Consider the following 43,916-nt stretch of genomic DNA (forward strand, 5'->3'; position numbering starts at 1 on the left):
GAAAAATTAGTTTAAGGCCTGCATTCTTTGTTTCGAATCCATCGATCCCGTTTAAGACACCTTTTTCAAAAAGGTGTCTTTTTTTATGTTGGCAGAGGGAATGTATAACTATTCAAAATGTTGTCGAGTTGAGTCAGAAGGCATCGAGAAAGTAAAATATAAGCATGAACGGAAAGGGGATGTACATATGGGAGATCAAAAGAAGGTCACGATTGTCGGGGTTCCGATGGACTTGGGTCAAACGAGAAGGGGCGTCGATATGGGGCCGAGTGCGATTCGGTGTGCTGGCGTAAAAGAAAAATTGGAATCGCTTTCATTTGGTGTGGAGGATCTCGGGGATATTCCAGTCGAGCAAAGGGACGATGAGAAAGGTTTATATACAAGTGAAAAGTTAAAAAATCTAACGGAGAATGCTGGTGCCAATCAGCTGCTTGCTGAAAAGGTTGACAGTATTGTGCAGTCAGGTTCGTTTCCGCTGATTTTAGGTGGTGATCACAGCATTGCGATTGGCACACTTGCTGGTGTAGCGAAGCATTATGAAAACTTGGGTGTCATTTGGTATGATGCGCACGGTGATTTAAATACGGAGGAAACCTCTCCTTCTGGAAATATTCATGGCATGCCGCTTGCTGTCAGTCTCGGCCTTGGGCATGCTGATTTAACGAACATTGGTGGTTATTCTCCTAAATTGAAACCCGAAAATGTCATATTAATTGGTGCTCGTTCCTTAGATGAAGGAGAGCGAGCGTTGATTAGAGAAAAAGGCATGAAGGTGTATACGATGCATGAAATTGATCGTTTAGGGATGACAAGGGTGATGGAGGAAGCTATTGCGTATTTAAAGGAAAGAACAGATGGTGTCCACCTGTCGCTTGATTTAGATGGGTTAGATCCAGTGGAATGCCCTGGTGTAGGAACTCCGGTGGCAGGCGGGATTAGTTATCGTGAGAGTCACCTTGCAATGGAGCTTTTAGAGGAAGCAGGTATTTTGACTTCAGCGGAATTTGTGGAGGTAAATCCAGTACTAGATGAGAAAAATAAAACAGCAGAAGCGGCTGTTGCTTTAATTGGTTCTTTAATGGGTGAAAAGTTATTGTAGAGCGGGACTTGTTCCCGTTTTTTTTATTTTGGGAAAATTTAAGGATATATTAAGGTTTTTACCGGCTGATAAGCGTAACACGCTGTCAAAAATTTGTTACACTATTTTTTAGAGGAGAATGAAACCTTTTGGAAAGAGGTTCGTATACATAAAGACCGGTGAAGGCAGAGGTTGAATATACTATGGACACAATGATTAAAAAGAGAATTAAGCAAGTGAAAAAAGGCGACCAGAACGCATTTACAGACATCGTAGACCTGTATAAAGACAAAATTTATCAGCTGTGCTACCGTATGCTTGGGAATGCACACGAAGCGGAGGATATCGCACAGGAGGCGTTTATTCGTGCCTATGTGAATATTGAGAGCTTTGATGTGAATCGTAAGTTTTCCACGTGGCTGTACCGCATTGCAACCAACCTGACCATCGACCGTATTCGCAAAAAAAAGCCGGATTATTATTTAGATGCAGAGGTGGCAGGAACAGAAGGACTGAATATGTATTCTCAAATTGCTGCTGATGGCATTTTGCCAGAGGATGAGGTGGTGTCTCTTGAGTTATCGAGTACCATTCAGCAAAAAATTCTAAGATTACCCGATAAATATCGTTCAGTCATCGTATTAAAGTATATTGATGAACTCTCATTAAAAGAAATTAGTGAGATTCTGAATATACCAGTTGGTACAGTGAAAACGAGAATACACAGGGGTAGAGAGGCTCTCCGGAAACAGTTGAGAGACCTTTGAGTGAGGTGATTTTGATGAGCTGTCAGGATAGAATCGTCCAGCTTATGCATCAGTATTTAGACCGGGATATCATGCCCGAAGACGAAAAAGAATTAAAGAGCCATCTGCAATCGTGTGAGGAATGCCGTACTCATTTTCAACAAATTGAGAAATCCATCGCGCTAGTGCAGAGTACATCTCATATAGAAGCACCATCTGATTTCACTGCAAAGGTGATGGCAGGTCTTCCAAAGGAGAAAAAGCGTGTGTCGATTCAAAGATGGATCAAAGCTCACCCGCTGATGGTAGCCGCTGCCCTCTTTCTCATTTTGATGGGAGGCAGTCTGTTTACAAGCTGGAATACCGATCATAATTTCAGTGTGTCAAAGCAGCCGAATCTCGTGGTTGAAAATGATACAGTGACCGTACCTAAAGGGGAAACCGTCAAAGGTGATGTCACTGTCAAAAATGGCAAGCTGATTGTAGAAGGCAAGGTTGATGGAAATGTCACAGTCGTCAATGGGGAACAGCTGACTGCTTCTGCCGGACAAGTCACTGGTCAAATCAATGAAATTAATGAAGTGTTTGATTGGATCTGGTACAAAATGAAATCCACAGCACAAAACGTGATGCGGGTCATTGGGCCAGAGGAGCAAAAGTAAATCAAACAGCATGGGAGCAGCCTCTTAGGGGCTGCTCTTTTTCTATATCATTGCTCAGATTCACACATACTAGAATGCCAGCCATATATGGCAACTATTTTCCTTGCTGAAATAAAATGTGGTATAATAGCCACGCTATGTATTTACACATAGGCTTTTTTTATAAAAAAATGCATCACACGAAGAAACTTGAAAATTCTGGAGGACGAGGAAATGGCTTTAGGGGATATTCCTTTTTTGCAGTACCTCGGTAATGCTGTTGATATACTCGTTGTTTGGTATGTGATATATAAATTAATGATGGTCATCCGCGGAACAAAAGCGGTTCAGCTTTTAAAGGGAATTGTGGTCATTGTTCTCGTCAGGATGGGAAGTGCGTATCTCGGTCTTAACACACTTCAATGGCTGATGGATCAAGCGATTACGTGGGGTTTCCTTGCGATCATTATTATTTTTCAGCCAGAGCTAAGGAGAGCGCTTGAGCAACTCGGGCGCGGCCGTTTCTTCTCAAGAAGCGGGACACCTGTAGAGGAACAGCAGCAGAAAACGATCGAGGCAATTACAAAAGCAATTAACTATATGGCTAAACGTAGAATAGGAGCGCTGCTGACAATTGAGCGCGATACTGGGATGAATGATTACATAGAGACAGGAATTCCTTTGAATGCAAAAGTGAGTTCTGAGTTGCTGATTAATATTTTCATTCCGAATACACCGCTTCATGACGGTGCTGTGATTATGAAGCGTGATGAGATTGCAGCTGCGGCTTGTTATTTACCGCTGTCAGAAAGTCCTTTTATCTCTAAGGAACTCGGAACCCGTCACCGGGCGGCAGTTGGTATTAGTGAAGTGACGGACAGCTTAACCGTCATCGTTTCTGAGGAGACAGGCGGCATTTCTGTCGCAAGAAATGGTGATCTCCATCGAGAATTGACAGAAGAAGCGCTTGAAGAAATGCTGATTGCTGAATTTAGTAAAAACAGCAAAGATGCTTCCTCGACCAAATGGTATTGGAGGGGCAAGAAAAATGGATAAGATTTTGAATAATCGCTGGGCCGTTAAGTTTCTTGCATTGGTCTTCGCTTTATTGCTGTATGGTACAGTCAATTCAGCGCAAGCGCCCACGCCGAAAAAAATCGGTGAATCCTTTTTCCCAACATCGACGACAGATGAAGCAACCTTAACCGACATTCCTGTTAAAGCGTATTATGATGACGAGAAGTACGTCGTCACTGGTGTACCGCAGACAGTCAATGTCACGATTAAAGGATCAACAAGTGCAGTGAAAACAGCAAGACAAACAAAGAATTTTGAAATTTATGCAGATATGCAAAACTTATCTACAGGTACACATAAAGTGGAGCTGAAGGCAAGAGATGTATCAAAGGGAATCACATTATCGATTAATCCGTCTGTGACGACTGTGACGATACAAGAAAAAACGACAGCTGAATTTCCTGTTGAAACAGAATTTTATAATCAAAATAAAATCAAAGACGGCTATTCACCCGAACAGCCCATTGTGAATCCGAAAAAGGTGACTGTCACTGGCTCAAAGGACGTGATCGACAAAATTTCTGTCATTAAAGCCTTTGTGAACTTAGAGGATGTCGATCAGCAAATCCAGAAGGAAGCGAAGCTCACTGTGTATGATAGCAGCGGGAATGAGTTGCCAGTCGAAGTGAGTCCGTCAGTGGTGGATATTACGGTCCCAATCACGAGTCCGAGCAAGAAGGTCCCGTTTAAAATTGAGCGGACGGGCAGCTTACCGGATGGGATCAGTATCTCAAGCATTGAGACAAGCCCGAGTGAGGTCACAGTGTACGGCTCTCAAAAGGTGCTTGATGCACTTGATTTTATCGATGGCGTTAAGCTGGACCTAAGCAAAATCAAAGATGATACGGAGATCGATGCCGACATTCCTCTGCCAGATGGTGTGAAAAAGGTATCGCCCGAAACTGTTAAGATCAAAGTGAAGGTTGCAACAGCTGAAGAAAAAAAGATCGATAATGTCCCGATTTCTGTCGTGGGTCTGAGCAAGGACCTGAGTTCTGAATTTGTGAGTCCATCTTCTGGGCGTCTCACGCTAACAGCAAAAGGGTCAAAGAGTGCAATTGATAAACTAAAGGCTTCAGATATTGAAGCCTATATCAATGTGGGGGACTTAAACGAAGGAACACATGAGGTTAAAGTACAAGTGAACGGTCCTCAAAACGTGACGTGGACATTATCGAGATCAAAGGTCAAGGTGAAACTTACCTCTACTGACACAGAAGATCAGCCGGCTTCTACGAATGATCGAAAGGATCAATCGTCTAATGACGATGATCAGGAAGAGAAGAGTCAAAAGGAATCGACACAAGATAAAGCAAAAAAAGAATCAATTCAAAGACAGCGGGTTAAAGAAGATAAAAAAGAGGACACAGAGTCCTCTTGAATGGTAAAAAAGGAGCGATTGAAACATGGGCAAGTACTTTGGAACTGATGGTGTAAGGGGTGTGGCTAATAGCGAATTAACGCCAGAGCTCGCATTTAAAATTGGGAGATTTGGCGGCTATGTGCTCACAAAGGATAAAGAACGTCCAAAGGTACTCGTTGGGCGAGACACACGTGTATCCGGTCATATGTTAGAAGGAGCCCTCGTGGCAGGCCTACTTTCAATTGGGGCTGAAGTGATGCGTTTAGGTGTCATCTCAACACCTGGCGTGTCCTACTTAACGAAGGCAATGGATGCAGAAGCAGGTGTCATGATTTCTGCTTCTCACAACCCTGTTCAAGACAACGGAATTAAATTCTTCGGCGGTGACGGCTTTAAGCTGTCAGATGAACAGGAGAATGAAATTGAGCAGCTAATGGATCAGCCAGTCGATCAATTACCACGCCCGGTTGGAGCCGATCTTGGAACGGTGAATGACTACTTTGAAGGCGGTCAGAAATACTTACAATTCTTGAAGCAGACAGCGGATGAGGATTTCACAGGCATTCATGTGGCGCTTGACTGCGCTAACGGTGCGACTTCTTCTCTAGCGACACATTTATTTGCTGATTTAGATGCAGATGTGTCCACAATGGGAACATCACCAAACGGATTGAATATCAACGATGGCGTAGGGTCAACTCATCCAGAGGCTCTTTCTGCTTTTGTGAAGGATAAGGGCGCAGATATTGGTCTTGCGTTTGATGGTGACGGTGACCGTTTAATTGCAGTCGATGAAAAAGGTGATATCGTAGACGGCGATCAAATTATGTACATATGTGCACGTTATTTGAAGGGTGAAGGCCGATTAAAGGATGACACCGTCGTGTCAACGGTCATGAGTAACCTAGGTTTCTATAAAGCGCTGGAGAAACAAGGCATTAAGAGTATCCAAACCGCAGTTGGTGATCGCTATGTGGTCGAAGCGATGAAAAAGGACGGCTATAACGTCGGCGGTGAGCAATCAGGCCACTTGATTTTCCTTGATTACAATACGACAGGTGACGGCATGCTTTCTGCCATCATGCTTGTAAATACATTAAAAGCGACAGGGAAAACATTATCAGAGCTTGCGGCTGAAATGGAAAAGTTCCCGCAGCTTCTAGTAAATGTGAAAGTGTCTGATAAATATAAAGTCGAAGAAAATGAAAAAGTAAAAGCGGTGATCCAAGAGGTAGAAAAAGAGATGAGCGGCGACGGGCGTATCCTTGTTCGTCCATCTGGAACAGAACCGCTTGTACGTGTGATGGCAGAAGCGAAAACAAAAGAGCTGTGTGATGAATATGTGGCTCGAATCACCGCTGTTGTCAAAGAAGAAATGGGTATTGAGTAATCAATCAAAGCAAATCGCAGAGCAGCGGTTTGCTTTTTTTTTCGAATAAACGTCATAAGAGGAGGATTCTTGACGAATCATATAGGCGAGGGCCATTTGCTGATGCCTTCATACATAGGAGAGCACATCAAAGGTAGAACGTGACAAGCCTCATCGCATATAGTGTATGGAGGTCTCACTTTCTAAAATGAAGGGGATCACCCGCTACATTGTGATTGACGGAGGTCAGACCTTATAGTACAATCATCCTTGTGTTACTGGATTTTTATTCTATCAGGAAAGGCAGGGTAGATGTTCAGGAACTCTCTTATAATTATAGCGCCCGAACTAAGCGATCGGACGACAGATGCTTAGTTGACGAGGATGGAGGTTATCGAATTTTCGGCGGATGCCTCCCGGCTGATCAAATATAGAGATCACAGCCGTAAGTGTTTCTTTAAAGCAAAGAGGTGACTCTTTGTACAAAGGGAATACACATGATCTCCCAAATTAAACATGTAGAGAGGGACGAAGAAATGTCCCTTCTATTTTAGTAGGCTTTCTTTGTCCCTTTCACATGATCGGGAGGAAGAATATTTATGTGTGGAATCGTAGGTTATATTGGTCAGAATGATGCGAAGGAAATCTTATTAAAAGGTTTAGAAAAGCTTGAGTACCGTGGGTATGACTCAGCAGGTATCGCTGTGGCAAACGAAGAAGGCGTGCATGTGTTCAAAGAAAAAGGACGTATCGCTGAGCTTCGTGAGGTCGTTGATGCAAACGTGGCATCTACAGCGGGAATTGGACATACACGCTGGGCAACACACGGTGTACCAAGTCATCTAAATGCGCATCCGCATCAAAGTGCTTCTGGCCGTTTTACGCTTGTTCATAACGGTGTCATCGAGAACTATGTACAATTGACACGCGAATATTTACAAGACGTCACACTTAAAAGCGACACAGATACAGAGGTTGTTGTTCAAGTCATCGAACAATTTGTAAGCAGAGGTCTTGATACAGAGGAAGCTTTCCGTCAAACGCTTCTTCAATTAAAAGGCTCTTACGCAATTGCCCTTTTCGATAACGAAAACAAAGAAACAATCTATGTGGCGAAAAACAAAAGCCCATTATTGGTTGGTTTCGGCGAAGACTTCAACGTTGTGGCTTCTGACGCAATGGCGATGCTTCAAGTAACAAACGAATATGCGGAATTAATGGATAAAGAAATGGTCATTGTCACAAAAGACGAGGTTATCATCAAAAACCTTGACGGTGATATCATGACACGTCCTTCCTATATCGCTGAGCTAGATGCAAGCGACATCGAGAAAGGCACATATCCTCACTACATGTTAAAAGAAACGGATGAACAGCCGCTAGTGATGCGCAAAATCATCCAAGAATATCAAGACGAAAACGGCAAGCTGTCAGTCGCTGGCGATATCGCAAGTGCAGTAGCAGAAGCAGACCGCATTTACATTGTGGCTTGTGGAACGAGCTATCATGCAGGTCTTGTCGGTAAACAATATATTGAAGACTGGGCGAAAGTACCTGTAGAAGTCCATGTAGCAAGTGAATTCTCTTACAACATGCCGCTTCTATCGAAAAAGCCGTTGTTCATCTTCCTTTCTCAATCTGGAGAGACTGCGGACAGCCGTGCTGTACTTGTTCAAGTCAAAGAGCTTGGTCATAAAGCATTAACGATCACAAACGTGCCAGGTTCTACGCTTTCTCGTGAAGCGGACTTTACATTGCTTCTTCATGCAGGACCAGAAATCGCAGTAGCTTCAACAAAAGCCTACACAGCACAAATCGCTGTTCTTGCGATCCTTGCATCCGTTGCAGCTGAATTAAATGGTCAATCTCTTGATTTTGATCTTGTGAAAGAGCTTGGTATTGTGGCAAACGCAATGGAAGCCCTTGTCGATCAAAAGGATGAAATGGAACAAATCGCTCGTGACTTCTTCACAGTGACACGTAACGCATTCTTTATCGGAAGAGGACTTGACTACTATGTGTGCCTTGAAGGTTCACTAAAACTAAAAGAGATCTCTTACATCCAAGCAGAAGGTTTTGCTGGCGGAGAACTCAAACACGGCACCATTGCTTTAATTGAAGAAGGTACACCGGTGATTGCCCTTGCAACGCAAGAGCATGTGAACTTAAGCATTCGCGGTAACGTCAAAGAAGTCGTTGCACGCGGCGCAAACCCATGTGTCATCTCACTGAAAGGCCTAGAAGACGAAGGCGACCGTTTCGTCCTTCCAGCTGTACACCCAGCACTTGCACCACTTGCATCTGTTGTTCCATTACAGCTAATCGCTTACTACGCAGCCCTTCACCGCGGGTGTGATGTGGATAAACCACGTAACCTTGCGAAGAGTGTGACGGTTGAGTAGGGTTAAATAGATTATTCACTTTTATTGATGTTAATAAAGTTGTTAGAGCTGTCAGCCTGGGAACACTTACTTACTCAGAACCCGCTGACAGTTTTTTTCTATTGGGATAAAGTTTGGATATGGATTATAGAGTGTTTAATTTAGAGAAAAAAGAAAGTTTAACAACTTATTCAGTTGTTAAATTAACGTTTCGTGGGGATAATGAGAATTAGTACTTTTAATATGATTTTAGAATGTGCTTTCAAGAAATAAAATTGACAAACACCACATCGCTATTTTAATAATAAAATGATGACCATTCACGATCCTTGTTACCCTTTAATGATCTGTCATTCATTGATTAAGACATGTGGAAATCCAACTTTTTAACATATTTTCCATCTTGACATGGTCAATCATTTGTGGCTTTAAAATGAAGTTGCACCATTTTAAAAAAAGATGAACGGATTATAAAAAAGTTGCACTGTTTTAGCCCTTTAGAGATACGTCTAAAGGGCTATTTAAGTCATAAGTGTTTTAAAAAGAGTTCCCACTATCTTTTAGACACCGAGCAGAACTATTGCTGAATAAGTTGATATAAACAATATGTGAATTGCTCTGGGATTAAGGCGGTAGCATACAGTAGGATTTCATTTTTTAATGAAATCCTCTATTTAATGACAAAACGAGCTATCTCATAGGACGCTTGTTTTGTCACCGCCGTAAGCGATAAGAGTTTCTATAATCTGTAACAATAATACAACACAAGAAGGTACACCAAACGCAACTTTTACTAAATACGTACCATAAACATCCCTCGTCTGTTTATGGTTGAATGCTAAATTAGTAGCCCATTCCAATGCTTTAAGCTGTTACTCCTTTTCAACTATGCCTTTAAGCTGTTCTTTAACATTATTTTTACTTAATCCTCCGTGGTAACAAATCACTTTTTCAATATCGAAATCCAAATAGCTTGCTATGGAACGGAATGCTGTATCCATATCCGGAGTGGATGGTGGATGAGGTCCTTGCAAAACACCTTCTACACTATACATTGCATCCCCTACAACAAGGGTTTTGCTTTGCTTCAAATAAAGGCTAATATGCCCGGGTGTATGCCCGGGTGTAAAAATAACGTGGATTCCTCCGCAGAATGGGAGATCCTCTCCACCAAACAATGTTTTGTCAACTTTAGCCCTTGGGGAATTGTTAACTTGAGCCACTATTACCCGACGTTTATCATCTGAAAGGCCGTCTAATTGCCAAGCCATACTTTCAAGGTTTGCCTTTAAGAGGGGGAATTCACCCTCAATATAGGGCTTATCAATTTCATGAGCGTAAACTTTAATATGCGAATCAGATTCCTGCAAGATTTCAGGAAGGCTACCAATATGGTCAATGTCCTGATGTGTTAGAATAATAGCTTTTAATTTTTCAAAAGAGACTCCAGCATCATTCATTGCTGTTCGTATTTGCTCCAATTGACCAGGTGTTCCAGTATCAATCAGAACAGCAGTCTCATCATCCCAAATAAGAGTAGGATTCAATTCTTGACGACCACCAAAGGCTTCAATCTGTAGTTCAATCATTTTTACTCCATTCGAAATTTCCATATTTCTTTCTCCATTCTAGTTTTAATACGTTAAATATTCTGAGGGTCGGTTACTTAGTGGATCAGTAATTATAAGGATAATGCCTGTTTAAGATGAATTTGATATCCATATTTTTAATAAGGTGGCCTTGAAAAATACAGCTCTCAATTAACAAAACGAAAAAGCGTTATAAATAGTTACGGGGATGTCGATATTTTTTGTATTCGCAGTCCCTTTTTGATCTCATATTTCGTTTATAATAAATGAAAAGCAAAAATAAAGGAGGGATTTCAATGCGAGCGATTGATCAAAACGCTACTACTGAAGCGAATAAAAACTTCGAAAATGCCGTTAAACCCTACATGAAAGACTTGAAGAACTATTGCCGTTCCCTGATGAAATCGACTTGGGATGGAGAAGACCTGATGCAAGATACATTGACGAAGGCATATAAAAGTTACTCAACAACATTAAATCCAGTTTCCAAATCTTATTTGTTCCGAATTGCAAGCAATACATGGATTGATGGAAACCGGAAACAAAGGCTTAACGAAGACTTTAATAAAGATGTTTCAGAACTAGCCGATAAAAAAACAAATTCAGATATTCTTATAGAAGGAATGCAATTATTGTTGGAGGAACTTTCGCCAAAACAGCGTATAGCAGTGTTACTCGTTGATGGATTTAATTACACAATGCAAGAAACTTCAATTATGATGAGGACAACTGAGGGGGCCGTAAAGGCGGTTCTTCATCGGGCCCGAAGGAAAATAAAACAAGTAAGAAATCAAGCTACTATTTATTCGGAGGACGACAACGTCAAAACGTATATTACCGCATTCCAAAGTGGAAAACCTGAAATGATTGTCGATCTTTTCCGGAAAGAAATTGGTGAACCACGTATGGTGGAAATAAGTACCCTATCAGGTTCTAATCCAAAGATGACAATTCAACCAATTGTTGGATTCGGAACTTCATACGTAATTGTTACGCTCAGGAAAAAAGATGGAAATTTAGTTTGTATACCATTTTATAGGTCAGAATGGCTAGCTTTCTTCACTCAATTGAAAGAAGAACTTTTTTTGGCAACATAATAAAAAGGGGTTATCTGAATAGTTATTGTGATTCCACTTTTCGTTGATGCTTTATTGAAATAAAGTTCTTTAGTGGGTAAAAAGAAGCAACAATATCATCTTTTATCTACTGTTTCTTCAGAGGAATTGTGGAAACATTTTTTGTTTATGAGGTTCAGTATGTCCATGGCTGATCATTTGCTGGTCATTTTATGGCTGAAAACGAAAAACGGATGACCAGTGACGTCGAAATAAAGTTCGATCATGTATAAAAGTCTGATCGTTTATAATAAAGTTTGATCAAAAATCCTGCGGTAATGAAATGCAGTTTTTTTTCTTGTTTCGCAATCAGACCATGTAATGGAGTAAGTCTTCTTATAAAAAGAAAAGAGTAAAGAAAGATCTAGATTACGTAGAAGCAAACCTAAAAGGGTTGGACTTACAAGGCCGAGGTTTTAGAGGAACATTAATGATTGCAGCAAATTTAAGCCATAGTAATTTGAGAAGGTCTGATTTTATTGTAGCTGACCTAAGAGACGCAGAGATAAGTGGCGCTAACTTGAAAGAAGCTCTTTTTCTAACACAGTCACAAATCAATTCCGCAAGAGGAGATGATCAAACCCAAATTTCCGATTAGTTAGAAAGTCCAAACCATTGTCTAAACTAAAAGATTACCACGCAGTTTTAGTCAACTTTTCAACGCCCTTATTGTACTATAAAGGGCTTTTAATAACGTCTTTGAAACGATCTTCAGCAAAGGGGCGCAATTGTGGAAGACTAAAGGTAAAAATGATCAATCTTTTTTATAAAACTGAAACTTAAATTTGCTAGATGGGAATCTATTTTGATCAAACTTTTTTCAAAATGGATTCTTCTTATTTGCCGAAAATACGGATTTGTGAGGTATTTTTAATCAAACTTTATTCCAAAGCAACATTTGATACTAGATATAATTGTCTAAAGAGGTATTTTTGTGTCTAAAGAACTAATTAAAATGAAAGATAGATTCGATAAGATCGTACATCTTCAAGAGAGCGGAGTCATTATGAGTGAATATTTAAAAAAGGAAAAATGGGGAATTACTTTTTTCTTCATCGTTTATATCGCATTGTTTATTAGCTCTTATTTGTTGATTGGTGGTCCTGCTACCGTCGAAGGACCGATTTGTGTATTTCTAGGATTCTGTTTCGTTCAATTTCATAAATATAGGTCTTTCAAAAATGATGCGGGTAATAAAAAGGGAATAGGCATACTAAGAGAGCGGCACGTAGAGAAGGCAATACAGGTTGAATATTTAACAAAGAAAGAGAGAAAAACACATGAACAAACCTAAAATCTATACAATGAGCTTCGCAAAAGTCTATCCTCTCTATATCGCAAAGGTGGAAAGAAAGGGAAAAACGAAGGCTGAAGTCGATACGATTATTTGTTGGTTAACAGGGTACAGTCCAGAAGAGTTACAGGAACAGTTGAACAAACAGATAGACGTTGAAACCTTTTTTTCTGAAGCTCCTGAGCTGCATCCTTCCCGCAGTTTAATCAAAGGGGTCATCTGTGGTGTTCGAGTGGAGGATATTGAGGAAGAAACCATGAAAAACATTCGTTATCTGGATAAGCTAATTGATGAATTAGCGAAAGGAAAGAAGATGGAAAAGATTTTGCGAGGTTCATCATAAACATCTATAACACGTAAGCCCAGTGAAGGTGCCTTCACTGGGCTTTTTTATATCTTATAGACCACTCGATCGATAAAAATAAAATCCATTTGAACGAAGTCACCCTTCATGTCGTCAAAAGAAGTGATATCAAAAAAATTGGTGTATGAAAAAGGAGTGGCGTGGATGGATATGAAGATGATTTTACCTCTTATTTTGCTGCAAGCCATTTTAATGGTGATTGGTTTGTTTGATTTGCTGAAAAGAGATCCATCGAGGATCAGAGGAGAAGTGAAGTGGGTTTGGGCTTTGGTGATTGTGTTTGTGGCGAGTGCCGGTCCTATTGCGTATTTCATTTTTGGTCGTAAACAATCTTAATAGGGGGAATTCGCTTGAATATGCTGGAGTGTCATGGGCTGACGAAATCATATGGTCGGCATGAGATTTTAAAAAATGTATCGTTTTCCGTTGGAGAAGTCGGTTGTGTAGGCTTTTTAGGAGCCAATGGAGCAGGAAAGACGACAACAATTCGGATTTTGACGGGGCTTGCTCGTCCTACGTCCGGCGTCGTGAAGGTGGCGGGTTTGGATGTGACAAAGGATATGAATCAAATCAGTCATGTGATCGGGTATTGTCCGCAGCAACCTGCATTTTATCAGGATATGACGGGGCAGGAGTGGATGCATTGGGTTGGAGGGTTATTTCATTTAGAGAAAAAATTGATTCACTCTAAAACGGAGGAACTGTTGAAGCTTTGCCGCATTGATGAGGCGAAGGATCGTTCCATAGGCAGCTATAGCGGAGGAATGAAGCAGAGGCTCGCCATTGCGCAGGCACTCATCAACAGCCCGAAGGTTCTCATTCTAGATGAGCCTGTGTCGGCACTTGATCCCATGGGGAGAAAAGACGTTCTAACATTGATTGAGCGTCTAAAGCATAAGATGCTGATCTTTATGTCGACCCATATTTTAGATGACATTGAAAGAGTGGCGGATCATATTATCATGATCAACAGCGGGAAAATTGAGATGTCCTCTTCCATGAAACAGATCAAAGAAGACTATATCCAGCCCGTCATCGAATTCCAATTAGAAAAACAGAATGCGGAACTAGTGGCTTTGTTAAAAGAGCGGGTTTGGGTGGAAGAATGCATTGATACGGGGGAGGGTTATCAGGTGCGAGTCAACGATCAACGAACGGCATTGAAGGAACTGCCTGGTCTCATCACTGAAACGGGCGGCGTACTACTCAATTATCGACTATCTAAGCTGACGCTTGAAGATATTTTCATGAAGGTTGTGAATTCATGATGATGTTCAAAAAGGAATTTAGGGAGTTATTCACTAGTTATAAAATCTTATTTGTTCCTATCATTTTTACGATTTTAATGATCACGCAGCCTATTACGTTGAAAATGCTGCCAGATCTTCTATCGAAATCAGCTGATTTACCTGAAGGATCAACATTTTATATACCAGAGCCAAGTGCTGGAGAGGCATTAGCAAGTGCATTGAGCAAATTCGATTCGCTCGGCGTTTTTATCTTGATTATGATTGTGATGGGGACGATTGCTGGAGAGCGTGCCTCTGGGGTGGCTTCGATGATTATGGTAAAACCAGTCAGTCGAACGAGTTATTATGTATCAAAAATATGCGCCTATGCCTGTCTGACCTTTTTTAGTTTGGTGGTGGCGGTGCTGGCCTCCGTATATTATGTAGACATTCAATTTGGGCATCTGGACTGGATCAACGTGTTAAAAGGCGTACTTCTTTATTACCCAAACTTACTGCTGATTGTGGTGTCGACCATTTGTGCCTCGGCTTTCTTTCAGCGTTCGGTGACGGCTGGCGGTGTTTCGCTTTTGATCAATCTCATTCTTTTTACAGTCCCTCCATTTTATGAAGACACACTGGGGAAGTATGCACCTAAAGGCATGACAAGTGCGGCAGAGGAAATGATCTACCGAGGGACCTATTCAGATCATGCTCTTACAAGTTTTTTAGGTGTATCGATGTTGATTGTCCTCTTTTTTCTCATTGGATGGTTTCTTTTTAGAAAACAAGAATTATAGCATGTTGTACCCTTTGGATATGAGGATCTAAAGGGTTTTTTTAGCCTGTTCCGTATCATTCTGCCAAGGGTGATTTCCATTTTAATTGGAGCTGTGCATGGAAAATCGGCTTTCAACAGATTGAGCATCGGAGCGGGGCATCATTTGAAAGGCTTTTTTGATTGGGCTTCATTCTTGAGCATAAACATCTAAATGAAAAAGAAAGTTTGGTATGATAGGTATAAATTGATTGTATTTTCAGAAAAGGGGTCATTGATAGATGAGAACTTCACGTAATCCTGAGACGATTCACCCGCCAGTTGCACCATATACCCATCAAATAGAGACAACAGGACCACAGCGGTGGTTAACCTTATCAGGTCAAGTGGGGATGGAAGTAGATGGAGCCATCCCAGCGAGTCCGATGGAGCAACTCGAGCTAGCGTTAGAGAATGTGAAACGCAATGTAGAAGCAGCAGATATGAAAGTGGAAGATATCACGAAGCTTGTGTTTTATTTGGTAGGAGAGTTTGATGCTGAGAGCAGAAAACGAATCATGGGTCAGTTCTTAGGCGACCATCTGCCTTGTATGACGATGATTTATGTAGTTGCCTTGGCATCTCCTGCTTTAAAGGTAGAGGTGGATGCTTGGGCGTGTAAGGATATGGTTTCAGTTGATGAGTCGATTTGATGGAATAGCTATTGCATAGATAAAAGGTTGGGATATTGAGGCCCAATCTTTTTTTATTTTGTATTAATTCCGTTTTCAGTATGTTTATAGAATATATTCCCTCTATTCTCTTACCTTGTTATTCTCTATATGGTAATATAAGGGTAAAAGGTTATTGGGTCTAATTACATTCACTTTTATCTTATAAAGCACCATAGATAAGCATACATCACTCTAATGCAAGGGAGAGATTTCATGCCATTCATGGAGGTTCAGAATGTAAGCAAACGATATAGCAATGGTGATGGGATTAAGGATATGTCGTTTTCCATCGAAGCAGGAGAGGTTGTGGCGCTGCTTGGGCCTAATGGTGCGGGGAAAACGACAACCATTCGATGTTTAACGGGTCTATATCAACCAGATCAAGGGGAGATTCTCATAGAGGGTTTTCCTCCTGATCATTCCCATGTCCAAAAGCAAGTAGCTCTTATCCCTGATCAGCCATATTTGTATCCAGAATTAACGGTTGCTGAACATGTTCAATTCCGTGCAAGGGGCTATCATAAAGGCTTAAAACAGATCAAAGAAAAGGTATATGGTGCGTTGAAAGAAGTACATATGGAAATGAAGATGAACGAACTGTGTGGAAGGCTTTCAAGAGGCCAAAAACAGCGTGTCGTTTTAGCAGGGGCCATTGTGCAAGATGCCTCCCTTTTTATTTTAGATGAACCGACTGTAGGGTTGGATATCCCTTCAACACAATGGCTGTCGGATTGGCTGATACAAAAAAGCCGTCAAGGTGGTGCTGTTCTTGTATCTACTCATAGCCTAGAGTTTGTTCTTGATACGGCTAGCAGGGTGATATTGATTCGAGACGGTGACATCATGAAAAGTATTGATGTTCCTCAATTGAAGGAAGAACAGATCAAGTGGCGGGCAGAAGTCATTCAACTTCTGGGGGAGTGGTCTAGTGAATAACACACTCTCACTTTTATGGATGAAATCCCAAAGGCGTTTGATCAGTAAAAATCAAGAAAAGAAAATGCCTTTTCTGATCTTGCTGATTTTTATTGCTGCGATTGGTTTTCAGCTGAGCGCAGTCTCAAGTATGGGGGATTGGAATGCTCAGGTAGCTGGATGGATCATTGTCTTTTTATTTGTTCTTTATACTGGTTTTGGCTTGTTTTCAAATCGGCTGCCTAGTCAGATGAACGATATCATTTGGTTATATGGAAATGGTGCTTCCTTATGGACGGTTGTGATGAGTGTATGTGTGTATCACATTTTTTGGCGAGGGGCTCTCCTTATGATCTCTGCCGTGTCTGCAGATATCCTCCTTTTTTGTTTGACGCAGCAGTATCCTTTTCTACTCGGGAAATCGCTTATCCTGACAGGGCTGTTATGTATGACCGAAACGTGGATGCTTGCGGTGTCTTGTGCTAGAACCATTCAAGTATATAAGCGAATGCTCTTACTCGGTTTTGTACTGATTTTTTGCTGTTTTGCACTGCTTGTTTTGAATCAATTGATGATGAAACAGTCCTCATTGATGAACATCGCTGATTCTTTTATGTTTCAAGTTGGACGTATGATCGAAGAGTTTTCTTTCCTTTCTTTATTGATATTTCTTGGAGTGATGACCTTATCTTTAACGATGATGTACAGGGCCAGTCATCGTTTAGAGATGAAGGAGACGTTAGTCAAGGAGGCAGCATTTTGGGAGGAATTTGAGGGGAGACAGATTCATTCAAATCCAATGGATGCAAAGAAAGGCAAGACGTGGTGGGGACTTCCTACATTAACGGGAAGCTTGGCTTTTCTTTGGCTAGAATTATTGTTGATGAAAAAGTATGTGACCTTCCATCTGTTATCTACCATGCTGCTGATAGGTACTTACTATGTCGTCATTTCTTATTTTTCAGATTGGCTGAATCTATTATTGATAGTCATTGGTGCATCCGTCCTTCTCAGTTCATATTACGCTGGGATTGTAAGGCATGCGCAAACAGGGGTGCTGTATCTTTTTCCAGGCGCTTTATATCAAAAAATTCTTCTATTAGAAGTGTTTCAAACCTTTTGGTTGTATGCTGTCTACTTTATTTCTCTTTTATTGTTTGAGATTCAAGATGTATTGTATTGGGCCCTATTTGGTGGAGGGGTTTATATATGGTTTTTGGCCGTACGGCTCTTTGCCTTTATGCAGCCGTTGAGACGAGAAGCCAGTCTTTCTTTGGGCATCTATTATCGATCATTGCTTATCGCAACTGCAATAAGTGCAGTGATCATCATTGGCATTCATATGTTCACTAATGGCTGGTTTACAACGATTATATGTTTATTTACTGGATTTGTATTTTATGTGATTTGTTATCGATGGCGTAGGACTCATTAAAAAGAGGAGTTGATTGTGATGAAACCAGAAGATAAGCTATCTCAAACGGTTCAACGTTTGGTCAATACGAATGAAGTAACGATCGTTCAAGCAATGGGGGAATTAAGAAAATCCGGAAAAGATGCAGTGCCAGTCCTTGTTGAAGCCTTAAAAGAAAAGGGTTCTTTGCGGAATATTGCAGCAGCAGTACTTGGTGAATTTGGAGCAGATGCGGGGGACGCAGCTGAGTCCCTTGCCAAGCTATTAGAAAGTGAAGAAGAGGAGACAAGAATGGCGGCTGCGATCTCACTCATGAGGATTGGTCAGCCTAGTTTGCCATTCCTTCTGCCATTGGCTAAACGTTATGAGGGACCTACTTGTTTCTGGGCATCCTGGTGTATCTCTTGGATTGACCCATCAAAAATCGAAAAAAACATGTATGAGTGCCTAAAACAGGAACAAGAACATCCATCAGGGAACGTGGCCCCTTTTGCCGCAGAGGAGGCATTAGGAAAAATCATCGCTTTTCAGCTAAAAGAAAAGGGGGATGAATAGTGGAAACGCAGCTACTCAAGTGGCCAGAGCATCTTCCTTGGATTCATCCTTCAGATCAGAGAAGCTTATCTGAAGGGCAACATCAACTTCTTTATTTTTGGTCAGTCAACTGTCCTCATTGTGAAGAATTAACCGATCACATTCTACATCGTGTGAATCAGTTGAGTATCCATTTAACCTGTGTCCATGTCCCATATACGGAAGAAGAAAAATCGGTAGATGTTGTTACAATGTATGCAGAGGAAAAGAACATGTCAGCTCCCATTGTTTTGGATCAAGAGTATGAGATTGTCACAAAATATAAGATTCAAGGATTACCAAGCTTTTGCCTCATAGATAAAGAGGGGCATTTAATAGATCGGAAAATGGGAGATACAGGTTGGGAGAAAATATTGAAAAAGCTAGAAAAACATTTTTAATTGAGGTTATGGAGGAGAGCGTTTTGTTTCAATCAAACAAAGAATTTAAAAAAACTGCGGTCTTTTTCGCAGGTGTGGGCATTGTATTGCTGATTCTTATGATACTGAAATGGTTGCCGATTTCAGCAGGCTGGGAGCTGACGTTGATTTTGTTCGGATTGGGGATTTTGTTTTATTTGAAGCGTGTGCTGTGGAAAGAGGAAAAAATTCATAATTCATGAGTCTGTTACCTAGAATCTATATTCTAGGTTTTTTTATTAAATTTACCTTAAAACGCATCTTTTCACATGGGGATTGGAACCAATTTTTTAAAAGTGTGGTAGGATAAATATGCTTTATTTATATATTTTTCGAAGGAGATGTCGTGTTGAAGGGATCTAGGGTTGAGTTAATTGATAGTTTACGTGGTTTTAGTTTATTAGGTATCTTGATCGTGAATATGCTTAATTTTCAATATGATTATGATTTTGAGAAGATGTTTGATTCGAGTTTTTGGGGGCAGGAATTTGGCGTTTATGTAACAGAAATTTTGTTCCAGGGGTCGTTTTATCCGATTTTCTCCTTTTTGTTTGGGTATTCTTTTATCAAGCTGATTGAATCTACGAAAGCTAAGGGACTAAATACGAATGCCATTGTCGTCCGCCGTGGTTTTGGTCTGATTGTGCTTGGAATGCTGCATTACATCTTTATTTGGAATGGTGACATTCTTCTTTATTATGGAGCTTGTATGCTTTTCTTGATGATGTTTATGAGCAGCTGGATCAAAACAATGCTGATTTGGTCGGGTGTGTTAGGTGCATTGTCATTAGTCGTTTCGCCATACATGATGAAACTTGTTCATGGGACTGATGAATTATTAACCGATGTGTATGCGAAGGGTGATTATGCTGATATTTTGCTCAGCCGGATTACGGTTGAAGACGATATGATGATTGTGACCATTATTTTGGCGATCGTGAGCATTACGCTTATGCCGATACTAGGGTTTCTTTTCGGTACGATGACGGTGGGGCCGTTTGCCTTGCTAGGCATGGTGATTGGTAAACGAGGGCATCTCACAGAAGAAGATCGAGGGATGGCCTATCGCAAAGGCTGGGTCTGGGTCATTGTCGTCGGCCTTGCACTAAAATGTGCGACGTTCATTGATGCGCCTTGGAGTGAATTCGTTATGGTTCTCGGTGGATATGTGCTGGCGATCGGGTATATTCAAGCTTTTATTGTTTTCTACTATTCGAAGGCAGCCGAAGGCCTCAAACGTTTGCTTGCAGGGCTTGGCCGTTTGTCCCTTTCAAATTATTTGGCGCAGTCGATCATTTGTACAACGATTTTCTATTCTTATGGACTTGGTCTATTTGGACAGATGGGGTCAATGTTTGGACTGCTGCTCGCTGTCGGACTGTATACAGCACAGCTGTTCATCAGCTATCTCTATTTGAAAAAATGGAGAAGAGGTCCGGTGGAGTGGATGATGGGAAAATGGGTGTATTGGAGATAAATTTTGTTGGGGAAGGCCGCATAGCTGAAAAGCTGTGCGGTTTTTTAGTTGAGTTGCAATCAAAAAATGGTTGATTATTCTCCTAGTGTGTATATAATGTATATATAGTGTATATACAATATTTTGTTCCAAACACCAGTACAGAAAAAAAGAGGTTTTTATATGCAAATTACGATTTCAAACCACTCTAAGGAGCCCATCTATGAGCAAATTACGAATCAAATTAAATCGATGATTTTAACGGGTGAGCTGGCGGAAGGGGCGGCACTACCGTCTATTCGAAAGCTGGCGAAGGATTTGCAAATCAGTGTCATCACAACAAAGCGGGCATATGAAGAGTTAGAGAAGGCAGGATTTATTTATTCGATTGTCGGTAAGGGATCGTTTGTTGCCGAGCAAAACCTAGAGGTCATGAGAGAGAAGAAATTGAAGGTGATTGAGGAACAGCTTGGAGCAGTTGTTACAAACGGCAAGGAATTAGGCTTATCTTTTGATGAATTGCAGCAGTTATTAAAGTTCTTGTATGAGGAGTGAGATGAGTGGAGCACGTGATTGAATTCAAAGGAGTATCAAAACGATTCAAGGACTTTTCTGTTCAGAATCTTGATTTACAGGTCAAAAAAGGCTTTGTTACAGGGTTTATTGGAGAAAATGGCGCTGGTAAGTCGACCACTATTAAAATGATTATGAATTTGTTAAAGCCAGATTCGGGTGAGGTTAAAATCTTCGGATTAGATTATCGCACCCATGAAAAAGAGATTAAGGAACGAATCGGCTTTGTTTACGATGCTAACGTTTTTTTCCCAGGATTGAATTTAAAAGACATCAAACGAATTGTGGCACCTGCCTATAAACGCTGGGATGACAAGCTTTTTTATCAATATATTGAACAGTTTGGTCTGCCGCTGAATAAAGCGATCAAAACATTTTCAAAAGGGATGCAGATGAAGGCGTCACTTGCGATTGCGCTGTCGCATCATGCCGAGCTGATTATCATGGATGAACCAACTGCTGGGTTGGATCCGGTCTTTAGAAGAGAGCTACTCGGCACGTTACAAGAATTGATGATTGATGGAAATCGAACGATCTTTTTCTCGACGCATATGACAACTGATTTAGATCGCATTGCGGATTATATTGCGTTTATACAAAATGGAAGATTGGTCTTTCAACAGTCGATTCACGAGGTAGCGGAGAATTATGCGCTTGTGAAGGGGAGCCTGGATTTGTTGGATCGAGACACAGAAAAGGCGTTTATCCATATTCAGCGTACGGCAGCCGGATTTGAAGCATTAACAGATCGGATTGATGAGGTGAAACTTATTTTTGGGGATGCTGTTGTGATTGAACCGGCGTCGCTTGAGGATATCATGTTTTATTTGAAAGGCGGGGTTGCGCATGTATCATTTAATTAAGCGTGATGTGATTTTGCAAAAGAAGCAGTTACTTATTTTCATTCCGTTTATTTTATTTTTTATTTTCATGGATGTCCATCCAGTATTGACGTTTCTCGTCGCTAGTGTCTTCATTCCATTTAACACATATGCGTACGATGAGAAGGCAGAAACGAATATTCTATTAAATTCTTTGCCTTATACACGGAATGAAATTATTGCATCTCGTTATCTTGGTGCCGTTTTTTATATGGTCATTGCGATCGGGCTGACAAGTGTTGCTTTATTTAGTTTTGGGAAGCTGTTTTCGATGATGGATATTGCTCTTGGCAGCGGGTTGTTTTTATTGTTCGCGGCGTGTACGTTTCCATTGTTTTATATCTTAAAGCCTGGTTATATCACAACGGCAGTGATCATTGGCTTTATCCTATTATCTGCTATGGGGCCGCCTGTTGTTCTCTATTTAGCAGAGCAATTCAGTGGGATCACTGATTTTATGATGAATTTATCGATCCCTATTTTATATACGGGATCAACTGTGCTGATTATGCTCATCTACTTGCTGTCTTGGGGACTTTCTACTGCGATTTACCAGAGGAAAGTGTTCTAATTCAGATGATCACATCATTTTTAGAGAATCATTCATTTTGAGGTAAGACTTTCAAAATGGATGATTCTTATTTTTTTGCATCCAGTGAAATTGACATACAGAAGAAAAGAGGTTATTATTTAACATAATGTTAATAATTTTTAACATATTGTTAAATAAATCTTCCTTTAAGAAAGGAATTTGAAATGGAGATTAAAAATAGAATCAAGGTCTTACGGGCAGAAAGAGATTGGACACAAAAGGATTTGGCAGAGAAGTTAGGTGTGACTCGTCAAACGGTGGCAGCGATTGAAAATGGTAAATATTCTTTGTCTTTAAAATTAGCCTTTCAAATTGCTAGGACATTTGAAGTTGATTTGTATGACGTATTTCAAGAGGTCGACAAGGAGGAACCACAATGATGACGACGATCATTCTTTATTTTTTGATTATCCTTTCTATTTTAAGCACGGCCTTTCAATTTAAGAAAAACCGTGAATATAAACATGATGAACGAGGTCAATTTATTTTAGCGAAAGCAGGAAGTTTTTCTATTGTAGGTGTTGCTTTAGCGTATATATTGGTTGCTGTCATCCAATCTTCAGTCCATCAATTTTCATCACCAACAGAATGGTTTTATATAGCCATAACATTTATGTATGTATCAAGTGTTTGCGCAAATACAATCGGTATCATCTATTGTGAAAAAAAATATTAGCTTTTGTTATCTATGGATGTAAGCTGGAGTTCTTCATGAAAGGAAGAGAAAAACAATGAAAAAATTATTGAGGATGATGCTTATATTCATCATCACCATCATCACTGTACTGGTTGTTTTTCTAGCAAGTGTTTACTTTGTCAATCTATTTAGTAAGGAAAGGGAGAAGGAGAAAATAGAATCTTACGGGCAAATGGTCCCGGTTGATGGTAAAAAGATGAACGTGTTGATTCAAGGCAGTGGAAAAGAAACGGTTGTGCTACTTCCAGGTTATGGGACCGCTTCGCCAGTGCTTGATTTTATGCCGCTTGTAAATGAATTATCGCCATATTACAGAGTCGTAGTGATTGAACCGTTTGGTTATGGATTAAGTGATGATACAGATAAAGTACGTACAAGTCAAAACATTGTGGATGAGATTCATGAATGTTTGCAGAAGCTCAATATTAAAAAATACACGATGATGGGTCATTCGATTTCTGGGATATATGGATTGGAATATGTTAATCAGTATGAAAAAGAAGTCACAGCATTTGTTGGAATTGACAGTAGTGTTCCTAAGCAGGATACAGATGATGAATTGCCAGTCTCCAGCTTACAGCTGCTCGATCAATCAGGTTTTTACAGGTTATTAGTGAAATTGAACCCAGAGCAACTGATTACGCCTAAAGTGGATGACAAAACGAAAGAGCAGATCAAAATGCTGACATTTAAGAACTTCTTGAATGAAAGCCAAGCTAGTGAGGCAGAAAATTTCACGAATAATTTTAAAAGCGCCGAGCGCTTACAATATCCTAAGGAACTTCCTGTTATTTTCTACCTAGCCGATCAAACGGAGGCAGAAACACCTAGCTGGAAGCCAATGCATGAGGATTTGCTGAAAAACTCAAACCATGGAAAAGTAGTTACTTTTAAAGGTGGCCATTATTTGCATCATACGAAATCAAAGGAAATCGCAGATGATTTTAGAGATTTTATGTCTAAAATGAAAAGAGAACATTAAGTTGTTTTCGATCTATAGGTGATAAAGATGGCAAATAATTGATTTTTATATGGCTAACTCATACCACCCGTGAACTTTCTATATTCACTGGGTGGTTTGTTCGCTTGTATAAAGCCATTACTGATGTTTTGTTGATTCCAAATAGACATAAAGCAATTTCGATCAAAACGTACTTGCCAATTTGTTTTATGATCAAGAAGAGGTGAGGGAGATGATGTATAGTCGGGTTACGCAAGAGGTGATTTCCTATTTGGAGTCGCATTTGATGGATGAGCTCCCGCTGAGGCAGGTGCCTGAGAAGGTGGGGTATTCTCATTTTCATTTGCTGCGTGTGTTTAAAAAAGAAACAGGGCTGTCGATGGGGGAATATGTGCGGAAACGAAGGTTAGCTACGGCTGCACAGCTTCTTTTGTATACAGATCAGGGGATATTAGATATCGCTTTTTCGTTACAGTTCCAATCGCAGGAAGCCTTTACGCGTGCTTTTAAGCATCTCTATTCTTTACCTCCTGGAATGTACCGGACATTGATGAGAGATATGCAAATGAAAAAGGAGGAAGTTTCTATGACATTACATGAAGCGGTGCCTGGCTGGGGATTGAGTGGTTCACATCCGAATATGTATGAGATGGGTGTTGATACAGCAGTGTTTCATACTGGGAAGCAAGCAGGTGTTCTATCTTCTAAAGAAGGCGTTCAGGATGGACAGTTTGCAACGATGATGCAAGGGTTCCAAGCAAAAGAATATGTGGGGAAACGGCTCAAGCTCTCTGCTTTCTTAAAATCGGAGGATGCGTCATCTGCAGGGGTTTGGATGCGTGTAGATGATGGAAAAGGAGATATAGTACAGTTTGATAATATGCAGAATCGACCTGTGACAGGTTCTACGGAATGGAATCAATATTCGATTGTATTAGATATCCCTTCTCACAGTGAATCCATTCATTTTGGGGTGCTGCTTGGCGGGCAGGGAAGAGTATGGGCAGACGGTTTTCGATTTGAGGAAGTGGATGAGAAGACACCTACGACCAATATGGTGGAAGCCTCGGCACTGCCAGATACCCCTGTGAATTTACAATTTGAGCTTGAGAAGACCGTGTAAGCGGTCTTTTTTTGTTCTATACAAACCTGTATTGACAGTTTATGATAAAGCATATAAGATACATACCAACGGTTGGTATGTAAAAGGAGGCGTTTCATTTGGCTAGAAATAAATATCCAGAAAAGACAATCCAGCAGATTTTGGACGTGTCGACGAAGTTGTTTCAGGAAAAAGGATTCGAAAAGACGAGTTTGCAGGATATTATCCATGAATTGAATATGTCTAAGGGTGCTATTTATCATCATTTTAAATCGAAGGAAGAAATATTACGTGCCGTGATGGATCGGCAATTTCGTTATGCGACACAGAAGCTTGAGGAGCTGATCGAGCATACGGAGGCAGCTCATGCAAAAGAGAAGCTACAGCTGATTCTAGAGCAGCTTGTGGCAGACCCGCAGTCTCATTCAATTGATGGGATCTTGGTTGACCAGGTCAAAAATCCACAATTTGTGGTTGAAGGGATGAAGGTAGGAGTCAATCATGATGCGCTCAAAATCAAACGAATCATTCTTGAAGGGATTGAAGATGGGTCAATGACGACTGCTTTTCCTGGTGAAGTGGCAGAGGTGTTTATGCTTCTTGTGAATATATGGTTGAATCCAACGCTATTTGCTCGTGATCAACAAGAAACTGTTCAGCGCTTGCTGTTTTTACAACAGATGATGAAAGGACTTGGAGTAGATGTGGTGAGTGATCTATTTATTCAAAAGGTCACAGCGCATTATGCTGGTATTGGAGGGTATGATCAGCCTGGAACATAAGTGGTCAGACAGAGAAGTACTTTTGTTGTTGAAATGCCAAAGACATTCCATATTATAGGAGGGTTCATCATGCTTCATTTAATGAAACTTGAGTTAAGAAAAAGTCATATCAAACAATACATTCGAGCTAGTATGATAGCGAGTATCGTGCTGCTGGTATTGATCTATTTTGTCGCGTTTGTTGCACAGGTAGAACAGGAGACGGGTTTTCAGCAATACAAGAATATTTACTTATTAACGAGCGCAATATGTATGATCTTTTTTTCTATACTAACAGCTAAGATGTATTGGCGAGTTGTGGTCACTGCATGTCGGGAACATCAATCCAGCTCCAATGCAGCCAACCTGAAACCATTACTCTTTTCTAAAATGGTCTTGATGATGTGCTTATCGACGGTGGCTATGTTGTTTAGTATCATTCCCTCATTTGTTGTGTTTGGTTTCACGGAAGCCATCTTACCAATTGTTCATGATACGATGACTGCTGAGTTCTTTTTTACTTTCTTAAAAACCTTCCTTGTGTTTACTTGTTGTGTCAATGGGATTGGTATGATAGCGATGAGAATAGGTTTTATGAAGAAATCTGTTTTCACCACCATCATAACTGCAATCTTATTATGTGCCGTTTTAGGAAACGTGTCGATAGCAAGCTATGGAAATGATCAACTGAATCTCGTTCTATTGGGAGCGATGACCGTGTCTGTCTTCATCGTGATCCTTGAAATGATGAGTAAGATTGGCCGGCTGAAAACGATATGAGTCGTGATGAAAAAAGGAGGGAGACATGTGGAGCATACGGTTCAAATTGAAGAAGCAGTCGTTGAGCTATCACTAGATTGGTTGATAGGGAAAGTTCGTATTCATCAGCATGATCATTCTTATATATTGATTCATCAAATCACAAATAATGCCTTTCCTCGCCGGCATTTACTGCAATATCAAGTAAGGGAAGGAAGGCTCGTGATTCAGGATAGAAGAAAAAGAAAGTTCAGTTTAGGGCTTCACCTTCACAAAACGGATTTGGAGATTTATCTCCCTCAAAAACAAATACAGTCCATGTCTATTCATTGTAAAGGAGCAAATCTTCACTTAGACGGGCTAAGGATGGAGGAAGTCAAGTGTCAATTAACTTCTGGAAAGGCGATGTTCACGGGAGATATCAAGCATCTGCGTTTACAGACTGTTGGTGGACTTATTTCTAGTCAACAGCTCATCACACAAACATTGGAATTGCGCACCACATCGTCAAAAGTGGAGATGGTAGGTGCTTTTTCAGATATTGATCTGCATGCAACAGGTAGAAGGATACAGATTGATTCTATAACTATGCTGCATTCACTCAAATCAACTACAACTGGCGCAGATGTCAAATTGGCAATTCCAGAGAATGATGGATTTTCATGTTACGTAAAGAAAAGATCAGGTGTCTTTCAGAATGACTTCCCTTGTGTTGGCGAGAAGGAGAACAAGGTGCATAAAAATGGACAGAAGACCTTCGAGATCGATATAAGAGGTGGTCAGTTTAGATTAAGTGAAACGCATTGAAGTTATTTTACCCTCTTATTCAATATATCAATATAAAACAATTTGAATCTCTTTTTATGTCAGAATATTTAGTTAATAATGTTTTCCTCAAAAAAACAATTGTTTTTTAAGGGTAGATTTATTATGATAATATACATCAATAGGTTGATGTTTCATAATCAGAATGAAAATTCTGATTTTTTACTTTTTATGCTGTTTGTTGATGAGGGGGAAGAAAAGTGGCTCAAAAGGAATTAAAGAGAGGGTTAAGTGCCCGTCATATTCAAATGATTGCACTTGGCGGAACAATTGGTGTTGGCTTATTTATGGGGTCAGCCAAAGCCATTCAATGGACAGGTCCATCGGTTCTTCTTGCGTATGCAGTGTGTGGCATCTTTATCTTTTTTATTATGCGTGCTATGGGAGAAATGTTATATCTTGAACCGAGTACTGGATCGTTTGCTACATTTGGACATCAATATATTCATCCGCTTGCGGGGTATATGACGGCTTGGAGTAACTGGTTCCAATGGGTCATTGTCGGGATGTCTGAAATTATTGCAGTAGGCGCTTATATGAAATATTGGTTTCCAGAATTACCGGCGTGGATTCCAGGATTAATTGCGATGATCATTTTAGGCGCGGCCAACTTGATTTCGGTTAAGTCGTTCGGTGAGTTTGAATTTTGGTTTGCGATGATCAAGATTGTGACGATTATCTTGATGATTATTGCAGGTCTAGGCATTATTTTCTTTGGATTTGGAAATGGCGGAACAGCAATTGGTTTGTCTAATCTTTGGGCGCATGGAGGGTTCTTTACAGGTGGGTTTAGTGGATTCTTGTTTGCGTTGTCTCTTGTCATTGCTGCCTATCAAGGCGTAGAGCTCATTGGGATTACAGCAGGTGAGGCGCAAAATCCGCAAAAGACACTGACAAATGCGATCAAAAGTATCATCTGGCGTATTTTGATTTTCTATATCGGTGCGATCTTTGTCATTGTGACTGTGTATCCTTGGGATCAGCTGAATACCCTTGGCAGTCCATTTGTGGCGACGTTTGCGAAAATTGGAATTACAGCGGCAGCTGGTATTATTAACTTCGTTGTGATTACAGCAGCTATGTCTGGCTGTAACAGTGGTATTTTCAGTGCGGGACGTATGCTTTATACATTAGGTGTGAATGGACAGGCACCAGCTTTCTTTACAAAAATCTCAAAGAACGGTGTACCGTATTTTGGGACATTCGCTGTACTGATCGGTCTAGCGGTAGGAGTTGTCCTGAATTATGTTGCTCCGCCAAACATTTTCGTCTATGTGTATAGTGCGAGTGTACTTCCTGGTATGGTGCCTTGGTTTGTGATTTTAATTAGTCATATTGGCTTCAGAAGGGCAAAGGGGTCAGCGCTTGATCAGCACCCATTCAAGATGCCGCTTGCGCCACTATCTAACTATCTAACAATCGGTTTCTTACTGATGGTTCTTGTGTTTATGTTCTTTAATCAGGATACGCGCATTTCTCTTATTGTGGGAATTGTGTTCTTGATTGTAGTGACGCTTAGCTTTTTTGTATTTGGGATTGGAAAACGAAAACCGATTGAAACAGCTTCAACTGATCAAACGGTGAAATAATAGAAAGCCTTGCGGAATGAACGAACCGCAAGGCTTTTTTGTTGTTTACAGCGAGGATTTTACACGCTGAAAGACATCTGGAAAGTTGGTGAAAAGGCCGGTGACGCCATATTGCAGAAGACGGGTCATGTCTGCTTCGTTGTTTACTGTATATGGATGAAGAAGGAGCCCGTGGCTTCTGACCTGCTGCACATTCTCAAGAGTTAATGCTCTAAAATTCGGTCCGATACCCACTGCGTAAGATTTGATGAAATCGAGCTGATCATCTGTGATGGACGTCATTTGGGCTCTGTCTAATAGCTGTACTTTTGGAAGGCGTGGAGCTAGTTTCTGTAGTTTTAGCAGGCTGTCTTGACTAAAGGATTGGATGATGACTTGCCCTTTTCTAGTATGTTTTCCGAGAAGGTGATGTTTCTTTAAGGTGGCCAATAGCTTTTCTTCCATTTGCGGATAAAGGTCCGGTTTTTTTGTTTCAATATAATAATTCTCTCGTTTGCCGAAATAGCGCAACACCTCATCTAATGTGAGTACCTGCTGTCCAATATAGTTGGCATTTTGTTTGTCGGGGTTGGCTTCGTTAAACCAAGCGCCGGCATCGAGCTGTTTGATTTCGGCAAGTGTGAGGTCTTTGACCCAGCCTGTTCCGTTTGTGGTCCGGTCAACCGTTTCATCGTGCATGACGATGAGATGTCCATCCTTTGTCATTTGAAGGTCGAGTTCGAGGTAATCCGCATTCATCTTTGTGGCGAGCTTGTAGGAAGCCAGGGTATGCTCTGGTGCATACCCTGATGCTCCGCGATGTGCAACGGTTAGGATACGATCTGGAGATAAAAGATGTTCATGTGCCGATACGGTGGTCGGCATCCACGCAAAAGACAGTAAAGCAAAAGAGAGCAACACGAAAGCAAGTAATCTACTTTTCTTCATATTTTATCCTCCTTCTACGGTAACTGCCTTCATCATAAGAAATAGATGTAAAGAGCATGTTGGGGGGATATGAATCTTTTATGTGATTTTCATTAAGCCTGCTCTACGCGCTTCCCTGTATTCCATGTCATTGCCAGGAAGACAATCGCAAGCACGCAAGAACCAACCAGTAAAATAAAGCCTCCTGTCCAGTCATAGTGATCCACGACTACGCCCATCATGGCATTGGCAAAGGCAGAGCCGCCAATATAGCCGAAGAAGCCTGTGAGCCCAGCAGCAGTGCCAGCCGCTTTTTTAGGGGCGAGATCAATGGCTTGAAGTCCAATGAGCATGACAGGCCCGTAAATCAAAAAGCCGATGCTGATGAGGGCAATGTTATCGACCATTGGATTGCCAGCAGGATTTAACCAGTACACGAGAACAGCAATTAAAACCCCAACCATAAAGAGGACGCCTGCTGGTGCACGGCGACTTCTAAAGAAGCGGTCACTGATCCACCCGCACAATAATGTACCGGGAATGCCCGCATATTCATAAAGAAAATAAGACCAGCGTGAATGCTCTGGTGAAAACCCTTTTGCTTCTGTTAAGTAGGTCGGCGCCCAGTCAACGACACCGTAACGGACGAAGTACACAAATACGTTGGCAATAGCGATATACCAAAGGAATTTATTGTTGAGTACATATTTAAATAAAATCTCTTTCACTGTTAATTCTTTTTCTTGATCCTCATATTTCTGTGCCGGATAGTCATTTCGATATTCCTCGATTGGCGGAAGCCCAGCGGATTGCGGGGTGTCCCTTACGAGAAGAATGATCACGAAAGAAACGATAATGGCAATGATGGCAGGGAAGAAAAAGATACTTTTCCAAGTCGCAAACAGCACAATTCCTAATGTAATGAGCGGTGCAAGAATACCCCCACCGATATTGTGAGCGACGTTCCAAATGGACATTTTCGTGCCTCGCTCACTGATTGAAAACCAATGGGCCATCGTACGTCCGCATGGAGGCCACCCCATTCCTTGGAACCAGCCGTTTAAAAACATGAATAAAAACATGATCCATACACTGGATGTGACCCATGGAAACGAGACAAATAGGATATTGATAATGGCTGATAAAAAGAGTCCGGTGGCTAAAAAATATCTTGGATTACAGCGATCCGAAATCATCCCCATGATGAATTTACTAAAGCCATAAGCGATGGATACGGCTGCGAGCACAAAGCCTAATTCACTTTTTGTGAACCCCTCTTCCTGTAAATAAGGAATGGCAAAGGCAAAATTTTTGCGCAGCAAATAGTAGCCTGCATACCCGATAAAGATCCCTAAAAAGACTTGCAGCCGCAGCCGTTTATAGGTCTCGTCTGTTTTGGCATCATCGAGCCTGTCGATATGCGGAGCTGGTTTAAACCATTTGAACATAAAGATCCTCCTTTTGTAGATATCCGATTGACTGAAGCAAAAGTACGAGATATGCCGTCGATCTTGTACCTTTTCAGAGACAAAAGAATTGATAACGCTTTCTTTTGTACTCCCATCATATCGGATGAAGGAGATGTTTATGATGAGGCTTTTGTCATTATTTTGGAAAAATGTTCATCCAGTCATGAAAAAAATCCGCACAATGGCGGATTTTTTCATATCGGTTAAATGGACACATGAACTTTCGCAGATTTCTTTAGTTTTTCAATTTCTTTTTGTACTTCTTTCTGCTTTTCTTGAGATTCTAGCTGTTTTTTAATTTGTGATTTGATTTCTTTGTATTCTGGTGCTTTTTGCTTTTGTTTTTTCATTTGATCTGCGTATTGGTCATAGTACGCTTTGACGTCTTTTTCAGAGACGGAGGCTGATTTGATTTCTTTGTCGACATATTGGCTGTATTTGATGCTGTCGGCAATGTCACTTTTTAACTGATCTATTGTGAGTCCGCTCTTTTTGAGTGCTTCTTCGAATTGAGCATTGTCTTTAAATTGTTTCTTTTCTTCTTTTAGCTGCTTATCTACTTCTTTGTCAGAGGCTTTGAAGCCCTTCTTCTCAGCATCTTGCAGGATGAGCTCTTGACCTACGAGCGCATCAATGGTTTGTTTCTTGACTTCTTTTGCACCTTCTTTAGATGTTGGGTCTTGCCCTGCTTGCTGAAGCTGCCCTTGAATGGTGGATAAGGCGCTATTGTATTCACTGCCTGTGATTTTGTCTTGGTTGACGGTCGCAACGACCTTTTTGTCATCGATTTTTTGTGCATCTAATTTCTTTTGCATGTCTTCCATTTGCTTTTGCTGCTCTTTTTGATCAGCCTGTGTTGTTTCCTTGTTTTTGGCTGAATCATTCTGCTTATCCTGTTTTGCATCATTTGATGAGCAAGCTGCAAGCCCAACAGATAGCAGACAAGCGATGAGTGTATATGATACCTTTTTCATCATTTTCTCTCCCTTCGGTATGAGAACATCTAGTGCGCATTCTAACCGTTTTAGAGGAAAAATAAAACCGTATAGACGAATTGTTAGCGGATTGACATTTTTTTTATCTGTTTGTCCTCATTTTGACTTCTCGCAGTCATCATATGACAGCTCAAAATTGGAATAATTGTTCCATTGCCTCGTCGATATTCGTGATAGGCTGGCGGCAGCTGTAGTTTTCACAAATATACACGGTCGTCTTGCCGTCGATTGCTTTGTAATCTTTTGCAAATGGTGCGAGCTGTGCTAGGTCCTGCCCTGTTTCAGCGGTTAATATGATATCAAATGGCATGAATCGTTTCTGAAGTGCCTGTAAAAGCCGCTCTTTTTGCGGGTCGCCCTTTTTTCCGAGAATGATGATTTCTCGTTTGGCGGCATATTGACTCAAGAGCCCTTGTAGAAACGCTGTGTGCCCGCTTGGATAGGAAGAGACATCGACATAAAAGGCTTTGAACATTTGCTCTAATGTGTCCAGCAAATCCTGACGTCCGGTCAGTCTGCTTAGCATGAGAAGCTGATTGAGTGCGGTGCTGTTACCAGAAGGCATGGCGCCGTCGTATACTTCTTTTTCTCGAACGATGAGCGCTTCCGCATCTGATCCTGAGAAGAAAAAGCCCCCTTTTTCCTTATCCCAAAACAGCTCAAACATGTTCTCGGCAATGGCTGTCGCTTTTTCCAGCCATTCTAATTCAAAGGTCGCTTCGTATAAAGATAAATAGGCTGAAAGCATGTGTGCATAATCCTCGATAAAGCCTAGGTGCTTCACGTCCCCTTCTCTGTAGCGGACCATGAGTCGTTCATTTTGGACGAGGTGTGTTTCTAGAAAAGACATCGCCTGCTTCGCCATGCTGATGGCTTCCTCTGCATCAAATACCCTTCCTGCTTTGGCAAGTGCAGAGATCATCAATGCATTCCAGGATGTGAGCACCTTGTCATCGACAAGTGGTGCCGGACGCTGCTGTCTCACGGATTGTAAGATGTGCTGAGCGGATTGCAGCTTGGACTGAAGGGTTTTGTCGTCTATCGAAAACGATGCTTTGATGTCATCAAATGAGGTTGAAATCGTATGAGGAATGTTCCACCCTTCAAAATTCCCCTCTTCTGTGATGTGATAGACCGCGCAGAATAAAGCGCCAAGGTCCTCGCCTAAATGGGTCATGATCTCATCTTTAGACCAGACGTAAAATTGCCCTTCTTTCCCTTCAGAATCTGCATCTATCGCCGAATAAAAGGAGCCGCCCGGATTCATCATATCTCGTTTCATAAATTGGATAAGGTGGTGGACAAGCTTTTCATACTCAGGTTGTTGAGTGAGCTGATAGGCTTCCGTGTATGCTTCCATCAGCAAGGCGTTATCATACAGCATCTTTTCGAAATGCGGCACAAGCCATTTTTCATCCGTCGAATAACGAGAAAAGCCTGAACCAATATGGTCATATATACCGCCATTTGCCATACCATCTAATGTTTTCGTGACCGCATATAACGCATTCTCCTGCCCAGTCCATTCATAATAGCGCATAAGGAACGAGAGCATATGAGGTGCAGGAAATTTTGGCGCAGAGCCGAATCCGCCATACAGCGTATCAAAGCTGCTCATGAGCTGGTAATAGGCTTTGTGGATGGATTCTTGAGACAGCGTGTTTTCTGTCTGACCTGCTGCTTTGATCCGCAGGTTATTCGTCGCCTTCTCTGCCAATGATTCAATATGATCTCGGTCGTTGTGATACGCATCCAGCAATTGCGTCAATGCATCAATGAAGCCCGGACGGCCGTAAGCACTTCTTTTCGGAAAATAAGTCCCCGCATAAAAAGGCTTTTGATCAGGCGTGACAAACACGTTGAGCGGCCAGCCGCCTTGCCCCGTCATCATCTGGCAAACGGACATATACATGGAATCAATATCGGGACGCTCCTCACGATCGACTTTAATCGAAATGAAATGCTCATTTAGGATATCGGCGACTTCTTGGTCTTCGAAGCTTTCATGGGCCATGACGTGGCACCAGTGACAAGTGGCATAGCCGATGCTGACAAGCACAGGTTTATTTTCACGTTTGGCTTTGTCGAAGGCTTCTTGCCCCCACGTGTACCAGTGAACTGGGTTGTGGGCATGCTGAAGGAGGTATGGTGATTTTTCAGTGATGAGTGGGTTGGGTGTTTGGTTGTTTGGCATGGGTCACCTGCTTTTACATCATTAGTTTAATTTCATCTTAAATTTCTTAAGGAGTAGAGACTAAGTCATTATTTGAGTGTATCATTTTGTTAAAATATAGGTTTTTCTTTATATTTGCAAACTGAATAAACACCCTACAATTTTAAAATTCGAAGGAGTTCTAATGTCTAAAAAAATAATGAGACGGTTATCACTACTATGCTTTGTAATAGGTGTTCTACTATGGAGCCCTAATTTGATATTTGGATATGGAATCGGATTATGGTTATTGAATTATCTATTAGGTCCAGTTGGTATTATATTAAGTATTTATAGTAGAAATTATCTTTATACTTTTTTAAACTTACTCACCACATTTAGCTTCTTTATCTTCATGTTTCTTGGGTATCACTGATTTAAAACGTGACGTCAATTCACCTATCTAATACTAAATAATAAGAAAGGAGAGATAAAATGGACTATGTTTATCAGAAAAAGGAAAAGAAAAACGGTAATTGTGTCATATCCGTTCGAGATAGATGGGAGAATTCAATTATTGAATTTAAAAAAAAGCAACATCACATTGATATAGTGGTTAATTACCGTAATGATAAGACAACAAAGTATTCAATACCAATAGAGATTTTTGAAAAAGTTTACGATGATCTACACAGAGATAATTGAAGGCCTAAACTTTTCAACGCCTCATTGATGTTCCATTTCAATTCTCCTCTACTTCTTCACCAGCACATATTGTAAGTTTTCTAATTCAAACATATCGATCAGTTCATCGATCTCTTTAAAATCGATATGTGTCCCAAATCGTTTTTTGCTTAGGTCAATTTCTACAACTAATTGATCGTCTTTATCTTTCGTTTCAGACCGTCTACACAAGAGTAGATTTCAATGGTTTCTCCTTTGGACAGCTCTGTTTCAATGAAAAGGAAAAGAGGACGGAGAGAATGAATGATGCCTAAATCATAAACAAAAGGATGCATAAATTTGTCTCTTACTGCTTCATAGACTGGATCTACATAAGCAATGTGAATGCCAGCAAAGTCCTCTTCTGTTTCGAATATTTCTATCAAAGGCTCTTCTTTTTGATAGATTTTGGTCTTTTTTCGATTTCTATCAAACGTTCTGATATTGAGTTCAGAGAGCGGTTTATAGGTAGGTTTTTGACCAAAGGTACCAAGCGGCAGCTCTTTATTGGCACCAATATAGTGATGTAAGGTCATATGTGTGTCCTCTTTTCATGAACTAATTTCTCGTTCGTTGATTAATTTCTTTTTATCAATAAATGGTGGAATATGCAATTCTTTTCACGTACGATCTATCCTTTCTCTATAAAAAGAAGGGCAAGTCGTTTGACTAAATACCTCTTAGGGTATACTATCTGTCATAGAAAGGAGTGTTTAAACGTGGAATATAATCAACAGATGAAGAACCGTCTTCGTCGAATTGAAGGGCAGATCAAGGGTGTCCTTGCGATGATGGAGCAAGGAAAGGATTGCCGTGAAGTGGTGACGCAGCTGTCTGCATCCCGCAATGCCATTGATCGGGCGATGGGTGTCATTGTGAGTACAAACCTTGAGCAATGTGTCCGAGAAAGTCTTGAACAAGGCAAGGATACGGAGGGTCTTGTGAAAGAAGCGGTTGAGCTATTGGTGAAAAGCCGATAAGAAATTCTTCAGCCTTTGGAGGTTGACGAATTTTTTTACTTGTTATAATATACCCTTACCGGTATGTGTATATATTTTTTGGATTATAATATACCCCTATGGGTAATGTGAATAAGGAGGAGCATGATGGAAGAACAGAAGAAACGGACGACAATTGTGTTATTTAGTGGAGATTATGATAAAGCGATGGCTGCTTACATTATTGCAAATGGCGCAGCAGCCTATGATCATGAGGTGACGATTTTTCATACCTTTTGGGGACTGAATGCCTTGCGTCAGGATGACATGGTGCCAATGAAGAAAGGCTTTTTAGAAAAAATGTTTGGCAAGATGATGCCGCGCGGCGCTGATCGAATGGGTCTGTCAAAGATGAATTTTGCAGGGATGGGACCGAAGATGATCAAGCATGTCATTAAAAAGCACAACGCCATGACCTTGCCACAGCTCATTGATATGGCGAAGGAACAGGGTATCAATCTCGTGGCATGTACGATGACGATGGACCTTTTAGGGTTACAGGAGAAAGAATTATTAGCTGACATTCAATATGCCGGTGTGGCTGCGTATTTAGCAGAGGCTGAAATTGGGAATGTGAATTTATTTATCTAGTGAGGTGATAAAACATGATTCAAACGTTTTTGCTCATCATCGTCATCGGCTTGCTTGTGAGCCGTTTTCTTCCCGTACGGGGTGTGAAACAAATCGATGCAGCCAATATGAAACCGAAACTGAATAGTAAACATCAACAGCTCATTGATGTACGATCTCCTGTAGAATTTCAAACAAACCATATCAAAGGATTTCAAAACATCCCCTTACCTCAGCTAAAAGAACAAGCTCATCAGCTAGCGAAAAACCATGAGGTCTATGTGATATGCCAAAGCGGAATGAGAAGTATGCAGGCGGCGAAAATATTGAAGAAGCAAGGCTTTACCCATATTACAAATATCAAGGGTGGTATGAATGCTTGGCAATAAATGTGGGTGAAAATATACCCCTACCCCTATATAAAGGAGGAAACACGATGCAGCAACCAACTGCGATTCTAGATGCAAAAGGGCTGGCATGCCCGATGCCAATTGTAAAAACGAAAAAGCAAATGAACGAGCTCTTGCCAGGTGATGTGCTCGAAGTTCAAGCAACCGATAAAGGGTCAGCAGCGGATCTAGCGGCTTGGTCAAAAAGCGCTGGTCACGAATTTTTAGGAACAAAAGTAGAAGGACAGGTGCTCCATCATTTGATCCGAAAGGGCGGAGCGAAAGAGAAAGAAGGGGAGTCAATGATTTCGGAAATGTCTTTGGAGATTTTTCAACAGAAGGTAAAAGAAGATTCATCTTTGTTTATTTTAGATGTACGAGAGCTGGATGAATACGAGGCGGGTCATATTCCAGGAGCTGTCCACATCCCTCTTGGTGAGGTTGAACAACGTGCGGAAGAATTGAGCCGGGATACGGTCATTCACCTCATCTGTCATTCAGGTAGAAGAAGTGAATTAGCTGCGCAAAAGTTAAAAGAAAAAGGATTTCATCAATTGATGAATATAGTGCCAGGTATGAATAGCTGGACAGGAGCGATTGAAAAATAGGAGCTGAATGAGACATGACTGTAAAGGCAATGACGACAGAGCAGTTAACGAAAAAGGTCATCAACAAAGAGCCTCTCTTTTTGTTAGATGTACGAAATGAGGCAGATGCTCAGGACTGGAAGATTGAAGGGGAAGCGATTGAATATGTCAATGTGCCTTACTTTGATCTGTTTGAGGGCATAGAGGATATTTTACACAAAATACCGAGTGACCGAGAAGTGCTGGTTGTTTGTGCGAAAGAGGGCTCATCTATCATGGTGGCGGAAATGCTGTCAGAAGCGGGCAGGCCTGCCCATTATTTACAGGGCGGCATGAAGGCGTGGAGTGAGCATCTAGAGCCAGTGAAGATAGGGGATTTAAGCGGCGGTGGAGAGTTGTATCAATTTGTGCGGATGGGCAAAGGCTGCCTGTCCTATATGATCATATCAAATGGAGAAGCCGCAATTGTAGATGCAGCTAGAATGACGGATGTCTATATCCATTTTGCTAAAAAGCACGATGTCACTGTGACGCATGTGCTCGATACTCATCTTCATGCAGATCATATTTCTGGTGGGAAAAAACTGGCTGAACAGACTGGTGCCAACTACTGGCTACCACCAAAAGATGCAGAAGAGGTGACCTTTGAATATAAACGGCTTGAAGATGGACAGCGGATGACAATTGGAGCGGCTTCCATTGACATTCACCCCCTTTACTCGCCGGGGCATACGATTGGTTCAACATCTTTTATCGTGGATCATCAATATCTTCTTTCAGGTGATATTTTGTTCGTTGATTCTATTGGAAGACCTGATCTCGCTGGAATGGCGGAGGACTGGGTAGGTGATTTGAGAGAAACACTCTATGACCGATATAGAGCACTTTCGAAAGAATTCATTGTTTTGCCAGCGCATTTCATGATCATGGATGAAGTCAATGAAGACGGAAGCGTTTGGAAGGAGCTAGGCGTTCTATTTGAAGAAAATCATGGACTGAATATTGAAGATGAAGACGTATTTAGACAAATGGTCACGAAGAATCTGCCTGCACAGCCAAACGCCTATCAAGACATTCGTAAAGCCAATATGGGGAAGCTGAGCCCAGACGATGAAGAGCAGCGAGAAATGGAAATTGGTCCAAACCGTTGTGCGATTCGGTAATGTTCAATAAAATAGGAAAAGAGGAACGATCAAATGATATCAGATCAACTGTTAGACGTAACGGGGCTTGCGTGCCCAATGCCGATTATTCGAACGAAGAAAAAAATGAACGACTTGGCGGAAGGTCAAGTGTTAGAAATACATGCAACAGATAAAGGGGCTAAAGCGGACTTGGCGGCATGGGCAAAGTCAAGCGGACATGAATTGATCACGCAGGCGGAAGAAGGGAATGTACTGAAGTTCTGGGTGAGAAAAGGGTCCTAAAGGATGTAGGGGGTATCTGCTAAAGATCCCCTTTTCCTTTTGCAAAGGAGGAGACCAGCGTGGATTTTGCGTTTTTAATTACACTTTTTATCATCGGATGTATTGGTTCCTTCTTATCAGGAATGGTGGGGATCGGGGGATCTGTGATCAACTATCCCATGCTGCTTTATATCCCGCCTCTTGTTGGTGTGATGGCAATGTCAGCACACGAGGTATCGGGGATTGGCGCCATTCAAGTGCTCTTTTCGACGCTCGGTGGCGTGCTGGCGTATCGGAAAAGTGGATTTTTACATCGCTCGTTGATTTTATATATGGGAAGCAGTATATTGGCAGGTAGCTTATTAGGTAGTTATGTATCACACTTCATGCCGGAGAAAGGGATGAATCTCGTCTATGGGTTGCTCGCCATTGTAGCCGTTATCCTCATGCTGATTCCGAAAAAAGGGCAGCGTGCAGATGCAGAGGGAGAAGTGACTTTTCATAAAGGGCTGGCCGCTGGTATTGCCTTTGTGATCGGTAGTGTTTCAGGGGTTTTAGGCGCAGGAGGAGCATTTATCTTGGTGCCGGTGATGCTGTCTATTTTAAAAATTCCTGTACGGATGACCATTGCGTCGTCACTTGCGATTACGTTTCTTTCTGCCATCGGTGCGTCTGCTGGAAAGGTATTGACGGGTCAAGTCATGCTCCTTCCTGCTGTTGTGTTAATGGCGGCAAGTTTGATTGCCGCTCCGATTGGTGCCAAGGTCGGTCAGAAAATCAATGCCGTCTACTTGCAATGGCTACTTGCCGTGATGATTACAGCGACAGCGATCAAAATTTGGCTGGATCTATTTTGAAGAAAAGACCAACAGAGAAAGTAGCAGCTGCTTCACACGTGTTGGTCTTTTTTATTTGACGTCATCGTGCTCGATATACGTTTCAAGTGCTGGGTGGTACTCTTTTTGATAATGAAGGTTGGGGCATGTTTTCACGACTTTGCCTTGCAGGGCATTGGACTTAGAGACTTCTAATGCTGTTTTACATTTTGGGCAACGTTCTGCAAATAGTGAGGGCCAGCGCTTCATGTATCACCACTCCAGTTAAAGTCTTAAAAACCGATTATATTAATATGAATTATAGGGGATTGTGTAGGTGAGGTCAATGGGTGTTTGGGTCTTTTTAACAAAAAAGAAGCATCGCCAAGGATGCTTCTCTTTCGTCCATATTATTAGTAGGCTTTCGCCCAGAACACCATATCAGATGCAGACTTGCCGCAGCACACACATGTGTCAGAAACGGTTTCCTGTTCGAATGGGATACAGCGTGAAGTTGCCCCTGTTTTTTCTTTGATGTCGTTTTCACAGGCTTCATCACCGCACCACATCGCTTTGATCAATCTGTTTTCTTCCGCAAGGATTTGCTCGATGTCTGCGATTGTGTAGGCGTGGGATGTTTTTTCATGTAATCGTTCTTTTGCCTTTTGGTACATCGTCTGCTGAATGTCTTCAAGGGTGGCTGTGATGGTCTGTTCAAGTGCATCTAATGTGACGGCTTGCTTTTCACCTGTGTCTCGTCTTGCGAGCATCACCTGTCCTTTTTCCATATCCTTTGGTCCAACTTCTACACGTAAAGGAATGCCCTGCATTTCACATTCGTTGAATTTCCAGCCTGGCTGTTTATCACTTGCATCGATGTCAGCACGTGCGATGCGGGCGAGTCGATCTTTCAATTCATAGGCATGGTCTAGCACACCTTCTTTGTGAGAAGCGATTGGCACAATACGTACTTGGGTTGGCGCAATGTTTGGCGGGAGGACAAGTCCTCTGTCATCGCCATGTACCATGATCATGGCGCCGATGATTCTTGTCGTGAAGCCCCAAGAGGTTTGCTGGACATGCTCCAGTTTCCCTTTGCGGTTTAAGAATTCAATGCCAAAAGCCTTTGCAAATCCGTTACCGAAGAAATGAGAAGTGGCGGTTTGCAATGCCTTTCCATCATGCATCAAGCTTTCGACCGTATAGGTGAAACGGGCGCCGGCGAATTTTTCCTTCTCTGTTTTTCTCCCTTTGATGACAGGGATCGCAAGGAGCTCTTCGCAAAGAGAAGCGTAGATGTGGAGCATTCTTTCTGTTTCTTCAATCGCCTCTTGCTCAGTCTCATGGCATGTGTGCCCTTCCTGCCATAGGAATTCAAGGGTTCTAAGGAATGGACGTGTTGTCTTTTCCCAGCGGACGACATTGGCCCATTGGTTATACAGCTTTGGTAAATCGCGGTAGGAGTGAATAATGTTCTTGTAATGCTCAGCGAACAGCACTTCAGAGGTTGGTCTGACGCAGAGTCTTTCTTGTAATACTGATTCACCGCCATGAGTCACCCATGCCACTTCAGGAGCGAAGCCTTCGATATGATCTTTTTCTTGTTGCAGCAGGCTTTCTGGGATAAAGAGAGGCATATAGACATTCTCATGACCCGTTTCTTTAATTTGATGGTCAAGTTCGTCGCGAATGTTTTCCCAGATTTTAAAGCCGTATGGCTGGATAATCATACTGCCTCTAACGCTTGAGTAATCGACGAGCCGCGCCTTTGTGACAACATCTGTATACCACTGGGCAAAGTCGTCTTCCATGCTTGTAATGTTCTCCACAAATTGTTTCTTTGACATCGCATTTTCCTCCTTTTAAAAAACAAAAAAGCTGTGCTTTAAGTTAGGGACCATTCCTGGTGGTACCACCCTAATTTAAAGCACAGCTTTACACTCAATCATGATAACGGTTTGAACCGCTGTATGAAACAGAACTAAATCGGCAGGTTCACTTGAAGATGTCAGTAGGAACTTCTCAGCACCGTTCCCTCTCTGTTAAAGATCGATTCAAGCTACTATTCCAGATCTACGTTGATTATTGTTCGTTGATTTTTCATCAGTTTACCTGTAAATGGGGGAGAAAGCAAGTTGTTCTGCAGGTTCGTTTCTTACCTTTGTGGGTCTTTTGCTTTAAGCTCCAATTGGCAGGAATTTTCTATTTTTACAGCTTGCTAGTTATGTAAGGCTATGCTAATATATTTGAAGAAAAAATAGACTTGTATAACCTCAATAATATGGTTTGAGGGTTTCTACCAGGATCCGATAAATCCTGATTACAAAAGCGCGCTTTCCTTTTTTGTAATCAGGGTTTTTTTGTTTGTCTACACCCTGTATCAAAAGTGAAAGCGATGATATACAGAAGGGATGTTAGACATGAACTGGAGAGTATATTTATTAGCCGTTTCTACTTTTGCGGTTGGATTAGTTGAGCTTGTGGTTGGGGGCATTTTGCCAAGCCTTGCAGAGGATCTGGATGTTTCTCTTGCGACAGCTGGACAGCTTATCACGGTATTTGCGATTGTGTATGCGATATCAGCACCAGTGCTGCTGACCGTCACAGCCAAAATCGAACGAAAGCGTCTTTATTTAATAGCGTTATTGGTGTTCACAATAGGAAATGTGTTTACTTATTTTAGTTCGACCTTTGCTCTTGTCATGATGTCAAGGGTGTTCATTGCGATGAGTACAGCGCTTGTGGTGGTGTTATCACTGACGATTACCGCCAAATTGGTGGAACCAGCGCATCGAGCGAAAGCATTAGGCCTGATTTTTATTGGCATTAGTTCATCACTTGTTCTCGGTGTACCGATCGGTATCTTTATTACAGAGAGCTTTGGCTGGAGAGTGATGTTTTTAGGAATCAGTATTCTATCGGCCATATCCATGGTGCTGATCTATTTTCTATTGGAAAAAATGCCTGTTGAAAAAGTCACACCTCTTAGAGAGCAAATTCGTTCTTTAGGGCATCCGAAAATCTTTAGTGCACACTTGATTAGCTTGTTTATGCTTGCGGGCCATTATATGCTCTATTCTTATTTCACCCCATTTCTAATGGAAGTTCTGCATATGACACCGTTTTGGATTAGCATTTGTTATTTGGTATTCGGGCTTGCGTCTATTGGCGGAAATGGTTTTGGCGGCTGGCTTAGTGACAAACTGGGTTCAGGGAAAGCCATTTTGTTTGTGACAATAGCGTTTGCGATTGTCATGTTTATCCTTCCGTATACAGCGGGTGTGTTTGTGCTCTTTATGGTGATGGTTGTCCTGTGGGGAGCGCTCAGCTGGGCACTGACGCCTGCCTTGCAGAGCTATTTGATTCAAACAGATCCTGTAACCTCTGATATTCAGCAAAGTTTAAATACATCGGCTTTGCAAATTGGCATCTCGATCGGATCAGCAGTTGGCGGTGTCGTGTTTACAATGACCGGTTCATCCGTTGATTTGGCTAAATTCGGTGCTGTGTTTGTGCTGATTGCCTTTAGCTGTGCGGTGATTTCGTTGAAAAGACCGCCTCTTTATATGGATCGTCAGAATCATGCTGAATAGCTGCCTATGATTAGGCAGCTTCAGCGTGTAGACAAACCCTCGCATTATTTGTCAGTCAT

48 protein-coding genes, 2 pseudogenes, 1 riboswitch and 1 other annotated feature are annotated in these 43,916 nt (G+C 41.4%); of the genes and pseudogenes, 41 read left to right on the forward strand and 9 right to left on the reverse strand.

Annotation, left to right across the window (positions count from 1 at the left end; genetic code table 11):
• The first annotated feature begins 187 nt into the window (after positions 1–187).
• The 7 genes from rocF (at position 188) to glmS (ending at position 8,676) form a co-directional block, all read left to right on the forward strand.
• Positions 188–1,099: an arginase gene (rocF, locus tag BA70_RS15350; protein WP_034324142.1), complete on the forward strand. Its 912-nt coding sequence runs from the start codon at positions 188–190 to the stop codon at positions 1,097–1,099.
• A 182-nt stretch (positions 1,100–1,281) separates the two neighbouring features.
• Positions 1,282–1,845 (forward strand): RNA polymerase sigma factor SigW, encoded by a 564-nt coding sequence (gene sigW / locus BA70_RS15355; protein ID WP_034324045.1) that lies wholly within the window; start codon positions 1,282–1,284, stop codon positions 1,843–1,845.
• A gap of 14 nt (positions 1,846–1,859) precedes the next feature.
• On the forward strand, positions 1,860–2,486 hold the full coding sequence (gene rsiW / locus BA70_RS15360) for an anti-sigma-W factor RsiW (RefSeq protein WP_034324048.1): 627 nt from the start codon (positions 1,860–1,862) through the stop codon (positions 2,484–2,486).
• Positions 2,487–2,699: 213 nt separating this feature from the next.
• Positions 2,700–3,521 carry a diadenylate cyclase CdaA gene (gene cdaA / locus BA70_RS15365; RefSeq protein ID WP_008344027.1) on the forward strand — a complete coding sequence of 274 codons (822 nt, stop codon included), beginning with the start codon at positions 2,700–2,702 and terminating at the stop codon, positions 3,519–3,521.
• Positions 3,514–4,923: a CdaR family protein gene (locus BA70_RS15370; protein WP_034324051.1), complete on the forward strand. Its 1,410-nt coding sequence runs from the start codon at positions 3,514–3,516 to the stop codon at positions 4,921–4,923. Before cdaA ends, BA70_RS15370 begins: the two co-directional genes overlap by 8 nt.
• A gap of 25 nt (positions 4,924–4,948) precedes the next feature.
• Positions 4,949–6,295, forward strand: a complete 1,347-nt coding sequence (glmM, locus tag BA70_RS15375; protein ID WP_034324053.1) for a phosphoglucosamine mutase — start codon at positions 4,949–4,951, stop codon at positions 6,293–6,295.
• Between the two features lie 578 nt (positions 6,296–6,873).
• On the forward strand, positions 6,874–8,676 hold the full coding sequence (gene glmS / locus BA70_RS15380) for a glutamine--fructose-6-phosphate transaminase (isomerizing) (RefSeq protein WP_034324056.1): 1,803 nt from the start codon (positions 6,874–6,876) through the stop codon (positions 8,674–8,676).
• Positions 8,677–9,527: 851 nt separating this feature from the next.
• Here the strand turns inward: glmS and BA70_RS15385 are convergent.
• Positions 9,528–10,268, reverse strand: coding sequence for an MBL fold metallo-hydrolase (locus tag BA70_RS15385; protein ID WP_034324059.1), 741 nt, complete (start codon positions 10,266–10,268; stop codon positions 9,528–9,530).
• Between the two features lie 272 nt (positions 10,269–10,540).
• Here BA70_RS15385 and BA70_RS19130 point away from each other — a divergent pair, with 272 nt between their 5' ends.
• From BA70_RS19130 to BA70_RS15510, 25 genes and pseudogenes are all read left to right on the forward strand, one after another.
• Positions 10,541–11,341, forward strand: a complete 801-nt coding sequence (locus BA70_RS19130; RefSeq protein WP_051691170.1) for an RNA polymerase sigma factor — start codon at positions 10,541–10,543, stop codon at positions 11,339–11,341.
• Between the two features lie 406 nt (positions 11,342–11,747).
• Positions 11,748–11,957, forward strand: a pseudogene (locus BA70_RS19650) (pentapeptide repeat-containing protein); the annotation flags it as partial.
• A gap of 336 nt (positions 11,958–12,293) precedes the next feature.
• Positions 12,294–12,653 (forward strand): hypothetical protein, encoded by a 360-nt coding sequence (locus BA70_RS15400; protein WP_034324061.1) that lies wholly within the window; start codon positions 12,294–12,296, stop codon positions 12,651–12,653.
• Entirely contained in the window at positions 12,640–12,996 is a 357-nt protein-coding gene (locus BA70_RS15405; RefSeq protein WP_034324064.1) for a DUF2200 domain-containing protein, read from the forward strand. Before BA70_RS15400 ends, BA70_RS15405 begins: the two co-directional genes overlap by 14 nt.
• A 165-nt stretch (positions 12,997–13,161) precedes the next feature.
• Positions 13,162–13,353 (forward strand): PLD nuclease N-terminal domain-containing protein, encoded by a 192-nt coding sequence (locus BA70_RS15410; RefSeq protein ID WP_003217265.1) that lies wholly within the window; start codon positions 13,162–13,164, stop codon positions 13,351–13,353.
• 14 nt (positions 13,354–13,367) lie between these two features.
• Positions 13,368–14,285 (forward strand): ABC transporter ATP-binding protein, encoded by a 918-nt coding sequence (locus BA70_RS15415; protein WP_034324066.1) that lies wholly within the window; start codon positions 13,368–13,370, stop codon positions 14,283–14,285.
• On the forward strand, positions 14,282–15,046 hold the full coding sequence (locus BA70_RS15420; RefSeq protein ID WP_034324069.1) for an ABC transporter permease: 765 nt from the start codon (positions 14,282–14,284) through the stop codon (positions 15,044–15,046). Before BA70_RS15415 ends, BA70_RS15420 begins: the two co-directional genes overlap by 4 nt.
• Positions 15,047–15,305: 259 nt before the next feature.
• Positions 15,306–15,716 carry a RidA family protein gene (locus BA70_RS15425; protein ID WP_034324071.1) on the forward strand — a complete coding sequence of 137 codons (411 nt, stop codon included), beginning with the start codon at positions 15,306–15,308 and terminating at the stop codon, positions 15,714–15,716.
• A 234-nt stretch (positions 15,717–15,950) separates the two neighbouring features.
• Positions 15,951–16,673, forward strand: a complete 723-nt coding sequence (locus BA70_RS15430; protein WP_034324073.1) for an ABC transporter ATP-binding protein — start codon at positions 15,951–15,953, stop codon at positions 16,671–16,673.
• Positions 16,666–18,087 carry a sporulation killing factor system integral membrane protein gene (gene skfF / locus BA70_RS15435; RefSeq protein WP_034324076.1) on the forward strand — a complete coding sequence of 474 codons (1,422 nt, stop codon included), beginning with the start codon at positions 16,666–16,668 and terminating at the stop codon, positions 18,085–18,087. Before BA70_RS15430 ends, skfF begins: the two co-directional genes overlap by 8 nt.
• 18 nt (positions 18,088–18,105) lie before the next feature.
• Complete coding sequence (locus tag BA70_RS15440; protein ID WP_034324079.1) at positions 18,106–18,621, forward strand: HEAT repeat domain-containing protein; 516 nt, start codon at positions 18,106–18,108, stop codon at positions 18,619–18,621.
• Entirely contained in the window at positions 18,621–19,040 is a 420-nt protein-coding gene (locus BA70_RS15445) for a TlpA family protein disulfide reductase (protein WP_034324081.1), read from the forward strand. Before BA70_RS15440 ends, BA70_RS15445 begins: the two co-directional genes overlap by 1 nt.
• A 23-nt stretch (positions 19,041–19,063) precedes the next feature.
• Positions 19,064–19,261 carry a hypothetical protein gene (locus BA70_RS15450; protein ID WP_034324148.1) on the forward strand — a complete coding sequence of 66 codons (198 nt, stop codon included), beginning with the start codon at positions 19,064–19,066 and terminating at the stop codon, positions 19,259–19,261.
• Between the two features lie 146 nt (positions 19,262–19,407).
• Positions 19,408–20,535: a DUF418 domain-containing protein gene (locus BA70_RS15455; RefSeq protein ID WP_034324083.1), complete on the forward strand. Its 1,128-nt coding sequence runs from the start codon at positions 19,408–19,410 to the stop codon at positions 20,533–20,535.
• A gap of 162 nt (positions 20,536–20,697) precedes the next feature.
• Positions 20,698–21,069 carry a GntR family transcriptional regulator gene (locus tag BA70_RS15460; RefSeq protein WP_003217079.1) on the forward strand — a complete coding sequence of 124 codons (372 nt, stop codon included), beginning with the start codon at positions 20,698–20,700 and terminating at the stop codon, positions 21,067–21,069.
• A gap of 5 nt (positions 21,070–21,074) precedes the next feature.
• Positions 21,075–21,950 (forward strand): ABC transporter ATP-binding protein, encoded by an 876-nt coding sequence (locus BA70_RS15465; RefSeq protein ID WP_034324085.1) that lies wholly within the window; start codon positions 21,075–21,077, stop codon positions 21,948–21,950.
• Positions 21,934–22,539, forward strand: coding sequence for an ABC-2 transporter permease (locus tag BA70_RS15470; RefSeq protein WP_034324086.1), 606 nt, complete (start codon positions 21,934–21,936; stop codon positions 22,537–22,539). The genes BA70_RS15465 and BA70_RS15470 overlap by 17 nt, the downstream gene beginning before the upstream one ends.
• A 185-nt stretch (positions 22,540–22,724) precedes the next feature.
• Positions 22,725–22,940, forward strand: coding sequence for a helix-turn-helix transcriptional regulator (locus BA70_RS15475; protein ID WP_003217221.1), 216 nt, complete (start codon positions 22,725–22,727; stop codon positions 22,938–22,940).
• Entirely contained in the window at positions 22,937–23,236 is a 300-nt protein-coding gene (locus BA70_RS15480) for a hypothetical protein (protein ID WP_034324089.1), read from the forward strand. The genes BA70_RS15475 and BA70_RS15480 overlap by 4 nt, the downstream gene beginning before the upstream one ends.
• Positions 23,237–23,291: 55 nt before the next feature.
• Positions 23,292–24,239 (forward strand): alpha/beta hydrolase, encoded by a 948-nt coding sequence (locus BA70_RS15485; RefSeq protein ID WP_034324091.1) that lies wholly within the window; start codon positions 23,292–23,294, stop codon positions 24,237–24,239.
• A 211-nt stretch (positions 24,240–24,450) separates the two neighbouring features.
• Complete coding sequence (locus BA70_RS15490; protein WP_034324094.1) at positions 24,451–25,341, forward strand: helix-turn-helix domain-containing protein; 891 nt, start codon at positions 24,451–24,453, stop codon at positions 25,339–25,341.
• A 128-nt stretch (positions 25,342–25,469) separates the two neighbouring features.
• Complete coding sequence (locus tag BA70_RS15495; protein WP_078061744.1) at positions 25,470–26,102, forward strand: TetR/AcrR family transcriptional regulator; 633 nt, start codon at positions 25,470–25,472, stop codon at positions 26,100–26,102.
• A gap of 69 nt (positions 26,103–26,171) precedes the next feature.
• On the forward strand, positions 26,172–26,861 hold the full coding sequence (locus BA70_RS15500) for a hypothetical protein (RefSeq protein WP_034324099.1): 690 nt from the start codon (positions 26,172–26,174) through the stop codon (positions 26,859–26,861).
• 27 nt (positions 26,862–26,888) lie between these two features.
• The gene (locus BA70_RS15505; RefSeq protein ID WP_034324102.1) at positions 26,889–27,647 is read left to right on the forward strand and encodes a DUF4097 family beta strand repeat-containing protein; all 759 of its coding nucleotides are present in this window, start codon (positions 26,889–26,891) and stop codon (positions 27,645–27,647) included.
• Between the two features lie 218 nt (positions 27,648–27,865).
• The gene (locus tag BA70_RS15510; protein WP_034324104.1) at positions 27,866–29,254 is read left to right on the forward strand and encodes an amino acid permease; all 1,389 of its coding nucleotides are present in this window, start codon (positions 27,866–27,868) and stop codon (positions 29,252–29,254) included.
• A gap of 45 nt (positions 29,255–29,299) precedes the next feature.
• Here the strand turns inward: BA70_RS15510 and BA70_RS15515 are convergent, their stop codons facing one another.
• From BA70_RS15515 to BA70_RS20640, 5 genes and pseudogenes are all read right to left on the reverse strand, one after another.
• Complete coding sequence (locus tag BA70_RS15515) at positions 29,300–30,181, reverse strand: glycerophosphodiester phosphodiesterase (protein WP_034324107.1); 882 nt, start codon at positions 30,179–30,181, stop codon at positions 29,300–29,302.
• A 92-nt stretch (positions 30,182–30,273) separates the two neighbouring features.
• A complete protein-coding gene (glpT, locus tag BA70_RS15520) occupies positions 30,274–31,608 on the reverse strand; it encodes a glycerol-3-phosphate transporter (protein WP_034324110.1) in 1,335 nt (444 codons plus the stop codon).
• A 224-nt stretch (positions 31,609–31,832) separates the two neighbouring features.
• A complete protein-coding gene (locus tag BA70_RS15530; RefSeq protein ID WP_034324115.1) occupies positions 31,833–32,603 on the reverse strand; it encodes a SurA N-terminal domain-containing protein in 771 nt (256 codons plus the stop codon).
• 151 nt (positions 32,604–32,754) lie between these two features.
• Positions 32,755–34,242 (reverse strand): thioredoxin domain-containing protein, encoded by a 1,488-nt coding sequence (locus BA70_RS20890; protein WP_338058959.1) that lies wholly within the window; start codon positions 34,240–34,242, stop codon positions 32,755–32,757.
• 84 nt (positions 34,243–34,326) lie between these two features.
• Positions 34,327–34,818: pseudogene (locus tag BA70_RS20640) on the reverse strand (thioredoxin domain-containing protein); the annotation flags it as partial.
• Positions 34,819–35,271: 453 nt separating this feature from the next.
• On the opposite strand from BA70_RS20640, the gene BA70_RS15540 reads away from it, so the two are divergent.
• The gene (locus BA70_RS15540; RefSeq protein ID WP_034324119.1) at positions 35,272–35,481 is read left to right on the forward strand and encodes a hypothetical protein; all 210 of its coding nucleotides are present in this window, start codon (positions 35,272–35,274) and stop codon (positions 35,479–35,481) included.
• Between the two features lie 167 nt (positions 35,482–35,648).
• On the opposite strand, the gene BA70_RS15545 is transcribed toward BA70_RS15540, so the two are convergent.
• Complete coding sequence (locus tag BA70_RS15545; protein ID WP_239646682.1) at positions 35,649–36,035, reverse strand: hypothetical protein; 387 nt, start codon at positions 36,033–36,035, stop codon at positions 35,649–35,651.
• A gap of 183 nt (positions 36,036–36,218) precedes the next feature.
• Between BA70_RS15545 and BA70_RS15550 the strand changes: the two genes are divergently transcribed.
• The 7 genes from BA70_RS15550 to BA70_RS15580 all read left to right on the forward strand — a co-directional run bounded on the left by BA70_RS15550 (position 36,219) and on the right by BA70_RS15580 (position 40,306).
• Positions 36,219–36,479, forward strand: coding sequence for a metal-sensitive transcriptional regulator (locus BA70_RS15550; RefSeq protein WP_003217059.1), 261 nt, complete (start codon positions 36,219–36,221; stop codon positions 36,477–36,479).
• Positions 36,480–36,605: 126 nt separating this feature from the next.
• A complete protein-coding gene (locus BA70_RS15555) occupies positions 36,606–37,088 on the forward strand; it encodes a DsrE/DsrF/DrsH-like family protein (RefSeq protein ID WP_034324121.1) in 483 nt (160 codons plus the stop codon).
• A 14-nt stretch (positions 37,089–37,102) separates the two neighbouring features.
• On the forward strand, positions 37,103–37,456 hold the full coding sequence (locus BA70_RS15560) for a rhodanese-like domain-containing protein (RefSeq protein ID WP_034324124.1): 354 nt from the start codon (positions 37,103–37,105) through the stop codon (positions 37,454–37,456).
• 47 nt (positions 37,457–37,503) lie between these two features.
• Positions 37,504–38,064 (forward strand): sulfurtransferase TusA family protein, encoded by a 561-nt coding sequence (locus BA70_RS15565; RefSeq protein ID WP_034324127.1) that lies wholly within the window; start codon positions 37,504–37,506, stop codon positions 38,062–38,064.
• A gap of 14 nt (positions 38,065–38,078) precedes the next feature.
• Positions 38,079–39,206: an MBL fold metallo-hydrolase gene (locus tag BA70_RS15570; RefSeq protein ID WP_034324129.1), complete on the forward strand. Its 1,128-nt coding sequence runs from the start codon at positions 38,079–38,081 to the stop codon at positions 39,204–39,206.
• Between the two features lie 33 nt (positions 39,207–39,239).
• Positions 39,240–39,470, forward strand: coding sequence for a sulfurtransferase TusA family protein (locus tag BA70_RS15575; RefSeq protein ID WP_034324131.1), 231 nt, complete (start codon positions 39,240–39,242; stop codon positions 39,468–39,470).
• Between the two features lie 59 nt (positions 39,471–39,529).
• Positions 39,530–40,306: a sulfite exporter TauE/SafE family protein gene (locus BA70_RS15580; protein WP_034324133.1), complete on the forward strand. Its 777-nt coding sequence runs from the start codon at positions 39,530–39,532 to the stop codon at positions 40,304–40,306.
• Positions 40,307–40,357: 51 nt separating this feature from the next.
• Here the strand turns inward: BA70_RS15580 and BA70_RS20370 are convergent, their stop codons facing one another.
• Positions 40,358–40,534: a hypothetical protein gene (locus BA70_RS20370; RefSeq protein WP_167331440.1), complete on the reverse strand. Its 177-nt coding sequence runs from the start codon at positions 40,532–40,534 to the stop codon at positions 40,358–40,360.
• 143 nt (positions 40,535–40,677) lie between these two features.
• Positions 40,678–42,111 carry a proline--tRNA ligase gene (gene proS, locus BA70_RS15585; protein ID WP_034324136.1) on the reverse strand — a complete coding sequence of 478 codons (1,434 nt, stop codon included), beginning with the start codon at positions 42,109–42,111 and terminating at the stop codon, positions 40,678–40,680.
• Positions 42,112–42,153: 42 nt separating this feature from the next.
• Positions 42,154–42,349: a binding site (T-box leader), on the reverse strand.
• Between the two features lie 158 nt (positions 42,350–42,507).
• Positions 42,508–42,607: riboswitch (purine riboswitch) on the forward strand.
• 77 nt (positions 42,608–42,684) lie between these two features.
• Here proS and BA70_RS15590 point away from each other — a divergent pair.
• Complete coding sequence (locus BA70_RS15590) at positions 42,685–43,857, forward strand: MFS transporter (RefSeq protein ID WP_034324139.1); 1,173 nt, start codon at positions 42,685–42,687, stop codon at positions 43,855–43,857.
• The last annotated feature ends 59 nt before the right edge of the window (positions 43,858–43,916 follow it).

This window comes from Bacillus zhangzhouensis (genome assembly GCF_000715205.1).
In the GTDB taxonomy this organism is placed as follows: Bacteria; Bacillota; Bacilli; order Bacillales; family Bacillaceae; genus Bacillus; species Bacillus zhangzhouensis.

Coding starts and splice junctions, on each gene's coding strand:
- rocF (WP_034324142.1), top strand. CDS start 188: ATGGGAGATCAAAAGAAGGTCACGATTGTCGGGGTTCCGATGGACTTG.
- sigW (WP_034324045.1), top strand. CDS start 1,282: ATGGACACAATGATTAAAAAGAGAATTAAGCAAGTGAAAAAAGGCGAC.
- rsiW (WP_034324048.1), top strand. CDS start 1,860: ATGAGCTGTCAGGATAGAATCGTCCAGCTTATGCATCAGTATTTAGAC.
- cdaA (WP_008344027.1), top strand. CDS start 2,700: ATGGCTTTAGGGGATATTCCTTTTTTGCAGTACCTCGGTAATGCTGTT.
- BA70_RS15370 (WP_034324051.1), top strand. CDS start 3,514: ATGGATAAGATTTTGAATAATCGCTGGGCCGTTAAGTTTCTTGCATTG.
- glmM (WP_034324053.1), top strand. CDS start 4,949: ATGGGCAAGTACTTTGGAACTGATGGTGTAAGGGGTGTGGCTAATAGC.
- glmS (WP_034324056.1), top strand. CDS start 6,874: ATGTGTGGAATCGTAGGTTATATTGGTCAGAATGATGCGAAGGAAATC.
- BA70_RS15385 (WP_034324059.1), bottom strand. CDS start 10,268: ATGGAAATTTCGAATGGAGTAAAAATGATTGAACTACAGATTGAAGCC.
- BA70_RS19130 (WP_051691170.1), top strand. CDS start 10,541: ATGCGAGCGATTGATCAAAACGCTACTACTGAAGCGAATAAAAACTTC.
- BA70_RS15405 (WP_034324064.1), top strand. CDS start 12,640: ATGAACAAACCTAAAATCTATACAATGAGCTTCGCAAAAGTCTATCCT.
- BA70_RS15410 (WP_003217265.1), top strand. CDS start 13,162: ATGGATATGAAGATGATTTTACCTCTTATTTTGCTGCAAGCCATTTTA.
- BA70_RS15420 (WP_034324069.1), top strand. CDS start 14,282: ATGATGATGTTCAAAAAGGAATTTAGGGAGTTATTCACTAGTTATAAA.
- BA70_RS15425 (WP_034324071.1), top strand. CDS start 15,306: ATGAGAACTTCACGTAATCCTGAGACGATTCACCCGCCAGTTGCACCA.
- BA70_RS15430 (WP_034324073.1), top strand. CDS start 15,951: ATGCCATTCATGGAGGTTCAGAATGTAAGCAAACGATATAGCAATGGT.
- BA70_RS15440 (WP_034324079.1), top strand. CDS start 18,106: ATGAAACCAGAAGATAAGCTATCTCAAACGGTTCAACGTTTGGTCAAT.
- BA70_RS15460 (WP_003217079.1), top strand. CDS start 20,698: ATGCAAATTACGATTTCAAACCACTCTAAGGAGCCCATCTATGAGCAA.
- BA70_RS15470 (WP_034324086.1), top strand. CDS start 21,934: ATGTATCATTTAATTAAGCGTGATGTGATTTTGCAAAAGAAGCAGTTA.
- BA70_RS15475 (WP_003217221.1), top strand. CDS start 22,725: ATGGAGATTAAAAATAGAATCAAGGTCTTACGGGCAGAAAGAGATTGG.
- BA70_RS15480 (WP_034324089.1), top strand. CDS start 22,937: ATGATGACGACGATCATTCTTTATTTTTTGATTATCCTTTCTATTTTA.
- BA70_RS15485 (WP_034324091.1), top strand. CDS start 23,292: ATGAAAAAATTATTGAGGATGATGCTTATATTCATCATCACCATCATC.
- BA70_RS15490 (WP_034324094.1), top strand. CDS start 24,451: ATGATGTATAGTCGGGTTACGCAAGAGGTGATTTCCTATTTGGAGTCG.
- BA70_RS15500 (WP_034324099.1), top strand. CDS start 26,172: ATGCTTCATTTAATGAAACTTGAGTTAAGAAAAAGTCATATCAAACAA.
- BA70_RS15515 (WP_034324107.1), bottom strand. CDS start 30,181: ATGAAGAAAAGTAGATTACTTGCTTTCGTGTTGCTCTCTTTTGCTTTA.
- glpT (WP_034324110.1), bottom strand. CDS start 31,608: ATGTTCAAATGGTTTAAACCAGCTCCGCATATCGACAGGCTCGATGAT.
- BA70_RS15530 (WP_034324115.1), bottom strand. CDS start 32,603: ATGAAAAAGGTATCATATACACTCATCGCTTGTCTGCTATCTGTTGGG.
- BA70_RS20890 (WP_338058959.1), bottom strand. CDS start 34,242: ATGAGCAGCTTTGATACGCTGTATGGCGGATTCGGCTCTGCGCCAAAA.
- BA70_RS15540 (WP_034324119.1), top strand. CDS start 35,272: ATGGACTATGTTTATCAGAAAAAGGAAAAGAAAAACGGTAATTGTGTC.
- BA70_RS15545 (WP_239646682.1), bottom strand. CDS start 36,035: ATGACCTTACATCACTATATTGGTGCCAATAAAGAGCTGCCGCTTGGT.
- BA70_RS15555 (WP_034324121.1), top strand. CDS start 36,606: ATGGAAGAACAGAAGAAACGGACGACAATTGTGTTATTTAGTGGAGAT.
- BA70_RS15560 (WP_034324124.1), top strand. CDS start 37,103: ATGATTCAAACGTTTTTGCTCATCATCGTCATCGGCTTGCTTGTGAGC.
- BA70_RS15565 (WP_034324127.1), top strand. CDS start 37,504: ATGCAGCAACCAACTGCGATTCTAGATGCAAAAGGGCTGGCATGCCCG.
- BA70_RS15570 (WP_034324129.1), top strand. CDS start 38,079: ATGACTGTAAAGGCAATGACGACAGAGCAGTTAACGAAAAAGGTCATC.
- BA70_RS15575 (WP_034324131.1), top strand. CDS start 39,240: ATGATATCAGATCAACTGTTAGACGTAACGGGGCTTGCGTGCCCAATG.
- BA70_RS20370 (WP_167331440.1), bottom strand. CDS start 40,534: ATGAAGCGCTGGCCCTCACTATTTGCAGAACGTTGCCCAAAATGTAAA.
- proS (WP_034324136.1), bottom strand. CDS start 42,111: ATGTCAAAGAAACAATTTGTGGAGAACATTACAAGCATGGAAGACGAC.
- BA70_RS15590 (WP_034324139.1), top strand. CDS start 42,685: ATGAACTGGAGAGTATATTTATTAGCCGTTTCTACTTTTGCGGTTGGA.